50 protein-coding genes, 2 tRNA genes, 1 rRNA gene and 2 pseudogenes (1 of these 55 running past the window's edge) are annotated in these 57,671 nt (G+C 37.2%); 49 read left to right on the plus strand and 6 right to left on the minus strand.

Going from position 1 to position 57,671, the window contains the following annotated elements; translation table 11 throughout:
- Positions 1-102 precede the first annotated feature (102 nt).
- The 5 genes from rrf to F598_RS0109560 all read left to right on the plus strand — a co-directional run bounded on the left by rrf (position 103) and on the right by F598_RS0109560 (position 3,749).
- A 5S ribosomal RNA gene (gene rrf, locus F598_RS0109540) occupies positions 103-211 on the plus strand.
- 143 nt (positions 212-354) lie between these two features.
- Entirely contained in the window at positions 355-2,937 is a 2,583-nt protein-coding gene (mutS, locus tag F598_RS0109545; RefSeq protein WP_157594996.1) for a DNA mismatch repair protein MutS, read from the plus strand.
- A gap of 73 nt (positions 2,938-3,010) precedes the next feature.
- Positions 3,011-3,082, plus strand: a tRNA-Gly gene (locus tag F598_RS0109550).
- Between the two features lie 6 nt (positions 3,083-3,088).
- Positions 3,089-3,176: transfer RNA gene (locus F598_RS0109555), tRNA-Leu, on the plus strand.
- A gap of 39 nt (positions 3,177-3,215) precedes the next feature.
- Entirely contained in the window at positions 3,216-3,749 is a 534-nt protein-coding gene (locus F598_RS0109560; protein ID WP_019038827.1) for an RNA methyltransferase, read from the plus strand.
- 2 nt (positions 3,750-3,751) lie between these two features.
- Here the strand turns inward: F598_RS0109560 and uvrB are convergent, their stop codons facing one another.
- From uvrB to F598_RS0109585, 5 genes are all read right to left on the minus strand, one after another.
- Positions 3,752-5,758, minus strand: a complete 2,007-nt coding sequence (uvrB, locus tag F598_RS0109565; protein ID WP_019038828.1) for an excinuclease ABC subunit UvrB — start codon at positions 5,756-5,758, stop codon at positions 3,752-3,754.
- 130 nt (positions 5,759-5,888) lie between these two features.
- Entirely contained in the window at positions 5,889-6,335 is a 447-nt protein-coding gene (locus F598_RS0109570; RefSeq protein ID WP_026302632.1) for a hypothetical protein, read from the minus strand.
- 126 nt (positions 6,336-6,461) lie between these two features.
- Complete coding sequence (locus F598_RS0109575) at positions 6,462-9,047, minus strand: T9SS type B sorting domain-containing protein (protein ID WP_245539775.1); 2,586 nt, start codon at positions 9,045-9,047, stop codon at positions 6,462-6,464.
- 26 nt (positions 9,048-9,073) lie between these two features.
- Positions 9,074-9,898 carry an ABC transporter permease gene (locus F598_RS0109580; protein ID WP_019038831.1) on the minus strand — a complete coding sequence of 275 codons (825 nt, stop codon included), beginning with the start codon at positions 9,896-9,898 and terminating at the stop codon, positions 9,074-9,076.
- Positions 9,899-9,907: 9 nt separating this feature from the next.
- Entirely contained in the window at positions 9,908-10,807 is a 900-nt protein-coding gene (locus tag F598_RS0109585; protein ID WP_026302633.1) for an ABC transporter ATP-binding protein, read from the minus strand.
- A gap of 88 nt (positions 10,808-10,895) precedes the next feature.
- Between F598_RS0109585 and F598_RS0109590 the strand changes: the two genes are divergently transcribed.
- Entirely contained in the window at positions 10,896-11,942 is a 1,047-nt protein-coding gene (locus tag F598_RS0109590) for a hypothetical protein (protein ID WP_019038833.1), read from the plus strand.
- A 71-nt stretch (positions 11,943-12,013) separates the two neighbouring features.
- The gene (locus F598_RS0109595) at positions 12,014-13,954 is read left to right on the plus strand and encodes a M1 family metallopeptidase (RefSeq protein WP_019038834.1); all 1,941 of its coding nucleotides are present in this window, start codon (positions 12,014-12,016) and stop codon (positions 13,952-13,954) included.
- 319 nt (positions 13,955-14,273) lie between these two features.
- On the opposite strand, the gene fabD is transcribed toward F598_RS0109595, so the two are convergent.
- A complete protein-coding gene (fabD, locus tag F598_RS0109600; RefSeq protein ID WP_019038835.1) occupies positions 14,274-15,161 on the minus strand; it encodes an ACP S-malonyltransferase in 888 nt (295 codons plus the stop codon).
- Positions 15,162-16,112: 951 nt separating this feature from the next.
- Here fabD and F598_RS0109605 point away from each other — a divergent pair.
- The 42 genes and pseudogenes from F598_RS0109605 to F598_RS0109810 all read left to right on the plus strand — a co-directional run.
- Complete coding sequence (locus F598_RS0109605) at positions 16,113-17,498, plus strand: anthranilate synthase component I family protein (RefSeq protein WP_019038836.1); 1,386 nt, start codon at positions 16,113-16,115, stop codon at positions 17,496-17,498.
- Between the two features lie 5 nt (positions 17,499-17,503).
- Positions 17,504-18,070, plus strand: coding sequence for an anthranilate synthase component II (locus tag F598_RS0109610; protein WP_019038837.1), 567 nt, complete (start codon positions 17,504-17,506; stop codon positions 18,068-18,070).
- Between the two features lie 21 nt (positions 18,071-18,091).
- Positions 18,092-19,087 (plus strand): anthranilate phosphoribosyltransferase, encoded by a 996-nt coding sequence (trpD, locus tag F598_RS0109615; protein ID WP_019038838.1) that lies wholly within the window; start codon positions 18,092-18,094, stop codon positions 19,085-19,087.
- Positions 19,084-19,854: an indole-3-glycerol phosphate synthase TrpC gene (gene trpC, locus F598_RS0109620; RefSeq protein WP_019038839.1), complete on the plus strand. Its 771-nt coding sequence runs from the start codon at positions 19,084-19,086 to the stop codon at positions 19,852-19,854. The genes trpD and trpC overlap by 4 nt, the downstream gene beginning before the upstream one ends.
- The gene (locus tag F598_RS0109625; protein WP_019038840.1) at positions 19,851-20,492 is read left to right on the plus strand and encodes a phosphoribosylanthranilate isomerase; all 642 of its coding nucleotides are present in this window, start codon (positions 19,851-19,853) and stop codon (positions 20,490-20,492) included. Before trpC ends, F598_RS0109625 begins: the two co-directional genes overlap by 4 nt.
- Entirely contained in the window at positions 20,479-21,663 is a 1,185-nt protein-coding gene (trpB, locus tag F598_RS0109630; protein ID WP_019038841.1) for a tryptophan synthase subunit beta, read from the plus strand. The genes F598_RS0109625 and trpB overlap by 14 nt, the downstream gene beginning before the upstream one ends.
- A gap of 426 nt (positions 21,664-22,089) precedes the next feature.
- The gene (trpA, locus tag F598_RS0109640) at positions 22,090-22,854 is read left to right on the plus strand and encodes a tryptophan synthase subunit alpha (protein ID WP_019038843.1); all 765 of its coding nucleotides are present in this window, start codon (positions 22,090-22,092) and stop codon (positions 22,852-22,854) included.
- Positions 22,855-23,335: 481 nt separating this feature from the next.
- Positions 23,336-23,563 carry a DUF2281 domain-containing protein gene (locus F598_RS0109645; RefSeq protein WP_019038844.1) on the plus strand — a complete coding sequence of 76 codons (228 nt, stop codon included), beginning with the start codon at positions 23,336-23,338 and terminating at the stop codon, positions 23,561-23,563.
- Positions 23,564-23,709: 146 nt separating this feature from the next.
- Positions 23,710-23,883, plus strand: coding sequence for a hypothetical protein (locus F598_RS15825; RefSeq protein ID WP_425413769.1), 174 nt, complete (start codon positions 23,710-23,712; stop codon positions 23,881-23,883).
- A gap of 677 nt (positions 23,884-24,560) precedes the next feature.
- The gene (locus F598_RS0109655) at positions 24,561-25,436 is read left to right on the plus strand and encodes an ABC transporter permease (RefSeq protein ID WP_019038845.1); all 876 of its coding nucleotides are present in this window, start codon (positions 24,561-24,563) and stop codon (positions 25,434-25,436) included.
- Positions 25,437-25,655: 219 nt separating this feature from the next.
- Positions 25,656-26,009 carry a four helix bundle protein gene (locus F598_RS0109660; protein WP_019038846.1) on the plus strand — a complete coding sequence of 118 codons (354 nt, stop codon included), beginning with the start codon at positions 25,656-25,658 and terminating at the stop codon, positions 26,007-26,009.
- Positions 26,010-26,180: 171 nt separating this feature from the next.
- Positions 26,181-27,446, plus strand: a complete 1,266-nt coding sequence (locus F598_RS0109665; RefSeq protein ID WP_019038847.1) for an ABC transporter ATP-binding protein — start codon at positions 26,181-26,183, stop codon at positions 27,444-27,446.
- Between the two features lie 3 nt (positions 27,447-27,449).
- On the plus strand, positions 27,450-28,517 hold the full coding sequence (locus F598_RS0109670) for a DegT/DnrJ/EryC1/StrS family aminotransferase (RefSeq protein ID WP_019038848.1): 1,068 nt from the start codon (positions 27,450-27,452) through the stop codon (positions 28,515-28,517).
- Positions 28,510-29,385, plus strand: coding sequence for a sulfotransferase family protein (locus tag F598_RS0109675; protein WP_033408599.1), 876 nt, complete (start codon positions 28,510-28,512; stop codon positions 29,383-29,385). Before F598_RS0109670 ends, F598_RS0109675 begins: the two co-directional genes overlap by 8 nt.
- On the plus strand, positions 29,378-30,319 hold the full coding sequence (locus F598_RS14575) for a glycosyltransferase (RefSeq protein WP_019038850.1): 942 nt from the start codon (positions 29,378-29,380) through the stop codon (positions 30,317-30,319). Before F598_RS0109675 ends, F598_RS14575 begins: the two co-directional genes overlap by 8 nt.
- A gap of 35 nt (positions 30,320-30,354) precedes the next feature.
- Positions 30,355-31,215 (plus strand): glycosyltransferase family 2 protein, encoded by an 861-nt coding sequence (locus tag F598_RS14955; protein ID WP_019038851.1) that lies wholly within the window; start codon positions 30,355-30,357, stop codon positions 31,213-31,215.
- Positions 31,216-31,227: 12 nt separating this feature from the next.
- The gene (locus F598_RS0109690) at positions 31,228-31,944 is read left to right on the plus strand and encodes a sulfotransferase family 2 domain-containing protein (RefSeq protein ID WP_019038852.1); all 717 of its coding nucleotides are present in this window, start codon (positions 31,228-31,230) and stop codon (positions 31,942-31,944) included.
- Positions 31,944-32,846 (plus strand): DUF6625 family protein, encoded by a 903-nt coding sequence (locus tag F598_RS0109695; RefSeq protein ID WP_019038853.1) that lies wholly within the window; start codon positions 31,944-31,946, stop codon positions 32,844-32,846. Before F598_RS0109690 ends, F598_RS0109695 begins: the two co-directional genes overlap by 1 nt.
- Before the next feature lies 1 nt (position 32,847).
- A complete protein-coding gene (locus tag F598_RS0109700; protein ID WP_019038854.1) occupies positions 32,848-33,957 on the plus strand; it encodes a polysaccharide pyruvyl transferase family protein in 1,110 nt (369 codons plus the stop codon).
- The gene (locus F598_RS0109705) at positions 33,954-35,096 is read left to right on the plus strand and encodes a glycosyltransferase family 4 protein (protein WP_019038855.1); all 1,143 of its coding nucleotides are present in this window, start codon (positions 33,954-33,956) and stop codon (positions 35,094-35,096) included. Before F598_RS0109700 ends, F598_RS0109705 begins: the two co-directional genes overlap by 4 nt.
- Positions 35,083-36,216, plus strand: a complete 1,134-nt coding sequence (locus tag F598_RS0109710) for a glycosyltransferase (RefSeq protein WP_019038856.1) — start codon at positions 35,083-35,085, stop codon at positions 36,214-36,216. The genes F598_RS0109705 and F598_RS0109710 overlap by 14 nt, the downstream gene beginning before the upstream one ends.
- Entirely contained in the window at positions 36,209-37,240 is a 1,032-nt protein-coding gene (locus F598_RS0109715; RefSeq protein ID WP_019038857.1) for a glycosyltransferase family 4 protein, read from the plus strand. Before F598_RS0109710 ends, F598_RS0109715 begins: the two co-directional genes overlap by 8 nt.
- Complete coding sequence (locus F598_RS0109720) at positions 37,224-38,252, plus strand: NAD-dependent epimerase/dehydratase family protein (protein ID WP_019038858.1); 1,029 nt, start codon at positions 37,224-37,226, stop codon at positions 38,250-38,252. The genes F598_RS0109715 and F598_RS0109720 overlap by 17 nt, the downstream gene beginning before the upstream one ends.
- A 79-nt stretch (positions 38,253-38,331) precedes the next feature.
- A complete protein-coding gene (locus F598_RS0109725; protein ID WP_019038859.1) occupies positions 38,332-39,486 on the plus strand; it encodes a glycosyltransferase family 4 protein in 1,155 nt (384 codons plus the stop codon).
- A gap of 29 nt (positions 39,487-39,515) precedes the next feature.
- Complete coding sequence (locus F598_RS0109730) at positions 39,516-40,196, plus strand: sulfotransferase family 2 domain-containing protein (RefSeq protein ID WP_169334103.1); 681 nt, start codon at positions 39,516-39,518, stop codon at positions 40,194-40,196.
- A complete protein-coding gene (locus tag F598_RS0109735) occupies positions 40,189-41,025 on the plus strand; it encodes a sulfotransferase (RefSeq protein WP_019038861.1) in 837 nt (278 codons plus the stop codon). The genes F598_RS0109730 and F598_RS0109735 overlap by 8 nt, the downstream gene beginning before the upstream one ends.
- The gene (locus F598_RS14960; protein WP_019038862.1) at positions 41,022-41,888 is read left to right on the plus strand and encodes a glycosyltransferase family 2 protein; all 867 of its coding nucleotides are present in this window, start codon (positions 41,022-41,024) and stop codon (positions 41,886-41,888) included. The genes F598_RS0109735 and F598_RS14960 overlap by 4 nt, the downstream gene beginning before the upstream one ends.
- 5 nt (positions 41,889-41,893) lie before the next feature.
- Entirely contained in the window at positions 41,894-42,892 is a 999-nt protein-coding gene (locus F598_RS0109745; protein ID WP_019038863.1) for a glycosyltransferase family 2 protein, read from the plus strand.
- 423 nt (positions 42,893-43,315) lie between these two features.
- A complete protein-coding gene (locus tag F598_RS0109750) occupies positions 43,316-44,704 on the plus strand; it encodes an asparagine synthetase B family protein (protein ID WP_019038864.1) in 1,389 nt (462 codons plus the stop codon).
- Positions 44,705-45,369: 665 nt separating this feature from the next.
- Complete coding sequence (locus F598_RS0109755; protein ID WP_019038865.1) at positions 45,370-45,666, plus strand: nucleotidyltransferase family protein; 297 nt, start codon at positions 45,370-45,372, stop codon at positions 45,664-45,666.
- An 88-nt stretch (positions 45,667-45,754) separates the two neighbouring features.
- A pseudogene (locus tag F598_RS15640) lies at positions 45,755-46,015 on the plus strand (HepT-like ribonuclease domain-containing protein); the annotation flags it as partial.
- A gap of 616 nt (positions 46,016-46,631) precedes the next feature.
- Complete coding sequence (locus tag F598_RS0109760; protein ID WP_019038866.1) at positions 46,632-47,735, plus strand: glycosyltransferase; 1,104 nt, start codon at positions 46,632-46,634, stop codon at positions 47,733-47,735.
- Positions 47,722-48,576 (plus strand): sulfotransferase domain-containing protein, encoded by an 855-nt coding sequence (locus F598_RS0109765; RefSeq protein ID WP_019038867.1) that lies wholly within the window; start codon positions 47,722-47,724, stop codon positions 48,574-48,576. Before F598_RS0109760 ends, F598_RS0109765 begins: the two co-directional genes overlap by 14 nt.
- A 60-nt stretch (positions 48,577-48,636) precedes the next feature.
- Entirely contained in the window at positions 48,637-48,993 is a 357-nt protein-coding gene (locus F598_RS0109770) for a four helix bundle protein (protein WP_019038868.1), read from the plus strand.
- A 42-nt stretch (positions 48,994-49,035) separates the two neighbouring features.
- Positions 49,036-50,202: a glycosyltransferase family 4 protein gene (locus tag F598_RS0109775; protein ID WP_019038869.1), complete on the plus strand. Its 1,167-nt coding sequence runs from the start codon at positions 49,036-49,038 to the stop codon at positions 50,200-50,202.
- A 9-nt stretch (positions 50,203-50,211) separates the two neighbouring features.
- A complete protein-coding gene (locus F598_RS0109780; protein ID WP_019038870.1) occupies positions 50,212-51,135 on the plus strand; it encodes a glycosyltransferase family 2 protein in 924 nt (307 codons plus the stop codon).
- A complete protein-coding gene (locus F598_RS0109785; protein WP_019038871.1) occupies positions 51,132-51,824 on the plus strand; it encodes a GNAT family N-acetyltransferase in 693 nt (230 codons plus the stop codon). Before F598_RS0109780 ends, F598_RS0109785 begins: the two co-directional genes overlap by 4 nt.
- Positions 51,809-52,957, plus strand: a complete 1,149-nt coding sequence (gene rffA / locus F598_RS0109790) for a dTDP-4-amino-4,6-dideoxygalactose transaminase (protein ID WP_019038872.1) — start codon at positions 51,809-51,811, stop codon at positions 52,955-52,957. The genes F598_RS0109785 and rffA overlap by 16 nt, the downstream gene beginning before the upstream one ends.
- Positions 52,941-54,347 carry a hypothetical protein gene (locus F598_RS0109795; protein ID WP_019038873.1) on the plus strand — a complete coding sequence of 469 codons (1,407 nt, stop codon included), beginning with the start codon at positions 52,941-52,943 and terminating at the stop codon, positions 54,345-54,347. Before rffA ends, F598_RS0109795 begins: the two co-directional genes overlap by 17 nt.
- 11 nt (positions 54,348-54,358) lie before the next feature.
- Positions 54,359-55,786 (plus strand): annotated as a pseudogene (locus tag F598_RS14800) (MBOAT family O-acyltransferase).
- 284 nt (positions 55,787-56,070) lie between these two features.
- Positions 56,071-56,949 (plus strand): hypothetical protein, encoded by an 879-nt coding sequence (locus F598_RS0109805; RefSeq protein ID WP_019038875.1) that lies wholly within the window; start codon positions 56,071-56,073, stop codon positions 56,947-56,949.
- Positions 56,946-57,671 carry the 5' portion of a sulfotransferase gene (locus F598_RS0109810; RefSeq protein WP_019038876.1) on the plus strand. The gene runs 72 nt beyond the window's last position, so only the first 726 of its 798 coding nucleotides appear in the window; it begins with the start codon at positions 56,946-56,948; its stop codon lies off the right edge, out of view. Before F598_RS0109805 ends, F598_RS0109810 begins: the two co-directional genes overlap by 4 nt.

Here is a 57,671-nt window from a genome sequence, read left to right on the forward strand (position 1 = left end):
AGACATCAGATATGAGATACAAGAAATAAGATAATTGACCAAAAAGTCTAAACTCTATAATCTTAAATCCAATATCTACAATCTAATATCTACTTTACAATTTAAGGTGGTTATAGCAACGGGGCTCACCTCTTCCCATTCCGAACAGAGCAGTTAAGCCCGTTAGCGCCGATGGTACTACATATCGTGGAAGAGTAGGTCGCCGCCTTCTTATAATGAAAACCCTAATCATGAATTTGATTAGGGTTTTTTTGTTTGGGATCGCTATAGTCTTAGTGGCTTTTCCTCAATCAATTTAGTATTTTAGCAAAAAAAATTGTGGCTAAATCTAAATCATTAAAGATTACTCCCTTAATGAAACAATATAATAGCATCAAGGAAAAATATCCTGATGCCATGCTATTATTTCGGGTTGGTGATTTTTATGAAACTTTTGGAGAGGATGCAGTCGCTGCTTCTCGAATATTAAACATTATCCTTACCAATAGGAATAATGGTGGAGAACGTTCTGAACTCGCTGGTTTTCCTCACCACTCTCTTAATACTTACCTTCCCAAATTAGTTAAAGCTGGATTACGGGTTGCAATTTGCGATCAGTTGGAAGACCCTAAACAGACTAAAAAAATTGTCAAACGGGGAGTTACAGAGTTAATTACTCCAGGTGTTTCATTTAATGATGATGTGTTGTCCAGAGATGATAACAACTTCTTGTGTTCAATATTTATTGGCTCTAAGAGTAATTATGGTATTTCATTTTTAGATGTGTCTACAGGAGAATTCTTAGTTTCTGAAGGTGCTTTAATTGATATTGATAAACTAATTCAAAATTTTTCTCCAAGCGAGATTCTCGTTTCCAAAAAACAAAAAACACTAATCTCAGAGCAACTTGGAAATCAGCATCCCTATTTCTACATAGATGACTGGGTGTTTAAGGCCGATCTATCTCATAATTTAATTAATTCTCATTTTCAAACGACTTCCCTCAAGGGTTTTGGGATTCAGGCTTTTGAGGAAGGTATTATAGCCTCGGGTGCCATATTACATTATTTATCGGAAACGAATCACTCCAAGCTCCAACATATTAATAACCTATCCAGAATTCCTAAGGAGGATTACGTTTGGATGGATAAGTTTACGATTAAGAATCTGGAATTATTTCAATCGACCTCACCAGATGGGGTCTGTTTAGCAGATATCATCGATAAAACGTCTTCTGCTATGGGTAGCAGACTTCTTAAACGCTGGCTAGCCTTTCCTTTAAAATCAAAACAAAAAGTAGAACAACGGCTTGATACAGTAAGTTTTTTAAAATCAGATCAGGAACTTCATATTCAATTGAGAGATTATCTTAAAGAGATCAATGATTTAGAGCGCTTGGTTTCTAAAATTTCAACCCAGAAGATTAATCCTCGTGAATTAGTTCAGTTAAAACATTCATTGGACATCATTGATTCCTGTAAGAATGATTTGAGCAATTCTCAACTTGAGTCTTTGGTTAGAATAGCAGACCACCTTAATCCTTGTGAAGCCTTAAAATTAAAAATAGAAGCCGCTCTTTCTGAAGAGCCTCCAGTGAATATTCTTAAAGGTAAAGCCATTAGAACTGGATATTCTGAAGCGCTTGATGAGTTAAGAACGATTGCTTACTCAGGTCACGATTATCTCAATGAAATGATTGAGAGAGAATCAAAAGCTACAGGGATCTCTAGCTTAAAGATAGGAAGCAACAATGTTTATGGTTTTTATTTCGAAGTAAGGCATGCCCATAAAGATAAGGTTCCAGAAGATTGGACTCGCAAACAAACCCTGGTTAATGCAGAGCGTTACATCACTGAAGAATTAAAAGTTTACGAAGAAAAAATATTTTCTGCTGAAGATCAAATCGCTTCTTTAGAGCAACAGCTATTTCAGGATTTAGTAATCTGGACACAGGATTACATGAAAGTCATACAACAAAATGCTTTTCAAATCGCCCAATTAGATTGTCTATCTGGCTTTGCTCAATTGGCTATTGAAAATAACTATTCAAAACCAAGGGTAAACGATGAATTTGCATTGTCTATTAAAGAAGGAAGGCATCCTGTAATAGAAACTCAACTAAAAGCCGAAGAGGAATATATTAGCAACGACCTTTTTCTTGATCAGGACACTGATCAGATCATTATGATAACTGGCCCGAATATGAGTGGTAAGTCTGCCTTATTAAGACAAACAGCCCTTATAGTTCTATTAGCACAAATGGGAAGCTTTGTTCCGGCCACTTCAGCTGAAATTGGAATGGTTGATAAAATATTTACCCGAGTAGGAGCCAGTGATAATATCTCCATGGGGGAATCTACTTTTATGGTAGAAATGAATGAATCGGCGAGTATTCTCAATAACCTTTCTAGGCGAAGTCTTGTGCTTCTAGATGAAATCGGCCGGGGAACGAGCACCTACGATGGTATTTCTATTGCCTGGGCTATTGCCGAGTTTCTCCATGAACATCCGAGTAAAGCCAAGACACTCTTTGCTACGCACTATCATGAACTCAATGAGATGTGTAAACAATTTGAGCGGATTAAAAATTACAATGTTTCGGTGAAAGAGCTTAAGGACAATGTTCTTTTTCTTAGAAAATTAGTGCCAGGAGGTAGTGAACACAGTTTTGGAATTCATGTGGCCAAAATGGCTGGTATGCCACAGTATGTAATCCATAAAGCAAATAGTATTCTAAAAAAATTAGAGTCTATGAGAGATTCTGATCAGGATGCTGATGGATTTAAAAAAGCGGTGGAGCCAGAACCACAATTGAGTTTTTTCAATATGGATGACCCTCTCTTAGAGCAGATTAGAGAGGAGATTTTGAAACTTGATATTGATACGCTAACCCCAGTGGAAGCGCTTATGAAGCTTAATGAAATTAAACGCCTTATTGCACCAAAGTCCAAGTCGTAATTTTATTCATATTTTCTCGAAAAGGTTTTGACAAATCAATTAATATATTAAATTTGCACTCGCAATTACCAATGCGAAAGTAGCTCAGGGGTAGAGCATCACCTTGCCAAGGTGAGGGTCGCGGGTTCAAATCCCGTCTTTCGCTCTTTTCGCTCGGATGGTGGAATTGGTAGACACGTTGGACTTAAAATCCAATGACCATTGCGGTCGTGCGGGTTCAAGTCCCGCTCCGAGTACCAAACCCTTTGAGAAATCAAAGGGTTTTTTGTTTTAAATCTATGCCAAGAAAACTAAAAAATAGCGAACTTATTCGCAAAACAGACCAAGAGTTTAAAGCTTCTCAAAAAACTCCGCTTATCCTCGTTTTGGATAATATTAGGAGCCTGAATAATATTGGCTCTGTATTTCGTACTGCGGATGCATTTCTTATTCAAAAGATTTATCTCTGCGGTATTACAGCTACACCACCTCATAAGGATATTCAAAAAACAGCTCTGGGAGCTACTCAAACGGTAGACTGGTCTTACAGAGAAGAGACTCTTGACTTAATAAACAGTTTACAAGCAGATGGCGTGCAAGTCCTCTCTATAGAGCAGGCTGAAGAATCAATTTCGCTGGATCAATTTCAGCCTCAAAAAGATAAAACCTATGCTTTCGTTTTTGGCAATGAAGTGAAAGGGGTGCAGCAAAGCGTTGTAGATGCCTCCGATGCTGTACTAGAAATTCCTCAGTTAGGAACTAAGCACTCCCTAAATATTTCTGTAACTGCAGGCGTTTGCGTTTGGGATTTTATGTCTAAAAGTCAATTTTAAGTCTAGGCTTTTTCTTCTTCTAATTTTTCCTGAAGCATTTTCAATTCATCTCTAAATCTGGCAGCTTCCATAAAATCAAGGTCCTTAGCTGCTTTTTCCATCGATTTTCTTACTACAGTCATCCTCTTCTTGAGGTCTTTTTCATTGTAATTTTCTGCCGCTTCCTCTGCAGCCTCCAGTGTAGGCGTTTCGATGACTTCGTATGGTTTCTCCTTTCTGCCACTTAGAGCTGAATCCAAGGATTTTTTAAGTGCGGTAGGCGTAATATTATGTTTGGTATTGTACTCTATTTGTTTAGTTCTTCTGTATTCAGTCTGATCTATGGTTTTTTGCATGCTTTCCGTAATTTGATCGGCATACAAAATAGCTTTTCCTTCAAGGTGTCTAGCAGCTCGACCAATCGTCTGAGTTAAGGTTCTATTACTTCTCAAAAAGCCTTCTTTATCGGCATCTAATATGGCAACCAAGGATACCTCAGGTAAATCAAGGCCTTCCCTTAATAGATTAACCCCCACCAAGACATCAAAGACCCCTTTACGCAAGTCAGACATGATTTCTACCCGTTCCAGGGTATCGATATCACTATGAATGTAGCGAGTCCTTATTTTAACTCTGGTCAAATATTTGGTAAGTTCTTCAGCCATTCTTTTAGTGAGTGTTGTCACCAAAACCCGTTGATCTTTTTCGACTCTGGTGTTGATCTCTTCGATAAGATCATCGATTTGATTTTGACTTGGTCTTACTTCAATGACTGGATCCAGAAGTCCGGTAGGTCTAATGACCTGTTCAATATACACCCCATCGCATTTTTGTAACTCATAATCCGCTGGCGTTGCACTTACATATACGACTTGGTTTTGAAGTGCCTCATACTCTTCTAATCGGAGAGGCCTGTTGTCCATAGCGGCAGGCAGTCTAAAACCATAGTCCACTAAGTTCTCCTTTCTCGAGCGGTCCCCACCATACATAGCTCCTACTTGAGGAATAGTTACGTGACTTTCATCTACAATCATTAAATAATCTTCTGGGAAATAATCTAGCAAACAGAAAGGTCGAGTGCCCGGCTGTCTCCCATCGAGATAACGGGAATAATTTTCTATTCCAGAGCAATATCCGAGTTCTTTAATCATTTCCAGATCAAAGTTGGTTCGCTCCTCAATCCGCTTGGCTTCCAAAGGCTTTCCGATCTCCTTAAAATATTCAATTTGTTTACCCAGATCAATAGCAATTTGATCGATGGCTGAATTCAATACTTCAGGGGAGGTGACAAATATGTTGGCCGGATAAATGTTTAATTTATCATACTTCGCTATGATTTCATTCGTTTCCACATTAAAAGCCTCTATTTCTTCGATCTCATCTCCAAAAAAATGAATGCGATAAGCATGATCTGCATAACCAGGAAAGATATCCAGGGTATCGCCTTTTATTCTGAAATTACCACGGTTGAATTGAACTTCTGTTCTGGAATATAAACTTTGGACGAGTCTCTGCAGTAATTTAGTCCTTGGGATCTGCTGATCCACTTCCACTGCAATCACATTTTTTTGAAATTCAATCGGGTTACCAATACCATACAGACAACTTACCGAGGCAACGACTAGCACATCTCTACGTCCTGAAAGTAGGGATGAAGTTGTGCTTAGTCTCAGTTTTTCAATTTCGTCATTAATCGATAGGTCTTTTTCAATATATGTGCCGCTTGAAGGGATAAAGGCTTCCGGCTGATAATAATCGTAGTAGGATACAAAGTATTCGATGGCATTATCAGGAAAAAAAGTTTTAAACTCCGAGTACAATTGAGCTGCAAGAGTTTTGTTATGAGCCAGAACTAGAGTTGGTTTTTCGACTTTTTCTACAACATTCGCCATGGTAAAAGTTTTACCAGAGCCAGTCACTCCCAGTAGGGTTTGATAGCGGTCGTTGTTGTGAATGCCTTGCACCAACTTTTCAATGGCCTGGGGCTGGTCACCAGTGGGTTCAAAATCAGACTTAAGTTTGAATTTCATCCAATAATTATTTGGTGCTAAGATACTTTGCTTAAAAATCAGTACAAAAGTAAAGTCCTTCCTTTGGCATTAATTTCACATGTATAAACGCAGAGCACACTAATGGTCAATCCTAGATCAGATCATTTTCTCACTCATTAAACTGAATGCTTTTTTCTGTTTTTGGGTATTGTTTAACTTGATATGGAATATACACAGGTAAGGTCACCAGAGATTCCTGAGGTGTATTGTAGAGGACATTGAGAAAAATTATAGTTTCAGTCTCACGATCCACTTGAATATCAACAGAGTAACCTCCTGAGGTTTTAATTTCATCTGAAGAAATCAGCATTACATGGGTATTGAAATTAAAGGGATTCTCTTGGAAGAAAGTTAAGAAATTTTGTTCATTGGAAAAAACAGTTTCCAGTTCAGATTGACTTTCAATGATCCAATTTTGCTTAGCCAGGATCTCATTTTCAGCACTAAATATGCCTTCTTTAATTAGCTCTAAATCTGGTGAATTAGTAATTGTGTCATCATCATTTGTACAGCCGATACTTAATATCAGTATTGTGATAAGGATTAAATTCTTCATGGTCATTTATTAAAAGACGAATAATTCAAAAAAGGTTGCGTTTTTGATGAAAAGAGTTTAATCATTAAAGTAAAGAATACAAATTAAAAAGCGTTTTCGGTGCTTTAAGATTAACGTGGGTGTCGTTTATCTTTTCAGAGTAAAATTACCGGTTTCAAGGGTTCCGTTGCTAAATTGAATTCTATACCAGTAATCATCAGTTGGCATATTTCTGCCATTGTAGGTACCATCCCAGCCCCTGTCTTTATTGGTGAAGCTGGACAATAATTTTCCATAGCGATCAAATACCTGTAAGTTAATTTGTTCTTGGTCATTGTCTAATAATCCACTGATTTGCCAAACATCATTAATACCATCTCCGTTTGGCGTGAAAAAGTCCATAATACCAAGAATACCGACTGTTTTTTCAGCCAAACCACAGCCTAATTTATCTCGAACAAAGACCTGATAAATCCCAGGCGACAAATCTTCAAACACATTGGAATCTTGAAAGTTGACGGGTTCATCTATTGCAAAATCATAATCGCCTAAACTTGAGTTAGCAATAATGATTTCAATGACATTGGTATTTCCAGAACTTTCTACTACGTAGTCAAATTCAGCTATATTAGATTCAATGACAGTAAAGGTTTTCGTCAAAGCACACTCAAAGCCTAGAATGTTAATATCAACAGTATATTCTCCTCCCGAATTGACCTGAAGCTGTGAGCTGGTTTCCCCGGTATTCCAAAGGTATTCAAGCTCAGTCTCATCGTCTTCATTACTCGCATCCAATAACAAGCCTTCTGTATTTTCTAAGCATAATATAAGGGTTTCGTCTTCTAGAAAAAGGTCAGGAAATTCTTCTACAAGGAGCTCGATCTCAACGATTTCTTCACAAGTTTCAAAACTGACAATATTTGCAAAAATTGAAGGTATTCCAGTATCGTTTTGAAAGATTGAAAAGTCTTCAATAGGATTGTTTTCTGCCAGGGCATCAGCTTCAGATTCATAAAACTCCCCTTCAATATCTTCTTCATCAATGCCATTATTCTCACCTAAAATTCTAAAGACCTCAGTCAAATCATACTCAGGCACTTCAGATGTAGAATTTCTACAGGTAGTAAGTTCAATGTCATTAAAATTGGGCGATTGATTAAAGGTGAGGCGGGCAATCCCTATTAATGGACATTCGCCATCATTAAAATTAACTTCGAGTTGGTAAGTCACTTCATAAGGATATTCAGCATTATTTGGAACTACAACGTTCAACTCGGGACCATTTTCATCTGGTAAAATTTCTCTGTCTTTCTTCCAGGTGTAGGTAGCTCCAGGTGAAGAGATATAGGATAAGGTGAATTCAGTTTCATCACAAAGCTTAACTTCAGTAGGGATATTGTCCTGATCATCGTTAATGATATTGATTCGCTCTGAGAACAAGGATTGAATAAAAGGAGGGAGACCAAATATTCCAGAGCGACCAGATAAACTCACCGAACTTAAGTTTGAGCCGGGAATATAATTAACATCAGCTCTCAAAGCATTTGGACTATTTATGACCCCTAATCTGGCAGATTGAAAGGTGACATGATAAATTTTACCATCAGGACCAAGCTGTATTGCGGTTGATTGCTCAAAACTTTCTAAATTGACTCTAAACTGAGAATCAGGAATAGCACTGCTCTCAAGGTCCCATTGGTATAAATGATGTTCTCCGTCAAATAAAGTGGCGTAGGCTCTTGTCCCATTAGGAGAAAATTCCACTCCATAAGGGTTGCAGTTTCCAACTAGTCGAATTGGATTGCTTACCTGGCCTGTTACATTATTGAAATCATAAACATAAACACTACCATCTTGTCCTGCAATATCGTCCTCACGATCAAAACTGGTAGCATGATGAGCTACAAGCAGCCTGTCTCCATTAGGAGAAGCTTTGAGATAACCTAAGGCTCCCCTTCTGTAGGAAGACAACGGAATATTTGGCGTAACTTCCGAGACTACAGGTGTAGGATCTAATCCGAACTCGTTGATAAAAAAGGAATAGTATTTATTTTTGAAATGAGTGATCAACCACACTGAGTTACAATCACTGCCACGTACAGCAGTTATTTTTTCAGAAGCCTTAAACTTGGGATCGTTAGGAGAATTTCCAAAAGTGATAAGTTGAATATTTTTATTAGCAGGATCTACATCACCCAATCCACCCCTCAAGTCCATATTTACAATCGTATAATTTAATCCATTATTAAATCCATCATCATCCTGAGGAACAAAACCACCATCTGAATAAATATCGATATTATTACCACTTGAATCTGCTGGGCCCTGACCCGGAAATGCATTGGCGTTTTCATGATGGGGTTCGTCTACGGTAAACACATAATATAAATTGAGTTCTGTTGGGTGAGGAACTATCAAACCGCTCGATGTACTGGAAGGATCACCGTTGAGTCCATCTAATCCATTAGTTCCAAAATAATCAGCCCCTGGCATGATGTCGTGGTTTTTATCCCATATAGTTCTGCCGTCGGTGTACATCAATAAGTCACCATTAATATCAGAGATGGAAGAGCACCCCTCATTGGTGTCTAATTGTCCGTCGGTTAGTGCTGACGGGGGGTTGGTGTTAAAAGTAATCCCGGCATTATTACCAAAATACCAGTTATTCGCTTCCCCTTGTGCAAAAGTTGTATAGCACAAAGTGAAAAAGAAAAAAATGAGGAATTTTTTCAAAAATGTAGAGTTTCCCCAAATATAATTTAAAGATCCCTCTTTTTTAAAAGTTTCCAGGAGGAATAAATAAATATAAAGCTCCAGGCTAAAACAATGAGAACGGCAGACCATTCCACATCATAGGTTTTGGTAAACTCTGAATTTAATTGAGACGCCGTTGATTTTACAATACCTAGCCTGGTCATAGGTTCTATAATGAGATTACTCATCGACTGAAGCGGTAAAAACTGAATGATGAACTCTAAGGATTCTGCCTGAAAATTTATAAACAATTGAACGATGCCTTCAAAAATCCAAAGCAGGAATAAGAAACCCAGGGCAAAAGCCGAACGTCTAAGCAAAATCCCGAAAAACAAACACATGGAAAAAAAACCGACTAACTTTAAAAAGTAGGCCCCTATGTATTCCAGGTCCGAAAAGATAATGCTGAATTCGTCATAGTCAGAAAAAATCAAACCAAGAACCAGACTCACTATAAAGAGGAGTAGGGTTGAAGCTAAAGCAAATGCTAAAACCCCGTAAAATTTAGACAGAATAAATTCTTTCTTACTTAAGCCGTCAATTAAATTCTGTTTTAAGGTGCGGTTGGTATATTCACTGGAGACCATAGAAACAATCACAACGGCAAGAAATAATTTTAAAAAGGCTACAAAATAAGAATTGAAATGCCAGATGTAAGGGAAGTTAAAAATACCCTGGTCGGCTAGCCTAAAATCTACCGAGCCAAAGGTGAATTTAATTGATGAAAACAAGGCTATGGCACTAAACAGTATAAAGTAAATAAGACTTAAAATTTTAGCCGCTTTGTTGTTTTTTAGTTTATGAAATTCTATCAGGAAAAGTCGTTTCATGGTCAGATCTTATTGATTCTTGGTTAATTTTAAAAATTGTTCCTCAAGGGTTTCTTTTCGTTTGACTAAATGCGTAAGGAAAATGCCCTTTTCAAAACACTCTTTATTGATTTCACTAGCCTCGTAAGGATGAGCTAAAATGGCTTTGATGACTTCGTGGTCTACTTCCTCAAAATGGTCTATGGCCTCATGACTGTTTAAAAAAGTATGCAGCTCCTCGGTCTGTTCGCTTTTTAATTCCAGGAAGCCGTGAGTCGCATTCAGTTCATCCACAGGGCCAGAATATAACATGTTTCCTTTGCGGATGACGACCACATGAGAACAAACCTTTTCAACTTCATCCAGGAGATGGGAGGCGAGTAGAATCGTCATGCCTTCTGAAGCTATACGCTTGATGATTTCACGAATTTGATGAATCCCCTGAGGATCCAGACCGTTGGTGGGTTCATCTAAAATTAAAATTTCAGGATTATTCAACAGAGCAGAAGCGATGGCTAGACGTTGCTTCATACCCAAGGAATAACTTTTAAAGTGATCTTTTTTTCGATCTTTCAAATCGACGATATCTAAAACCATATCTATTCTTGAATAATCCACCTCCTTGATTTGACACACTAATTTTAAATTGTCCTCAGCACTCATGCTTGGATAAAAATTCGGACTTTCAATAATAGCGCCTACTTTTTTTAAGGCTTCATGCGTAGAAAGGTTGCCCTGAAACCATTCAAAATTCCCAGAACTGGGGTTGACGACATTTAGAATCATGCCTAGCGTAGTAGATTTTCCACTTCCATTAGGGCCAAGAATACCATAGACATGTCCTTTCTCGATGTTGAACGTTAGGGCATCAACAGCCGTTAAACTGCCAAATTTCTTTGTGAGTTGGTTGAGTTTTAAGATTGTGTTCACGTGATGAGGTTTATTGTATGACGAGAAGCATAAGTTTATGTTACAATTTAAGCCGGCAAAATTCCTACCTTTGATAAAAATGCAGCCTATGGAAAAGAAACTCATGTCCAAAAAGAAACCTACGTTTCCTATTAATGAGCAGCTCAAGAAATACCTGCAAACTTATAACAGGAATACAAAAATTCCCGTGTCTTACGATGACCTGTTAAGATTTTCGGGTTCTATTGTGGTTTACGACAGGCATGATGAAGATACGTTGTGGGTGCGATGTTACTATTCTGATTATGAGCGTGAGGAAATCGATAATAGTCTAAAAAGGGTTTACTTGATTTTACATTCCGATGGCCGCAGCGAACATCTGGATTTCCTCAATGTGGATGCTATCGACTACTGCACCTTCGGGAATTCAAAACCCTTTAGAATTAAAGTTAGAAACGTCCTAAACGACAACTTTACCTATTTCTATATCAAAAAAGCAGATGCTTCCAGAATCTACGGATTGGATTTTGAACATATTCTTTCTCCACACCGTATCAATTTCCTGGTGTATAAAGATACTCTTATTGAGGAGCATATTGCTGGAATCCCGGGGGATGTTTTCATTAAAGAACATTTGCCAGAATGTGATGAACGAGCGAGAAATGAGATTGCCAAGCAGTTCGTTAAGTTCAATGAGCGCTGCACCTTAAGACTACTGGGTGACATGCGTTCGTATAATTATGTAGTCATTCCTACGCATGATTTCGACCATGTGGATTATAAGATCAGGGCCATTGATTTTGACCAGCAGAACTACGAGGGTAACCTAAAGGTCTACCAGCCCCATTTTTTTAAAGAAAATAGACCAATGGTGGAAATGGTGTCCAAGTTGCTGGAGGAATCTTCTATAGAACAGTATAAAAAAGAAGAGCGTTCTCAGGTCGCCAAACGATTAATTACTTCAGAAAAACGCTTTCGAATGTTGATTCGCTCTATGATCAAAGACCGAGTGTCTTCAGATGAGAATGTGAAGCAACTTAGAAATCAATTAGTTGATTTCACCAAAGATATTCGGTTTAAACGCTGTAAAACCATGGGACATATCCTAAAGACAGCCTTAGATTTTGTAAAACGAAACTATCTAGAGGTAGAATAATTTAAGTTGATAACCAATTGTTATGGCTTGATTTTATATTTTAGAGCCCAAATTCAAAACACATAAACCCTATGAACAGTATGAAGTACTTATTTATAGCCCTTTTTTTAGGGATGTTATCCATGCCTGAAGCTTCGGCTCAGCTAGAAAGCAATCAATCTGATTTTGATGAATTCATGGACAGATCCGGCAATCGCTACCGGTCAGCTTCTGGAAAACCCGGTCCGGATTATTTCCAAAATGAAGCAAATTATGAGATTAAAGTCAATTTAAATCCAGAAACGCATAAGGTTAAGGGTCAAATCACAATGGAATATACCAATAATAGTCCCGAAGACCTGGATTACATCTGGATGTATCTGGAACAGAATCGATTTACTGAAGATTCCAGAGGAACCTTAACCACTCCTGTGGAAGGAAACCGCTATAATGGTGATCCTTTAGATGGAGTGAAAATCACCAATCTCCAGTCCAAAGTGAAGCGCTCGACCTCTACCGAGCATTTGATTACCGATACTAGAATGCAGGTCTTTTTTGGAGAACCTTTAAAAGCCAAAGGCGGTAAAGCAGAAGTTTCTATGAATTTTGAGTTTGAAGTTCCTGTGAATGGAATGGACAGAATGGGTCGACTCAGTACCAAAAATGGAGAAATCTACGCGATGGCGCAATGGTTTCCGCAGGTAGCTGTATTCGACGATATCGAAGGCTGGAATGTTGAGCCTTATTTAGGAGCTGGAGAATTTTACTACGATTATGGAAATTTTGAAGTAGAAATTACGGTGCCTCACAACTTTTTGGTAGTAGCCTCTGGTGAGCTTCAAAATCCTCGCGACGTCTTATCTTCTAAAGTTTACGATCGCTATAAAAAAGCTCTGGAAAGTCAGGAAACGGTGACTTTGATTTCTTCAGAAGAAATAGGCGATAGCAGCATGTTTGCCAATCAGGAAGGAACACAAACCTGGGAGTATAGTATTGAAAACTCCAGAGATTTTGCTTTTGCTACTTCCAAAGCTTTTATCTGGGATGGTGCTCAGTTTAACCTGCCAAGTGGAAAAACTGGTTTAGCACATTCTGTGTATCCTGTCGAGAGTGATGGGCAGGATGCCTGGTCTCGATCTACAGAATATAGTAAAGCTTCAGTAGAGCATTATTCAGAAAAATGGTTTGAATATCCTTATCCGGCAGCCGTAAATGTCGCGGCAGATATTGGTGGTATGGAATACCCAGGACTTAATTTCTGCAGCTGGAAAAGTAAAGGCGGCAGTTTATGGGGAGTGACCGATCATGAATTTGGTCACAACTGGTTCCCAATGATTGTGGGAAGTAATGAAAGACGCTACGCCTGGATGGACGAAGGCTTCAATACCTTCATCAATTATTACTCCACTCAGGCTTTTAACGACGGGGAGTATCCTGCAAGATTGGGTCAGCCTAGAAATTTAACCGGTTGGTTCCTGGGAGATACCCGCGAGGGCATCGATACCTATCCAGATGTTGCCAATCTAAGGAATTTAGGAATGATTGCTTATTATAAGCCAGCACTCGGTCTTGTTATGTTGAGAGAATACATTTTGGGCGAGGAGCGATTTGATTATGCTTTTAGGTCTTACATCGAGACCTGGGCTTATAAACACCCTCAACCTAAAGATTTTTTCAATCATATCGAAAACGCAGCTGGAGAAAACCTTTCCTGGTTCTTCGACGGGTGGTTTTATGGAACTGGGAATATCGACCTGGCAATAGACTCTCTTAGAAAACGAAACGGAGCTTACTTCCTAACTGTCTCCAATAAAGGCGACATTCCAATGCCAGTGCATATGGAAATCACTTTTGAAGATGGATCGACTGAGATGAAAAGTCTACCCGTCGAAATTTGGCAACGAGGCGATACCTGGACGCACAAATTTGAGACTGAAAAAGACATCAAGTCGATAGACATCGATCCTAAAAAAATTATTATGGATGTGAATTATTCTAATGATTCATGGCCATCGAGTGTGTATCAAGACTAATTCAGTTATTAAAATCAATTAAAAAACGACCTCATTTGAGGTCGTTTTTTGTTTCTCTACAATAGGATTTCTTTTTAAAGTTAGTTCTCTTTTTCTTTTGATTTTAATCCTGCAAGTATTTATGTTTTTAGAACATAAGCTTTCAACCGAGAAGGTAACTTTCCAACTGGGATCTGGTGGGGAAGTAAACTTAAAGATTCATGATTAAAATCAGTAAGTATTCACCTGAAGTCGGGAATGAAATAATTACAAAAGCACGCTGTTATATGAGAATTTATAATTTTCTAACATCTAACATCTAACATCTAACATCTAACATCTACGAAACCCCCGAAATACTCTCTGCAGCCACCTGTCGATCGACTTTCCTCAGTAAGCCTTGTAGCACTTTACCTGGTCCTACTTCCGTAAACTCAGTAGCACCATCGGCTAGCATTTGCTTTAGGGTTTGAGTCCATTTCACCGGAGCGGTAAGCTGCTCAATCAAATTGGTTTTAATGGCCTCAGGATCAGATACAGCATTGGCCGTCACATTTTGGTAAACGGGACAGATTGGTGTATGAAAAGTAGTCGATTCAATCGCTTTGGCTAGCTCTTCCCTTGCTGGAAGCATGAGTGGAGAATGAAAGGCCCCGCCTACAGGCAGCATTAGGGCACGCTTGGCGCCTTTTTCTTTGAGCAATTCACAGGCGCGTTCTACGGCTTCAGAAGCACCAGAGATGACCAGCTGACCTGGTGAATTGTAATTGGCAGGAACCACAACCCCATCTACAGATTGGCAAACTTCTTCTACCGCTTCATCTTCCAATCCTAAAATCGCGGCCATAGACGATGGATTTTTCTCACAGGCAGCCTGCATACTTAGGGCGCGTTTATGGACTAGTTTTAAAGCGTCTTCAAACTCCAAAGTTCTATTAGCGACAAGCGCAGAAAATTCGCCTAGCGAATGCCCAGCGACCATATCCGGCTTAAAGGAGTCGCCTAAGACCTTACTCAATATCACAGAGTGAAGAAAAATAGCTGGTTGAGTGACTTTAGTTTGTTTGAGATCGTTGGCAGAGCCTTCAAACATAATTTTCGAAATATCGAAGCCTAAGATGTTATTAGCTTTTTCAAATAAGTCTCGTGCTTCTTTTGATGATTGGTATAGGTCCTGACCCATTCCTGTATATTGTGCGCCTTGACCTGGAAATATATAAGCTTTCATAATGTTATTTTTTTTGTTGAATTTCAAAGATAGTATTTTGATAGTGTATGGAGGAATATGAGTTTTAGTTTTTGCGTTTCAGTGAATAGTGACTAGTGAGTCATAAGCTCCTCGTCTGAGTTTATCTTAAGCAAAGTCGAAAGGTTCTCGACTTCGCTCGAACTTGAAACAGGAGGATTCTCGACTAAGATTATCTTGAGCATAGACGAAAGGCAAAGTTGAAATAGTTTCTTGATAATAAGAATCTGAGGTGAGGTTTTTCTCGACACCCTCCTTGATCCCTGTCTGCAAAAAGGCAGGCTCCCTTACTTCGACAAGCTCAGCACATGCTAGGGAGGATATTTGTGCTTACGATCCTCTTGAGGCGGTGCATTGAGCTAAGTCGAAATGGGATGATAGGGGTGTTTAGTTGATTTAGAGCTATAAAGTAGTTGAAGTAGAAAAAGATATCACTTGAGTTCATCTTGAGCAAGGTCGAAAGGTTTGGAACATAAAAATTTTAGTTATATACTTAGATTTCGTTTTTATACAGAGTTTTTAATAAACCTTAAAATAAGGTGTGTTTGAACATCGAGCGGAGTCGAGATGGAGCTTAAACACTACTCATTTTATCTTGAGCTATGGTCGGTACGAACTAGAAACAGTTCCTCTACACCCACCATGTTACTCCCTCAAGGAGAGAAACAATAGATTATCCACTCGAAGCACTAATATAAGTTTAGATTCAAATTTTAATTCATGAGAACAAACAAAATTTTAACACCTGTCAATTCTTTAACAATTCAATATTATTCCTATGTTTGTAGCATGTTTCAAAAAATAAACAATTCTTGGTGGTGGTCTGTATTACGTCAAACGTCGTGATCTAGATCCTGCTATGTATATATTTCATAAAGGCTTGTCAAATCACGACAGGCCTTTTTTAATTTTAAATACTTTGAGTCCTAAACTATGAGTTATTCTTTAAAAACCACCTACAAAAAGCTGCTTGCCGATACCTTTACGCCGGTTAGCGCTTATCTTAAAATACGGGATAAGTATCCCCATTCTCTGCTTCTGGAAAGCAGCGATTACCACACCAATGATAACAGTTTTAGTTACATCTGCTGTAACCCTATCGCGCATTTCAAAGTAGAACACGAGCAGATTGAGCTGAAATATCCTGATGGGACTTTTAAACAAATAGAGATAGATCAAAGCATCAACGTCGCCGATGAGCTTAAGAAGTATCTGGCCGAATTTGAAGTGGAAGACCATGATTTCAAATTTCTCACGCAAGGGCTGTTTGGATTTACGACTTACGATGCCGTGCGTTATTTTGAAAATTTAAGCATTGATAAAAGCAGAGCAAAGTTAGGTTTACCAGATATGTTGTACAGCGTGTTTCAAAATGTGATTGTGATCAATCATTTCAACGATGAAGCTTATGTCTTCAATCACGCCTACGATGGCACCGATCGTATTCCTGAATTAAAATCTCTCTTAAAAAATCAGAATTATACCGAGTACGATTTTCAATTGGACGGTGAAGAGGAATCACCGATTACCGATGAAGAGTTTATGGAGTATGTGACCAAGGCTAAAGCCCATTGCCAGCGAGGTGATGTTTTCCAGATGGTCATGTCACGCCGCTTTTCTCAAGGATTTAAAGGCGACGAATTCAATGTGTATCGTAAATTGAGAAGCATCAATCCGAGTCCGTATTTATTCTACTTCGACTTTGGAAATTACAAGATTTTTGGAAGCTCACCGGAAGCTCACCTCGTTGTTCAGGAGGGTAAAGCCGAAATCCATCCTATCGCAGGTACGTTTAAGCGAACCGGAAACGATCAGGAAGATGCGGCCATGGCCTTAAAGCTATCTGAAGATGAAAAAGAAAATTCTGAGCACGTGATGTTAGTGGATTTGGCCAGAAATGATCTGAGCCGAAATGGTAAACACGTCAACGTGGAAACTTATAAAGAAGTGCAATACTTTTCTCACGTGATTCACCTGGTGAGTAAAGTGACCGCTGAGGTCAATCCAGAAGATAGTTTAAAATTACTGGGCGACACCTTTCCCGCCGGAACATTAAGTGGTGCGCCAAAACACATGGCCATGTCCCTCATTGAGAAGTATGAAAACATCTGTCGAGAGGCCTACGGTGGAGCTTTGGGTGTGATAGATTTTAATGGTAATATGAATCAGGCCATCATCATTCGTAGTTTTGTGAGTAAAGACATGAAGTTACACTACCAGGCCGGAGCAGGCGTGGTAAGCGACAGTACCGAAGAAAACGAATTACAGGAAGTCATCAATAAACTTGGAGCTTTACGTAAAGCTTTAGATCAATCATAAAAACCATGAAGAACATACTAGTCATAGATAATTACGATTCTTTTGTGTATAACCTTGTACACTATCTGGAAGAATTTGACGCTAAAGTTACGGTGAAGCGTAACGATGAAGTCGATCTCGATGAGGTGGCTCATTACGACAAGATCTTGCTTTCTCCCGGACCAGGTATTCCCGACGAAGCAGGCCAATTAAAGGCGATCATCAAAGCCTATGCTCACGACAAACCCATGCTTGGGGTGTGTTTAGGTCAGCAAGCGATCATGGAAGTCTTTGGTGGCGAATTGCTGAATTTGGACAAGGTTCACCACGGTGTGGCGACTGAAATCAAAATGCTGGTAGAAGACGAGGTGCTTTACCAAGGCTTACCCCAAACCATGATGGTAGGCCGTTACCACTCCTGGGTGGTGAAGCAGAACTTGCCAGATTGTCTGATAGCCACTTCGGTGGACGAGCAGGGTCAGATCATGTCGCTTCGACATAGAGACTACGACATCAGAGCGGTTCAATTCCATCCGGAATCGGTATTGACGCCAGAAGGCAAACAAATGATTAAAAATTGGATTGAAAGCTAAGTGCACCTTAAATTATTGAACATGAAAGATATACTTAACCGACTTATACAACAGGAACAGCTTTCAAAAGAAGAGGCTAAAGGGGTATTGCTCCAAATCTCTAACGGAGAATTTAGCGATCTTCAGATCGCCTCCTTTCTTACCGTGTTTATGATGCGAAGCATCAGCGTGGAAGAACTGGAAGGTTTTAGAGATGCGCTTCTGGAACTTTGCATTCCAGTCGATTTTCAAGGCGAAACCGTGATGGATTTATGTGGCACCGGTGGTGATGGGCAAAATACCTTCAATGTCTCCACAGCAGCCTCCTTTGTGGTCGCCGCCATGGGAGTGAAAGTGGCAAAGCACGGTAATTATGGAGTGTCTTCGGTAAGTGGAAGTTCCAACGTGCTGGAAGCGATGGGGATTAAATTTTCAAATGAACAGGGCTTTTTAGACCGATGTCTTAATGAAGCCAATATTGCCATTCTTCACGCACCCCTCTTTCATCCAGCCATGAAAAACGTAGCACCCATCAGAAAATCACTGGCTTTAAAAACCTTTTTTAATATGCTAGGGCCTATGGTGAATCCGGCAAAACCAGACTTACAATTGGTAGGGGTTTACGATCTGGAGCTTTTGAGGAAGTACCATTATCTGTATCAGAAAACCGATAAGACCTATTGCATTTTACATGATTTGAATCGCTACGATGAAATTTCACTAACGGCTAAAACCAAGTGTGTCACCAAGACTCAGGAAATCTTTCTTTCTGCTGAAGATTTTGGAGTGCTCCCTGTCTCAAAAGAGGAAATTTATGGGGGCGATACGGTTGAAAGTGCAGCTGATATTTTTAATCAAATCCTGAGTGGAAAAGGTACCGAGGCACAAAATAATGTAGTTTGTGCTAATGCTGCCGCGGCTATTTCAACCGCCAAACCTATCTCTATGGATGAAGCTTTTGTGGAAGCCAAATCCATCCTTAAAGGTGGCAAAGCCCTTGAAGTCTTGAATCAATTAAAAACCATCAGTCAGTCATGAAACAGATTTTAGAAGAAATCATAGGCTACCAACAATTGGTAGTTAATCTTAAGAAAAAAACGATGCCGGTAGAGGTCTTGACTTCTTTCCCTGAATTTAAAGCAGCCACGAGAAGCTTAAAGCAAGCAGTGGCCAATTCAGAATTAGGCATTATCGCAGAATTTAAAAGACGCTCGCCGAGTAAAGAAACCATCAACTTGAAAGCAGATGTCATGGAAATCGCTCAAAGCTACGAGCAAATGGGAGCTGCAGGTATGTCAGTACTGACGAATCAGCGGTATTTTGGAGGGAGTCTGGAGGATTTACAATTGGCGAAGTCAGTTTGTAGCCTGCCGATCCTTCGGAAAGACTTTATGGTAGATCCTTACCAAATTTATGAAGCCAAAACCTACGGCGCCGATGCCATTCTGTTGATTGCTAATGCGCTGTCTCCAGAGAAGCTGGAAGAACTAGCGATTTTAGCTCACGAGTTAGGCCTAGAGATTTTGTTTGAAATCCATGAGGCCGAAGAAATCAAGAAACTAGATCCAAAGCATATTGATCTCATTGGGGTGAATAACCGAAACCTCAGAACTTTTGAAGTCGATCTTCAGCAGGGACTAGACATGTTGCCGCATCTGCCTTCAGAATTATTGAAAATTTCAGAGAGTGGTATTCAGGATCAAGAAACTATCGGGAAACTTATTCATCAGGGATTTAACGGTGTGTTGGTAGGTGAATTTTTTATGAAACAAAATTCTTTAGAGTCTAATACCAAAGAGCTATGAAAGTGAAAGTCTGTGGGATGAAGCATCCAGAAAATATAAAGGCCCTGGCAGAATTGGGTATCGATTATATGGGCTTCATATTTTACAAAAAATCACCTCGTTTTGCAGAAAACCCTGTCGAGTTGCCAGAGCGAATTCAAAAAGTAGGGGTGTTTGTGAATGAAAGCATTGAATCTATCCTTGAAAAAGTCGGAAGTTTTGGTTTAGATATAGTTCAGTTGCACGGTCATGAAACGCCAGAATTCTGTGAGGAGCTCAATCAGGCTTTAGCCAAATCAGGACATGCTGAGGTGAAACTATGGAAAGTCTTTTCCATTAAAACCGCTTCAGATTTTGAAGGTATAGAAGCCTATAGCTTTTATGTTCACGGTTACTTACTGGATACCAAAGGCCAATATCGAGGAGGAAACGGTGAAAAATTTGACTGGCAGTTGCTAGAGAAACAGAATTTCTCTAAGCCTGTGATATTGAGTGGAGGAATTGGTTTAGATGATGCTGCGGAAGTCAGTCATCTGTATAAACAAGGATTGATTGCCGGCGTGGATATCAACTCTGGATTTGAAGAGGCCCCTGGATTAAAAAAAGAAACAGAAATACATAAATTTTTACAAAACCTTAGAACCTATGAGCAAGTTTAGTGTCAATGAAAAGGGATTTTACGGTGATTTTGGTGGAGCTTACATCCCCGAATTGTTGTATCCCAATGTGGAAGAATTAAGACAGAACTACAAGCAGATTATTGCGACTGAAGATTTTCAGAAGCAATTCAAGCAGTTGCTGAAAGACTATGTGGGTAGACCTACCCCTTTGTATCTGGCCGAGAACCTAAGTGAAAAATACAAGACCAAGATCTATTTAAAACGTGAGGATTTGTGTCATACCGGAGCTCATAAAATCAATAATACAGTGGGTCAGATTCTTCTGGCTAAAGCTCTGGGTAAAAACCGCATCATCGCTGAAACTGGTGCCGGTCAGCACGGTGTGGCTACGGCCACCGTTTGTGCGCTGATGGGTCTGGAATGTATCGTATATATGGGAGCCGTTGACATTGAGCGACAATCGCCTAACGTAGCGCGAATGAAAATGCTGGGAGCCAAAGTGGTTTCGGCGACCTCTGGAAGTAAAACGCTGAAGGATGCCACCAATGAAGCGATACGCGACTGGATCAACCATCCAAAGGACACGCATTACATCATCGGTTCGGTGGTAGGACCACACCCTTACCCAGATATGGTTACTGAATTGCAGAGTGTCATTTCCAAGGAAGTAAAAGCCCAGATGCTGGAGAAAGAAGGTCGGGAGTTGCCAGATTACGTCATCGCCTGTGTCGGTGGTGGAAGTAATGCAGCCGGACTGTTTGCTGACTTTATGGATCACGAAGATGTCGGTATCATAGGAGTGGAAGCTTCAGGAAAAGGGGTGGAAACCACCGAATCTGCGGCTACCACTATTTTGGGACGCGAAGGCATCATCCACGGCAGTAAAACCCTCTTGATGCAAAACACCGATGGGCAGATTACCGAGCCGTATTCTATTTCTGCAGGTTTGGATTATCCAGGTATCGGACCTCTGCATGCGCATCTGTTTAAAACTGGACGAGGTAAGTTTGTGTCGATCACCGATGCGGAAGCCATGGAAAAAGGACTGGAGCTAAGCCGTATGGAAGGCATCATTCCGGCGATTGAAACCGCTCATGCCTTTGCGATTTTCAAATATCTGAATTTCAAAGAAGATGATGTGCTGGTTTTTAACTGCTCCGGGCGTGGAGATAAGGATCTAGAGACCTACAGGCAGTATTTTGGGTACTAGAACGTAGGCTTTAGGTGGTAGGGTTTTGGAAAAGAGAGCAAAGAGTCAGGAACCAAGAAACAAGACAAAATTGATTAGAACTAAGTGCCCTTCGTGCCTCCGTGTTAGAATTGCACCACAAAGGCACAGAGATCACAGAGAAAAGTTTAAAACTTGGTGTCCTTCGTGACTCCGTGGTAAGAAAAAAACATGAAACAGAGAATACCGAAACTATTGAAACTACACCTCTGTGAACTTAGCGACTTTGCGGTGAGATAAAATTTGAAGGCTAATGTTTCACCACAGAGGAACGAAGAGCACTGAGAAAAATGATATTTTAAAACTTGGTGACCTCTGTGACTTTGTGGTAAAAAATGCATCTGATAAAATAAAAAAGAACGATAATTTATAACGCAATTATCGAACGATAACAAACTTAACTAACACATGAATAGAATAAATAAAGCTTTAGCACAAGACAAAAAATTGATTTCCATTTACTTCACCGCTGGCTATCCAAAGTTGGAAGACACGACCGAAGTCATTAAGCGACTAACAGCTGCAGGTACCGACGTAATTGAAATCGGTTTGCCTTACAGCGACCCTTTAGCCGACGGACCGGTGATTCAAAAAAGCTCGGAGCAGGCCCTTAGAAATGGGATGAGTACCCAGGTTTTATTTGACCAGTTAAAGGGTATTCGCGATACTGTAGATATTCCCCTGATCGTGATGGGTTATTTCAATGCGATGCTGCAATATGGCGTTGAAGATTTTTGCAAGGAATGCGAGGCGATTGGGATCGACGGAATCATTATGCCCGATTTGCCAATTGATATTTTTGAGAGGGATTATAAGGCATTGTTTGATGATCATGGGTTGAAGTTTGTACCCCTGATTACCCCAGAAACTTCAGAGGAGCGTATCCAAACCATCGATGCGCTTGGCGATAGCTTTGTGTATATGGTCAGTTCGTCTAGTACTACAGGAGGTGAAAAGGGATTTGGTGAAGAAGCCATGTCGTATTTTAAACGCATTTCCGATATGCAGCTAAGCAACAAACTGATGGTAGGCTTTGGGATTAAAGATGCTTTGAGCTTCGAGCAGGCCAGTCGACACACCAGTGGCTGTATCATTGGTTCGGAATTTATTCGAAGATTGACTAATGAAGGCATGGAGGGGATTGAGCCGTTTATTAAGTCGCTGAAACAGTGATTAGTGAATAGTGAATAGTGAGTAGTTTTCAATGGTTAGTCAATAGTGAATAGTGAATAGTGAGTAGTGAATAGTGATTAGTCAATAGTGAATAGTGAATAGTGATTAGTGAATAGTGATTAGTAAATAGTGACTAGTGACTAGTGAATAGTTTTTTTTGAGGGTTGATGGGTTTCAGTTTACGCGTCTGTCATTCTGAACAAAATGCAATGAAGTGAAGAATCTGTTCTTATCGCTAAACATTTAGATTCCTTGCCCGCCTCAGGCGGGATAATCAGAATTATAGTTTTTTGTATTGTTTTGCAGCTTTAATTGTTTCTTGTTTCTTAATATTCTAATATACGAATAATTGAATTTACACCTCTTTATTGTCAAATCCATTCATTAAATAAAAGGTTGCTTACTATTTTCATTGTTATTACAATTTATGAAGGCAATAGGATTTTAGAGAGCTTATTTGTATTTTTACGAAAGGCTTAGTATGAAAAAAGAGGAACTCATTGATAAAGCAGTTGAAAAAATTAATCGCCTGCCTAATAACAAGATTCAAGAAGTAAGTGATTTTATTGATTTTCTGTTAGCTAAAATTGATAATCAAGTCATGGTTGACAATGCTCAGCGCTTATCTTCAGAATCATCTTCCTTCGATTTTTTAGAAGAGGAAGAAAACCTTTACAGTATTTCAGATCTTAAAGAGTATTACAAGTGAAAAAAGGTGATATTGTTTTACTGCCTTTTCCTTTCACAGATTTATCTCGTACTAAAAACAAACCCGCCTTAATTCTAATTTCAACAGATGAGGATGTCACTATTTGCTTCATAACAACTCAGCTAAAATGACAATCCGAACTTGATATCCAACTAAAGCCATCTGAAAGCAATGGTTTAAAAAGGGAGTCTCTTATTAGATTAAATAAGTTTGCAACGGTGAATAAAGATTTGATTTTAGGTAGATTAGGCTGCTTGGAGGATGCTGAATTAAAGCGTGTGAATATTTCACTTCTTCGCATTTTAAAACTTGATACTTAGAATTATAATTTTTAAATTTTACTCCCGACCTGCCTTTGCCAAGGAAACGCTGGCAGGCTCACGATTCACGACCTGCCTTTACGTTATCCTATCTATTTGAGTCAGGGGATTCCTCGTCGAAGCAAAAAGCTTCTCTGTCGGAATGACAAGCAACACTGTCATTCTGAAGGAGCTATTTTGCGACTGAAGAATCTATTTATAAAAAACATGAATTTCATGCACTCGCCATTGAATTGCAGGAAGGCAACTAATTAATGAATATCGAATACTGAATATCGAATAGTAAAGTAAAATTATCTAAAACCTACTGCCTAACACCTACAATCCACTACCCACTCTACCACTATACCATTACACTATTACACCATTTCCCGAATATCGAATACTGAATATCGAATAGTAAAGTAAAATTACCTAAAACCAAGTGCCTAACACCTATAACCCACTACCCACTCTACCACTATACCATTACACTATTACACCATTTCCCGTTTACTGACACCTCAATACCTAGAACAGAAAACCCACTCACGATTCACGACTCACGAATCACTATAAATCCAACAAATAATGTAAATTTGGCACAGAATTAAGAACTAAAAACCAATCTCAATTTCGCTGTCTTCGTATATTTTTATAAGCCTGGCGACGTTGAATGATAGATAATTGCACCCTTTATGGATTATTCCAAAACTTCCTCTCAAGACTCCGATTGGTTATACGAGATTAAAGCTGAAAAGCCCCTGTTTGACTTTAATTTCAAAGAGATCTGGAGGTACCGCGATTTGTTAGTTTTATTTGTCAAACGCGACATTGTCACTGTCTATAAGCAAACCGTACTCGGGCCGCTTTGGTTTTTGATTCAGCCGCTATTTACCTCGGTGATCTTTACCCTGGTGTTTAACAATGTTGCCAATATTCAGACGGGGGCTGTCCCCAGTTTTTTGTTTAACTTAGCCGGAATTACCGCCTGGACTTATTTTAAAGAATGCCTCACCGGTACCTCGGGGACTTTCACCAAAAACGCGGGAATCTTCGGAAAGGTGTATTTTCCCAGAGTGATCATGCCCATGTCAGTGACCATTTCCAATCTCTTAAAGCTGGCGATACAGCTGAGTATATTCACCGGATTTTATATCTATTTTGTAGCTTCTGGCAAACCCATTAGTCCTAATGCCAACTTACTCTTATTTCCAGCTTACGTATTTATCATGGGCTGTACAGGCTTGGGCTTAGGAATGATTTTATCGGCCATGACCACTAAGTACCGTGACTTCACCGTTCTGATTACTTTTGGAGTACAACTGCTGATGTATATCTCGGCGGTGCCTTTCCCGATGACAGAAATTTTAGAAAAGAAACCCGAATACTTTTGGGTGTTTAAATACAACCCCTTGGCGCAAATCATCGAAGGCTTCCGCTACATGACTTTGGACACCGGTTTATTTACCTGGTGGGGCTTTTTCTATGCTTTAGGCTTTTCGTTGCTGGTCTTTTTTGTGGGTCTGGCGATTTTTAATCGGACCGAGAAGAGTTTTATAGATACGGTGTAGCGCCGGAGGCGCGGTTAACAGTTGACGGTTTGATAGTGAGTAGTGAATAGTATTTAGTGAGTAGTGGATGGTTAACAGTGAATAGATAACGGTGTCTAGTGATTAGTGAGTAGTGAATAGTAAAATTACATACATCGACTCACGGATGACAATTCACGATTTACGAAAAAACGACTCACGAATCACGGGCAATAAATCACAAAAAACAAATTAATAAGTATGGACCATAAAGAGTTAGATGTTTGGAAGCAAGCCATGAAATTGACCTCTATGGCCTATGATTTAACAGATCAATTACCGAGAGCAGAAAATTTTATACTAAAGTCCCAATTTTTAAGATCAGCGATTTCGATTCCTTCAAATATTTCTGAAGGTGCTGGAAGAGACTCGGATAAAGAACTCTTAAGGTATTTAGCGATTAGTTTAGGATCTTTAGCTGAACTAGAAACTCAATACTTGATCGCTGTTGAACAGGATTACTTTAAAAATTCAATTACATTTGAAGAACAAATAATGAAAACACGAAAATTAATATTTGGATTTAGAAATTATATAAAAAGGAAAAGTAGTTAATAGTGAATAGTAAGCAGTGATTAGTGAACAGTGAGTAGTGATTAGACAAAATGCGACTCACAGAAAACAAATCACGATTCACGAGTCACAGACAACGACTCACGATTCACGAAAAAACGATTCACGGAAAAACGACTCACTACTCACGAAAAACAATTCACGATTAAGAACATGAGTAAAATTATACTAACCGCCCAAAACATCTCCAAACAATACCGCCTCGGGGTGGTAGGTACGGGGACTTTGAGCCATGACCTGAACCGCTGGTGGGCCAGTGTACGAGGTAAGGAAGATCCTTATCTAAAGATAGGGGCGGAGAACGACCGCAGCAAGAAAGCGGAAACCGATTACGTCTGGGCCTTGAGGGGCATTAACTTTGACGTATACGATGGCGACGTGCTGGGGATCATTGGGAAGAACGGTGCCGGGAAATCGACCTTGTTGAAGATCTTGTCCAGAGTCACCTCTCCTACCACGGGAAGCATCAAAACCAAAGGACGTATTGCCTCGTTACTGGAAGTGGGGACAGGCTTTCACCCGGAACTGACCGGTCGGGAAAACATTTACTTAAATGGTGCTATTCTGGGCATGACCAAAGCAGAGATTAAGGTGAAGGAAGAAGAGATCATCGACTTTTCCGGCTGTGCGATGTACATTGATACACCAGTGAAACGTTATTCCTCAGGAATGCGGGTACGTCTAGCCTTTGCGGTGGCGGCTCACCTGGAACCGGACATCCTGGTGGTGGATGAGGTCCTGGCCGTGGGCGATGCCGAATTCCAAAAAAAAGCCATTGGCAAGATGAAAGACATCTCGGGCAACGACGGCCGAACCGTTTTGTTTGTGAGCCATAATATGGCGGCGGTGAAATCTTTATGTACGCGAGGAATTGTGCTGGAGAATGGGATTTCTACTTTTGAAGGTACTGCTGAAGAATGTGTAAGTTATTACCTTAAGGGCGGCAAGAGTGAATTGAATAATAGACAAGTTTTTGAAGATATTGGTGATTCTAAACATTTCAAACTAAATGAAATAGCAATCAAAAACTCAAATCGGAATTATGATGAGCCAATAGTAGAGGACGAAGAAATAGTGTTAGAGACAAATCTGGTTATTAGCTCGGAGTCTGAACGGTATCACGTTACTTATCATTTATATAATGAACTAGGAGAAGCTATGTTTAGTCTGTCTAACAGAAGAGCAGATGTAAACCTAATTAATGGAGTAAATCATCTTAGCTGTAAATTTCCGAAAGGATTTTTACAGCCGGGAAATTTTTCGTTGAAGTTTCTTCTAATAAAAGATAGAAAAAAAGCTATTTATGTAGAAGACTCTATTATTAATTTTACAGTGGTGAATGCTGGTAGAGAACTAGGTGTGTATATGGGTAGAGAACCAGGATTTATTATTCCTGATCTGGAATGGAATCAAAACTAATTTATGATAAACGTTACCAAAACCTTTTTTCCGCCTATTGAAGATTACCAAAACCAGTTACAACGTATTTGGAACAACCAGTGGCTGACCAACAACGGGGAGTTGTATAAAGAGTTGTCTAAAAAACTTCAGGACTATCTTGGCGTCAATCAGATCATTCCTATGACCAATGGCACCTTACCGATTCAAATTGCGCTAAATGCCTATGCTAAAGAAGGCGAAGTCATCACCACGCCCTTTTCTTATGTGGCGACAACGGCCAGTATTGTTTGGGAAAAATGTACTCCTGTCTTTGTGGATATTCATCCTGAATATTTAACGATTGATGAGTCCAAAATTGAAGCGTCCATCACTGAAAAAACCACGGCCATTTTAGCGACTCATGTGTATGGCAATCCTTGTGATGTGGAAGTCATTGAAGCCATTGCCGAAAAACATAACCTAAAAGTGATTTATGATGCCGCCCATTGTTTTGGGCTGATTTATAAAGGTCAGTCGATTTTTAATTATGGGGACGTCAGCACCTGTAGCTTTCACGCCACCAAACTCTTTCATACCGGAGAAGGTGGCGCTTTATTTTGCCAGGATGAAGAAACTCGCCAAGAACTATGGTATCGACATAACTTTGGGCATGACGGACCGGAACATTACCATGGTTTAGGCATGAATGCCAAAATGAGTGAGTTACAAGCCGCGATGGGCTTAAGTGTATTGCCCTATATGGAACATATACTTAAAGAACGTCAACGGGTTTGTGAGTATTATGATGAACATTTAGATTTTACAAAACTTAGTAAACTAAAGTTAAGGGAAGGTACACAATGGAATTATGCCTATTATCCTGTCGCATTCAAAACAGAAAATGAACTTCTGAAAACCAAAGCTAAGCTAGAAGCTAAAAAAATAAATCCTAGACGTTACTTTTATCCAAGTTTAGAGGCTTTGCCCTACATAAACTCATCAGATTGTACAATAGCAATGGATACAGCGAAACGGGTGTTTTGCTTACCAGTTTATGACAGTTTAAATATCGAGGACCTTAATAAAATTGTAAGTACAATCAATGTTTAGTTCTAAAAAGCACCTATTTGTTATTGGTAATCCTAGATCGGGAACCTCCCTTTTTAGGATAATGCTTAATAGTCATAGCAAAATGACCATTCCGCCTGAGTGCGGATTTATACACTGGTGGTATGAAAAATACAAATCTTGGGACAAAGAGTATAGCATCAGTAATTTTGTAACTGATTTAAAAACATCAAAAAAAATAGAGACCTGGGATTTAGATTTTTCTGATTTAGAAAGGTTTTTACAAAAAGAAGTTCCACAGGATTACAAAGAATTAGTTTTTAAGATTACAGAATTCTATGGTCATTCAAAATTGAATAAAGCTGATCAACATGTATTAGGAGATAAAAACAATTACTATATAAAACATCTCAAAGAGATCAAAGAAATCAGTCCAGAGGCATTTTTCATATTTTTAATTAGAGATCCTAAAGCCGTATTTTCGTCGTATAAAGAAATCCAAAAACTAAAAACAGATTCAAGTTATAAACCAGACCTTTCTTTAAATGTAACTGATTTCATTGAGGAGTGGCTCAAAAACCATAAAAATATATTAGATTTCATTAATGGTTTAAAAAAGAATAAGTTTCTAATTGTCAGTTATGAACAACTGGTAGTTAAAACTGAAGATGAGTTAAGGAGAACATCTAAATTTTTAGACTTAAGGTTTGAATCTGAAATGCTAAATTACTACAAAACAAACGATGAACCTAGTGGCCTTTTAGACTGGAAACAAAAAACACTTCAACCTCCTGACCAGACTAGTATAATTATATATAAAGAAAGATTAACGCGAGATGAAATATTCAACATTGAAGCTCAGACAAATTCATTATTTAATTGCCTTTTAAATCAACAGTATCTTGAGTAAAAAAGATGTAAAGTATACAGTTAGTGTAAGGTTGATGACTTACATGCATGCACCATTTATTAAAGAGGCAATGGACGGGATTATGATGCAAAAAACTGATTTTAAATTTGAGGTTGTAGTTGGTGATGATTTTTCGACAGATGGAACGTTAGATATTATAAGAACATATTCAGAAACAAAAAATGTACATATAAAAATCCTTAAAAGAGAGAAAGGAGATGCATATTGGCAGAAGAGGCAAGAACTTGGGAGACTGTATAATTTTATTAATATCCTGGAAAATTGCTCAGGTAAATATGTGGCATTATTAGATGGTGACGACTACTGGACCGATCCTTTAAAACTACAAAAGCAGGTGGATTTTTTGGAGGAGAATGAGGACTATAGCATGTGTTTTCACAAAGCAAAAGTGATTTCAGAAGCCTCAACGATGACAACAAATATCTATGATCATCTTGAAGAAAAGGAATATTCTGGTGAAGAAATATTAAACCAATGGTCAATTCCAACAGCTTCTGTAATGTTCAGGAACAGATACGATTTGGAAATATTATCTAAACCAAATAAAGATATTTTATTTGGAGATATTTTGTTGTTTCTATTTTTAGCAACAAAAGGCAAGCTCTTTTGTTTAAAGGATGAGATGTCAGTCTACAGAAGGAATGGACAAGGAGTTTCTGTAAAAGGGAGATTTACTTCAAAACGTAAATTAATTCACTATAAGACATTGTATCAATTACTACAACCCAACTTTAAAAATGCTTTAGAGAATTTGGTCATCAAGTACCTCATTAAAGTAATTCATTACGAATTAGATAACCGTAATTTTATGCAAGGTTTTGTCTATAGCAAGGAACTGTTGTTTTTGAGGCCTAAGGCGTTAAAGGATAAAGTTTTAAAAAAAAGAATTAAAAATGTTCTGAATTTTAATTGATTTAGGACATCTTTACCGGCTTAAAAGATTCTTTAATGGATACTACTAATGATGTAGTTTTATCAATTTGTATTACAACCTACAATCACGAAAAGTTTATTAAGCAAACTTTAGACGGTGTCTTTATGCAAAAATTAGATGCAACTGTAGAGGTAATTATTTACAATGATGCCTCTACAGATAACTCAGATAAAATTATAAGAGATGCAATAAAAGATCGTGCGAATGTTAGGTATATGGTTCAAGCTAAAAATAAAGGAATTGCTGGTAATTTTACGGACTCCATTAAAGCGGCTAGAGGTAAGTATGTAGCGGTTCTAGACGGCGATGACTATTGGATTGATGAATATAAGCTACAAAAACAAATTGAATTTTTAGAGGCTCACCCAGAATGCAAAGGATGCTTTACAGATACTCTGGTTAAAAACGAGATGGAAGATAGTCTTACTTCTGTTGGGGCTTTAAAATCAAAACATAAGAGGCATATCAATTTAGAAAATTTGGAACATGGAGGGTTTTGGATTCCTACCTCTACTTTTGTTTACAAAAACGAGGCCTTGAAACAACCTTTACCTCAAATCTACCAACAGATTAAAATGGTGGACATCTTTTTATTTTATTTGATTTTGGAGCAGGGGACTTTAGGGTATATAGATGAGGTGACGGCTGTGTATAGAAAACACGATTCTGGGGAGTGGTCTGGGTTGGACAGTTTGAAGAAACTTGATTTTAGAATTGATAATCTAACAAAAATGCAGATTCATTTTAGTGAACATCCAGTTTTGGGAGAAATATTCAACAACAGAGCAAAGAGCCAGAAGAAAAAGAAACGTAATTTTAAAAAACAGAATGTTCTTGGCTCTATAAAAAATATTTTAAAGGGCAACTTTAACTAATTTAATTTTTTGATGTTTCATAAACTCATCCAAAACTATATCAACTATTTTCCAAGACCTATCCAAAGGGTTTACAGCCGGATAAGGTTAAAAAGAAATTATAACCCAGATCAGTATAAAAATCCTGTGTATCAGTCCTCGTTGGGTGCTTTACATTATTATAAATGTATATTTATCCATATTCCTAAAAATGCTGGAATATCTGTCAGTTATACCTTGTTTGGAAATACGGGAGGTAGCCATAGAAAGTTAATTGATTATCAGCGTATTTTTGGAAAAAAAACAGTTAGCAAGTATTATAAATTTTCTTTTGTGAGAAATCCTTGGGATAGGTTGGTTTCTACCTATTTTTTTTTAATTAACGGGGGTTTGACAAATCGGGATAAAAAATGGACAGAAGAGCACATTTCTGATTATAAAGACTTTACAGATTTTGTTTTGAACTGGGTTCAAATAGAGCAAGTAAATACCTCCTTGCACTTTCAGGAGCAGCACCGGTTTTTAACCAATCATAAAGGTGAACTAGATGTTGATTTTTTGGGAAGATTTGAAACTTTAGACCAGGATTTTCAAAAAGTATGTCAACATTTGCAGCTGGACAGATCTCTGAGAAAAACCAATAGCTCTAAACGAAAAAACGATTATAGGAGTTACTATAACGACGAGACTAAAGCTGTTGTAGAGAATGTGTACGCTAAAGATATCCAATTGTTTAACTATTCATTTTAATGAAATCCATCCTCCTTATTATTCCTTATTTTGGACAATGGCCTATTTGGTTTGAGGCCTACTTAGTGTCTGTGAGAGCCAACCCCAGTATTCATTGGTTATGCCCGACCGATTGTGACTTGCCAAAAGACTATCCTACAAACCTCAAATTTTTAAAGACAAGCTTACCTAAGCTTAACCACCAGGTCAACCAAGTCGTAAATGCTGAGGTGCCACTAACTCCACGAAAGTTCTGTGATTTAAAACCAGCCTATGGAGAAATTTTTCAAGACGAAGTTAAAAACTATGACTTTTGGGGCTTTTGTGATATGGATATTATCTGGGGAGATATTAGAAAATTCATGACTCCAGAAATTCTAGAAAATCATGATATAATTTCTAGCCGTAAAGAAAACATCTCAGGACATTTTAACCTGTTTCGAAATACCCCTGAACTCAACCAACTTTATAAAAAAGTGCCCGATTACCAAAACCTATTTGAACAAGAGCGTTTTATGTGGTTTGATGAACAGGTGTTATCCAATTACTTGAGGGTCGCTCAGCACGATTTTACGATAAAATGGGATAAGATTTTATGTAATCAAGAAAAAGGTAGAGATTCACATCAGGAATATGAGTTGAATCGCTGGTTGTGGAATGATGGTCAACTTATAAATACTAAGACCCGAGAAGAAGTGATGTATCTTCATTTTATCAACTGGAAACGAACGATGAAGTTTTGTGAAATTAGCTATATAGATCCTCCTAAACCTTTTTATGTGTCATATATAGGGATGCATTATCACCCCTTTTCAAAGCTTAATTTGGTGTTGAACGATTTTAAAAATTTGTTTTTTGGGTATGAGATGATTTTGAAACGAAAAAGAGTTACTAACAAAATAGTAAAGAAATTTAGAAAATAATATGATTAATATACATTATTATAAATCTGAATTAAAAGCAGAATTTAAATATCTGCAATTAAATCTAAAGTGGTTGTTTACTCAAAAAAGAAAAGCTATTTACATAGGTTGCACTGGCCAAGGAAATTTAGGTGACGAGTCAGTCCTTCAAGCATCAATTATATTATTGAAATCAAAATATTTTATTTATCCAATATCATATATCAAACCTACTTCTGGTAAATATCTACGTAGATTACTATTTAAAAATGTCGATTCTATTATATTGGGTGGTGGTACTGTCATTAAGAAAAAACAAAAGGAAAGCTACTTGAAATTATTTAGTCAATTTCATGAGCAATATCCGAATGCAGAACTAAAGGTTCTAGGTTCGGGAGTCGCAGATCCAGAATTAGCATCTTTAATTGGATTTTCTACAGACAAATTAGCGTGGAAAAATGTCTTAAATAAAGCTTCTTTTATTGGGGTAAGAGGAGTAAGATCAAAATTAGAGTTAAGCAGATGGGGTGTTGAAAGAGAAATAAAGATTGTCCATGACCTTGCAATTTATTTTAAGAAATATAAATCGAAAAGCAAGCAGAAAAAAAAGAGGATGGGAGTCAACTTTTGTAATATAATAGGTAGAATTTATGGTCTTGATCAAAAATCTGTAGAAAATTTTGCTAGAGATATAGTGATAAAATTAATAAATGACGGCTGGGAAGTATGGCTTTATCCAACAGTCTCTTCAGATATTGGATACATGAAAAGTTTATTTGAAAAAACTTTATTAGAGAAACTCAATATTTACGAGAACACAACTAATATTAATGAGTCTCTTGATTTTTTAGAATCTTTAGATTTCTTTTTAGGTCAAAGGTTGCATTCAGTTATATTTTCAGCTATTACTTATACTCCATTTATCGCAATTGAATACGAATCAAAAACTAGTGATTTTCTTGAGACACTTGGTCTGGAAAAATATTCTCATAGAACAGATAATCTTAGTTCATCTCAAGTTTTTTCTGAAATTAATAAATATTATAAAGAAATTGACTCTATTCAAACTAAATTATTTGATTGTATATCAAAAGCACATAAAGAACAAAAGCAATTAATATTCAAGTTTTGAAAACCATCTCTCTTCTCCATCCATTTTCAGCACAGGCCATAGGCTTACAAGAAGAGGATTTACATCATTCACACAGTAAAGCGCAGGAATTGGCTTTGCAAAAGATCCAGGAGAAGCATCCAAACTATCATATAAGTATTGATTACTTTACGGGTAAATGGCTACCTTATCAAAAGCAAGTAGCAAATCTTGAAAAGCAGTTTTGGCCGGTTACCAGTCCTTTATTTAGGAATCGGCATCAATGGAGGAAGCAAGAATCGTTTTGGCATTATAAACACCAGCAAAAACATCCTGCTGAGGTGACCATCATCAATATGTCAGGCCATGGGAGTCCTTATTGTTTTAAGCTGGCTAGGCTCATCAAACAGCAAGGCTTAACTTATATCCCTATGATAGGTGGGGTGCACATGAGCACCCATCCAAAAGCAGTTGTGTATTATCGAAATGCGCACCATATTTTGGTCCATACTCAGGTTCAAAAAGAAGCCTTAGTAGCTCAAAAGGTGTTTCGGGATCTAGATATTCGTGTGTTGCCTTTAGGCGTCAATCAGGATTTGTTTAAGCCTGCTTTAGAAGGAAAAAACAAAAGCGACTTATTTAAATTGATTCAGGTAGGACGAATTTCACGCTTGAAGCAACTGGAGCATTCTATACATTTGGTGAAGGACCTTAAAGACCAGCAGATTAATGTTCAGCTTAAGCTGATAGGTTTTCTAAGCGATGAGGTGTACTACCAGGAACTTTTGAGCTTAATTAATGAACTTAACCTGAATCAAGAGGTTCAATTTATAGGAAATATTGTTCAGGAAAAATTAGTTCAGTTTTATCAAGAGTCAGATCTGCTGCTGATGCCCAGTCAGCATGAGTCTTTTGGTATGGTCATGGTAGAAGCTATGGCGTGTGGCTGTCCCGTGGTGGGATATAAAGGAGCAGGGGGTACTGATGAGATTATACTGCATAATTTAAATGGTTTACTCATAGAGCCTGAGGTTTTATCGGATTCAATACTTCAGCTATGGCAAAATCAAGATGTCTTACAACGACTAAAAGTAGGTGCACTAGCAACAGTTCAAAGAAACTGGAGTATAGACAAGACTACCCAAATTCTTCAAAATTCTATTAGGGATGCAATTGGATAGTATTCATATAAATCAGTTGATACTCTATGTTCCCACGGAATTATCTCACTCAAGCTACTTGATAACTTCTGTCCAGGAATTCGCTATAAAAAATCAAATTGAGTTAATTTATAATTCAAGTCTATTTTCATCTAAAGGCAGAATTGAAGTGTTTGGAGAAGAGTTAGTAAAAACTACTCATTCCTATTTGAAAGTCGTTTTTGTAAGGCTTGACTTTAAAGATAATTCTAGTAAATTATTAGCTTTCGATTTTCATGATTCTAATACCTTTTTTTCTAAAGAAGGTATAGACAAGGCAGATGTATATTTCAAAAGAACCTATACAAAAGCAGAGGTCGATTTGATTTCTAAGCATAACTCTAAACGAATTTATTCAATGGGATTGCCCTTTATGCTTAGACCAGATAAGATTTTTCACAAAAACGAAATCAAGAAAAATCATTTAAAAGAATTGGTAAAACACTATTCTAAATTAGATAGATTGATCTTTAAACATATTTTAAATGGGTTTTCTCAACATAAAAAAATCTGGAAAAATTTTGTATCAACTCGAACTTTATCTGATTTTGAAATATTAATAAAAGCTAAAAACATTAACTCAGTTTTTTACCAAAAGCGATTTTTTCCAAATGAAAACTCAAATGATACAAAAGCTGTTCATCAGCAACGTGTTGATATCGTCAGATTATTAAAGAATGAGTTTCCAAATAATTTCAAAGGAGGAATTAAGGATGATCAAAATTTACCTTTGCGATTTAAGGACTGCGCTTCTGATATCGAGGGCTCTCAAAGTCAATTTTTAAACGCCATGCAGGATTGTGGAATTTGTATCTATACCAGAGGTTTAGGTAATTCAATAGGTTGGACCTTACCAGAATTTATGTCTCAGGGAAAAGCTATTGTCGCAGAAAGGCAATCAATTGTTTTTCCAAACCCAATAGAACATAATGTACATTTGCTTTACTTTGATACTTTAGAAGAGTTGAAAAATCATATACACTATTTATTAGATCAGCCAGATGAGGTTATAAGGCTATCAAAAAATGCAAGGCAGTATTATGAAGAGAATATTTCTCCTAAAATTTATTTTGAAAATGTCTTAAAGCAAATTCATGCATAAACTATTTGTACATCACCGTTCGCCTCACCATTCCACTTATTCTGGCTATGCTCAACTCTTAGCCTATGTGGAAGGTAAAGTCATTGATGGTAAGGATTCTAAACTACCTTATAAATTATCCAAGTATTTTTCCGGAAGAAAATCTAATAAGGCAGGAAACTATGATAGTAATAGTGTGCAAAAAGAACTGGAGCTCTTTACATCCCTTAAGAAAACCTCCAGAGATAAATGCCTGGTACATTACCTCAATGCAGAGCGGGACATTCGTTATAATTTAAAGTTCAAGAAAAATTATCCAAACACCAGGTTTTTAGCGACCTTCCATAAACCACCATCGGTCTTAAAAGAACGTATCACAGAAACCAAGTACTTAAGAAAATTAGATGCAGCCATCTGTGTAGGCCAAAATCAGGTGGAATTCATCAAAGACTGGTTGGGTATAGATCAGGTTGCTTATATTCCACATGGCGTGGATACGGGTTTTTTTAAGCCAGACCCAAAAGTTGAAAAAGAACACTGTATTTTATTTGTAGGTCAGCATTTACGTGATTTTGAACTATTGAACTGGGTGCTCCCAAAATTTTTGGCCTACGATAAAAGTTTAAAAATTAAAGTGGTTGGGATACCTTTTGCTTTGAAGAAAATAAAAGAGGTTGAAAATGTGGTTAAGCTGAGTAAAGTTGGAGACGAAGAGCTAAAGCATTTATACCTAACCTCTAAGGGTTTGTTTTTGCCTCTGGTAGATGGAACCGCCTGCAATTCAATTTTAGAAGCTATGGCTTGTGGACTGCCTATTGTCACCAATGCTGTTGGAGGGAACAACGCTTATTTGGAAGGAACCCACTCCTGTTTTGAAAATGATAAGAAGGTTTTGTTTCAGGAAGTGATTAACTTGCTGGAAAATAAAACACAAAGAGAGATAAAGTCAATATTACTAAGACAAAGAGCTTTAGATTTCGATTGGAAAAAAATTGCCATAAAAATTGAAAAGTTCCATAATAAATTAAATGGAAGTGAAACGTGAAAATATATTAATAACCGGGATTGCAGGGTTTATAGGATTTCATTTAGCAAGACAGCTTTTGGAAAGAGGTTACCAGATCATAGGAATTGATAATTTAAACACCTATTACGATGTGGATTTGAAATATGCGCGTTTAAATGAACTCGGAATAGCTAAACATTGCTCAGAATTTTATAATCGAGAGGTGAAATCGGCAAATTTTAAAGGCTTGAGTTTTTTTCAGCTCAAATTGGAAGACCGAGCTAATTTACCCAACCTATTTAGGAAGCATAACATAGATGTGGTTTGCAACCTTGCAGCTCAGGCTGGGGTGCGCTATAGCATCGAAAACCCAGAAGTCTACATTGATACCAACATTACTGGTTTTCTCAACTTGTTGCAGTGTATGCGAGAAAACCAGGTATCGAAACTGGTTTACGCTAGCAGCTCCAGCGTTTACGGAAACACCGATGAGGTACCGTTTAAAGTCGAGCAATCGGTTGATCAGCCCATTAGTGTGTATGCGGCAACTAAAAAATCTAACGAACTTCTGGCTCATACTTATGCTCACTTATTCAGAATTCAAACGATAGGTCTGCGCTTTTTCACGGTTTATGGGCCATGGGGTAGACCTGATATGGCACTATTTCTATTTGCGGATGCTATTGCAAAAGACAAACCCGTTAAAGTGTTTAATCAAGGCCACTTATCCAGAGACTTTACTTACATCGGCGATATTGTAGAAGGTATTATAGCAACTCTGGAAAAAGATCTACCCAACAATTCAAAATACGGCATTTATAATATTGGAAATTCAAAACCGGTCAAGTTATTGGACTTTATTGAAGCTTTGGAACATAGTTTTGGTAAAACTGCCCAAAAGGAAATGCAGCCTATGCAACCTGGAGATGTACACCAAACCTGGGCCGATGTGTCTGATTTAGAACGGGATTTTGGCTATGCACCAACCACTGACATTCAAACAGGAATCGATAATTTTGTAGAGTGGTATAAAGATTACTATAGAGTGTAGTCGTATAATCGTATACTTGTAAAGTGGTCTATAACTTCATACAACTAAACGAATACACCATTACTCGAATACACGAAAAATGAAACTAGTAATTTTCGACGGCAGCTTCAAAACCACTGCCTTTATCAATCGCCTGATTGAGGGTCTGGTCAAGCATGGAGTTGAGGTTTATGTGTTGGGATTTAATGACCAACTAAAACATCCTTTAAAAGATGTAAACTATGTGAGCTTGGGTAGTAGCCAAAGCCGAATCAAATTTGCATGGAAGAGTTTAAAGTGGGGGTTAAGCTCTAAAGATTTGTTGAGAACGATCCGTATGTTGCTTAAGGGCAATATATCTGAACTTAAGAAAAACAATTTGACCTCAGCTTTGCAGGCTATTCAGCCAGACCTAGTTCACCTACAGTGGGTCTCGAATATTTCATTGTTTGAAGAACAGTTAAATAAAAAGTGTTTTAAGTTCATACTTTCACAAAGAGGTTACCAAACCAACGTCCGGCCTTTTGTGAACTCAGATAATTTCAATTATTTACAACACTGGCTCCCGAAGTTTGATGGCTTTCATTCGGTTTCTGAGGCGATTTCAAAAATCGGCGATCAAATTTATAAACATCCTAACAAAATAGATCAGGTGGTGTACACGGGATTGAATTTAGATAAATTTGAGTTTCAATCTGAGGTTGTCAACAATAAATTTTTACAATTGATTTCTGTTGGTCGTCCGCATTGGAAGAAAGGTTATAAATATGCTCTAAAAGCCTGTGCTGTATTACTTCAACAAGGGATTGATTTTCATTATACCATCATCGGTGCTTCAGGCAATGAAGAATTGTTATTTTTGATCGATGATATGGACTTAAGTGATAAGGTGGTGTTAACACCTAAATTATCTCAAACCAAAGTGTTTGAGTTGATGAAAACCTCAAACCTATTTCTATTACCTAGTCTAGAAGAAGGTATTGCCAATGTTGCCGTAGAAGTTATGGCTTTAGGCACTCCCGTCATTTCAACAGATTGTGGCGGGATGCAGGAATTGATTACCCATGGAAAAGAAGGATGGATTGTACCCGTTAGAGATCCTGAAGCTATGGCAGAACAAATCCTAAATTATAGTAATTTAGAAGTGGATGAGGTTAGAAATATTAAGATGGCTGCCAGACATAAAGTGGAAGTGCAGCATAATGAAGATAGCATGATTAAAGGCATGATAGAATTGTATAATAGTCTTAAATAGAAATAATGAAATACTTAATTTCAGTTCACATGCCAAAAGCTGGTGGCACCAGTTTTAAGTTTTTTCTCAAAGAAAATTTTAGAGATCAACTTTATCTTGATTATACAGACTATCCAGATCATTTAAATGAAAAACAGATTAATGATAAGCTTAAAAAATACAATAATTGCTTTTATAACTTAAAACCTTATTATTTTAATTTAAAAAACAAATCAATATTTCATGGGCATTTCTTGGCGGCGAAATATAAATGCTACTTAGCTAAAGAAAATGCCTGTTTTATAACTTGGCTTAGAGATCCTATTGAGAGGTTGGTTTCACATTATTATTACTGGTTAAAAACATACAATAAAGAAAGATCATTAGCTCTTCATAAAAGAGTAGTAGAAGAAAAATGGTCACTTGAGAAATTTTGTTTTTCCAAAGAAATGAAAAATCTTTATTCTAAGTTTTTAATAGATTTTGATATTAAAAATTTTGATTTTATTGGCATCGTAGAAAAGTATGATGAGGATTTTATTTATTTTAATAATTTCATTTCAAAAATTAAAAACCCAACTCTTCCAGACCTTAATAAAACAGTAAAACCAGAAAAAAATCACTTCGATAACGATATTAAAGGACAACTGAAACAGTTTCATAAAAAAGATTATGAGATTTATGATTATGCTTTAAGAATGAGGAAAAAAAGGATTAATAGTTATGAGTAGAAGGCTCAGAAAAATAATTTTTCTTTTTTTTCCATTTCTTAAGAAATACGGATCTTATGTAAGTGTGGTTATAATAAATAAAATCACAAGGGTTTTCTATAGAAATAAAAAACATCAATTCTTATTCATTCTTTCTCCTCCATTTTGTGGTTCAACATTATTAAATGAGATAATATCTTCTTCAAAAATAGTTTCTGTTAATAATAAATTTGGTACCAGAGAAGGACAAAAGCTACCTACGGTTAGAAATATTATGTTTGATGGTATTAATAGGTGGGACGAATCCTTAACTTTTGATTGGGATTATATCAAAAAAGAATGGATCAAGTATTGGGACTTGTCAAAACCTATTCTATTAGAAAAGAGTCCACCTAATATTAAATACGCTAAAATTTTAGAAGAAAAGTTTGAAAATTCTCACTTCATCATTTTTTATAGAAATCCTTATGCTCATTGTGAAAGTTTAATGAGACGTAGTAAAATGGGTGTCAAAGATGCAGCTGAGTTTTCTATAAAATGTTTAAAATATCAAAAGCGGAATATAATAGGGTTAAAACAAAAAACGATTATTTCTTATGAAGAGTTAACCAATGAAACGAATAAAATCAAGAATAGAATTGATAACATTTATCCAAAAACGAATCTTGATGTTGAAATTCACAATGAATTTAATGCCCATAATTTTTTTAAAAAAAGCCTAGCTATTCAAGATTTAAATAATTTGAAAATTAATAAATTGACTGTTGAAGAGATTGTTGAAATAAACGCTGTTTTTCAGAAAGAAGCTGGTTTAATTTCATTTTTTGGTTATAACATAATAAAAACATGAACCCTTTAGTAAGTATTATACTCCCTTCTTACAATCATAAAGAATATCTAAAGGAAAGATTAGATTCTATACTTAATCAAACTTTTCAAAATTTTGAACTCATTATGTTAGATGATGCGTCTACCGACGGTAGTCAAGAATTTTTAAAAGCATATAAAGACCATCCTAAAGTAGCTCATAGTGTTTTTAACGAGATCAATACAGGTTCACCCTTCAAACAATGGCAAAGAGGCTTAGAGCTAGCAAAAGGAGAATATGTGTGGATCGCCGAAAGTGATGATGCCTGTGAGCTCAATTTTTTAGCATCCTCAATGGAAGTGTTTGGGCTTTATTCAGAGGCTTCTATCGTTGTTGCTCAAACATTTAAATTTACTAGTCAAAAAATTGGAGGAGAGGTTTATCATCATATTTTTAAGGAGTCAAATCCAACTTTAATCAGTCAGAAAAACATCAATTTTTGCCCAATCTTAAATGTAAGTGCTTGCATATTCAAAAACCCTAAGCTTGGAAATGGATCTAATGAGTTTGTGAACTACAGACTTATTGGAGATCGCGTATTTTATCATGAATTTTTTTATGGTGGTCTGGTGGTAAAAAATTCAAATACAAGGAGTTACTTCAGAAAAGAAGGAGAAAGTGTCTCTGCCTTAAAATTTAAAGATAGTTCTTATTTGAAGCAGTACTTTAAAGAACACTTAAGATTTATCGACTACGTTTATCAAAATACCAAGTTACCTGAAACCTTCTATAATGCATATCTATCTAAATTCTTTAAAAGAGTAAGAGATAGGATGAATAAAAAGGATAAACTAAGCTTAACTTATCTTTTATTAGTTATTAAATACAAAACGAAATTGAAATAATCTATATGCCTAGAGTCGCTATTGTAATTACTGCCAAGAATGAGGAGCGCTTATTAAAACAAAATCTTCGATATCATTTTGCATTAGGCATACATAAAGCCTTTGTTTATTTCGACGGTGTTACAGATAATGGCCCCGAAACGATTAAAAATTTGCCTAGAGTAGTTGCTCAAAATTCAGTTGAGCCTGAAAAATATAAACACTTAGAGAATTTAAGTAAATTTACATCCAATGCGAATGAACACCATACTGCCAGGCAATGTTTAAATACATATGATGCCATGCTTAAATGCAAAAGGGATGGAATAGATTGGCTAATTTCTATAGATGCAGACGAGTTGTTTTATCCTGGATCAGATATCAAGGATTTAAGTGTATTTTTTGATGCTCTTGAAGCGTATGACGTTATTAAATTACCCCCCCTAGAGATAATCAATAGGAAAATGACTTACACCAACGTTATGTTAGAAGAGTCTTTATTTAAGACAAAGAAAAATTTTAAGTCTAGGTTAGATCAGATTTATTTTGACATTAAAAATCCCTATGGCAATAAATCTTTTACAATTTCATATTGGTTAGGACATACGATGGGGAAATGTATCTTAAATGTAAAAAGCGATATTATACCCAAAAATGTGCACCGATATGAAACAAAGGATAATACTAAAATAAAATCAATCACAAAAGGTAACATTCTTCATTACCATATGTACGATTTTGAAGATTTTATTAAGAAATTTAAAAATTTTGAACACCATCCTCCTGTTTTTTTAAGTGGGAATGAGATAGGTTCTTTAAAAAGTTTATGGATACAATTAGTCAATGACCCAAAGATGACAAAGGAGCAGCTAAAAGAATACTACAAAAAAAATCTGCTTTTTAATGAAAAGAAATTAAAGCGTTTAAACAAAACACGCTTATTTAATTTAGTTAGAAGAAAAGAAAAAGCAATTGTTGAAATTAAATTGCCAAGGCAAATTTTATCAAATATTAAACATGATTAATTCTGTAAGGTGTCCCATGTTGTGGTGGCGGGGAATCCGGCGAAAGTGATAAAGCGATTAGTCGAGTAGTCGAATAATGGAGTAGTCGTGTAATCGAGTAATCGTATAATGGAGTATTTGATTAGTAGATTACCCAAATAATAAAAATTTAGTAGCCATTTAAACATGATACACACCCACCTAACCCTGCCTTTGCCAAGGAAACGCAGGCAGGCTCCCTCAAGGAAGGAAACCAAAAGCAACTATCCCCTTGAGGGCCTGCCTTACTGGTCAGTTAGAGATTATTACTAATAAGACAAAAATGTAGTCTTTTAATGATTAATAAATACACATAGACTAAACTTAGTTAATACACTTTTAACCGAATAATCGAATAATCGAATAGACGAATAGACGAATAGACGAATACACGAATAGACGAATATGCGAAGTATTAAAACCCCCATCATCCTCACCACCCAAACCTTTGTCAAGATCAAAGGGGAATCCCACGAACTAGACTATGAGGCCATTTGCCTGTTTGCAGCAACGGGATTTTTTTGGGACGATTCGACCTATTGGAAAGATACTAAAGTTTTGCGACCAGGGACGATCAATGAGATCGAAGAAGAGGGCTTTTTGGTAAAGTCCAAGCCCTGGTTTCAGTGGACTTATGAGCCAAAAAATCAATCTTTTGATAGCTCTTTACAAGAGTATCAAGACATGTTTGAGCAGATCATCGATGAGCAGATTGGCAATCAACAGGCTATTTTGCCTCTATCCGGTGGGCTGGATAGTCGGAGTCAGGCGGTAGCTTTACATAAATTAGGGAAGCAAGTGACCTCGTATTCCTATTCGTTTCAAGGCGGGTATAAAGAACATCAGATCAGTCAGCAAATCGCTAAGGTCTGTAACTTTGAATTTAAGGCCTTTGAGATTCCTCCACACTATCTTTGGGAAAAAATCGGGGAGTTAGCCGAAATCAATCAGTGTTATTCAGAATTTACTCATCCCCGGCAAATGGGTGTTTTAGAGGAGCTGAAACAAATGCAGGGTGTCTTTTCGCTCGGCCATTGGGGTGATGTTTTGTTTGATAAAGGAGGTGATGAAGGCATACAGGATAAAGACTTGGTTTCTTATATCCATAAAAAAGTAATCAAGAAAGGCGGGCTGGAATTGGCGAGGGAACTTTGGGCTAGCTGGAATTTGGAAGGGGATTTTGACACCTATTTAAAAGACACCACCCAAACCTTGTTGAATCGTATCGATATTAAAAATACCTCGGCCAAAGTCAGAGCCTTTAAGTCGATGTACTGGGCGCCACGCTGGACCAGTATCAATTTAAGTGTGTTTGAAGCGGCGCATCCCATCACTTTGCCTTATTACGATGATCGAATGTGTCAGTTAGTTTGCAAGATTCCTGAGTCACATCTTGCCGATCGCCAGCTTCAAATCGAGTACATTAAGCGCAACCATCCTGAAGTCGCCAGAATCACCTGGCAGGATCAGAAGCCGTTTAATTTGATGAATTTCCATAAGAACATAGCACCTTACAATTTGCCTTATCGCATCACTGATAAACTGAAACGTGTGCTCCAGGAGAAATTGGGGAAGAAATTCATCCAGCGGAACTGGGAGTTGCAGTTTCTAGGTGAAGACAATGAAAAGCAGCTAGAGTCGTATTTGTATGATAAGGACTTCAATAATCTTGTAGACTCACAAGTGGTTAACAATCTATACCGTAAATTTCAAACTCAAGATCCTGTGTTTTATTCACATCCGGTGAGTATGCTGTTGACATTGGCAGTTTGGAATAGGAGAAATTTAGAGTAGTCGTGTATTCGAATAATCGAATATTAGGTATGTCACTTCGAGCCTGACCGACGAAGTCATTTGTTTTTAAAAACATCAATGCTTTAAGCCAAATTAATGGTTTTTTTCTTTTTTAGTTCACCCCCTTTGTTATTAATTAAGTGTTCATGAATCTCGTACCTCGATTTGTATTGCCAAAAAAAGAAACAATCCCCAAAGCTTTGGGGACTAGGCTTATTTTTATGTCTTTAAAAACTACAAAAGAAGTTCCACCACGTAAAGCAAACCGTTTCACTTATGCTTTACTCCTTCACCCACTCTTCACCTCTTTTTGTTTTTTGACATCCATAAAAAGTAGGCCGGATTAAGTCGTTCAAGCGGGTCTTTTCAGTTATTAGCATTAATTATTCTAGATTCATATGAGCTAATAGTTAAGTCGAGTTCTCGATACATCCCTTTTGGATTTCTGGTAAATCCAAAAAGGTCACTCGAACTGACAAAATCAACTTTATGGATGTCACTTGTGACTGCCTAACGTGGTCATTCAGGCGAGTGATCCCAACATTTTCGTTTGGGATGTATCGAGAGGTCATTTGAAGTTATCTCATGTTAGATATTACTGAATAGTTGCCAATGCTAAATAACTCATACAATATTTTAAACTAAAATTTGAGTATTTTTGAATTATGAACATATCTGAAAAAAATATCGATCGAATTAAGAAGCTTTGTGAGAAATATAAGGTTAGGACGTTTTCGGCCTTTGGTTCTGTGGTCCGTGATGATTATAGTGAAGATTCCGACATTGATTTTGTAGTAGATTTTGAAGAAACCGATCCTTTTAAATACACAGATTTATATTTCCAACTTAAAGAGAATTTAGAAAACTTACTTCAAAGACAAATTGACCTAGTTGAAGAACGTGGAATTAAAAATCAATTTTTCAGAAAAGAGCTTGACAGTACTAAAATTTTGATTTATTGACAATAGGATTAGTGTTTGGTTCGAAGACATCGTAAAATCCATCGACCAAATATTTGAATTTCTTCCCTAAAAACGAGATTTCTTTGACTATCAAAAAGACCTAAAAACCAAGAAAGCAGTCGAAAGAAATATTGAAATCATCGGGGAAGCCATTAACCGAATAGTTAAACACAAAGATTCTGATTTTCAAATAAACAACGCACAAAAGATAGTTGGTACTCGAAACAGAATTGCTCATGAATATGACAGTATTTCTGATGAGGTGATTTGGACGATTATAATACGTGAACTACCTGAATTGAGAAAAGAAATTCAAAGCTTAGTAGAAAAGCACAGGCCACGACCGTAGCACATATATTAGTTTTATGTGCTAATGCAAAAGTTTTACCTTGAGGCGATCTGCTGAGCTAGGTCGAGTTCTCGACCTGCTTGCCAGAGGCACCTGCCTGCTAAGGCACGACAGGTAGGCGACAGGCAGGTGCACTGATTTTGGTCTGTCGGCACAAAAACAGCACTCGAACTGACAGGTGCTAAAGGTACTTTGGTTTAGAATTTTACTTATTTACAAACACCCACCTAACCCTGCCTTTGCCAAGGAAACGCAGGCAGGCTCCCTCACTTCGACAAGCTCAGCACAGGCCAGGGAGGAATGTTAAACATTTTCCCTCGAGGCAATGTGCTGAGCTAGGTCGAAGTAGAAATGCCGCTAGGCAAAGGGTGTTGGAGATCTTCAAAACACACCCAACCCTAACCCTTCCCTCAATGGAAGGGAACTAAGAAACTTTCCCTTGAGGCGATGTGCAGCCCTCACTCCTTCAGGATAAACTTTGACGAAGTAAAGTCAAGATGCACTTAATCATAATTATGCAAAAGTTCTCGACTCCGCTCGAACATAAACAAAAGGAAAAAACTATTTTTGATCTAGTAAACCGATTATACCATTACACTTCTACTCGACTACACTAATGAAAAAGAAACTTAAAATCCTCTACACCATCCCTAACTTTGACACCGCTGGTAGTGGCAAGGTGGTGTACGATTTGGTGAAGGGTCTGGATAAAGAGCTATTTACCCCAGAGATCTTAGTGAAGCATAGCCGAGGGGCATTTTTTAAGGAGGTGGAACAGCTTGGGGTGCCGATTCATGTGTTCAATTATGAGACGGACTATAAGCCATTTTGGTCTTTCCCCTTTCGATTGCTGAAAGTAATCCGGTTTTTTAAATCATACGATTGGGATATCGTGCATTCCTGGCACTGGAGCTCCGATTTTTCAGAGCCTTTAGCGGTGAAATTAGCAGGTAAGAAATTTGTTTACACTAAAAAAGCTATGGGCTGGGGCAACAAAGCCTGGCGATGGCGATCGCAGTTGAGTAATCACGTCATTGCGATTAACAAAGATATGATGACCGAGTTTTTTAACCCAACGCCTTCTGTTAAGGCAACCTATTTGCCTTTAGGGCTGGATACAGAAGTTTATGCGCCGTTAGCTTATCATCAAGATACGGCCAATCTGTATGGAATTAAGAAAAAGGATTTCGTGGTGATCTCTGTGGTTAATATGGTAGAGGTAAAGGGCATAGAAATTCTGATCGAGGCAGTCATTCAGTCCAAAATTCCTCATATCAAATTACTTTTGGTTGGAAATGACCAAAGTGACTATGTTGAAAAGCTGAAAGAGAAATACCTTAAAGACCATTCTAATATAATATTTACCGGGAAACAATTGGAAGTTCGGAACCATTTATCCATTGCTAATGTGTTTGTGATCCCTACCAAAAATGAAGGCAAGCGGGAAGGCATGCCGATGGCGCCAGTGGAAGCTATGAGTATGGCTGTGCCAGTGATCGGTTCTAAAGTGTCTGGGATTACCGATATTTTAGAGGACTTCGACGAGTGGATGTTTGAGGCTAGTCAGGTGGAAGAACTTACACAATTGCTTCAAAAAGCCCAGAAAATGCCTTTTGAAGAGTTAAAAGTAATAGGTCTAGAAATGCGGGAAAAAGTGAAGAATAAGTATACATTTGAAGCTTTTATTTCATCAAGAGAAAATCTCTATGAGTCACTTTAATAAACATACGATTGTGGTGGGGTCTGCCCGAAGTGGAACCAGCTGGCTCAGTGAAAACATGGCGAAGGTGTTTCGCTATCGGATGTTGTTTGAACCCGAGCATACCGAACGAACCCAAAAAGGCCATTTGATCGCCGATCAATGGATCACACATGCTAATCAGCGAGATTACAACAAAGGCTTAAGCTATTTGGAACAGGTGTTTAAAAACCGGGTTGATTCCGACTGGATCGCTCAAAATTCCAATCGCAAGTATAAAATGCATCTGTGGCCGTTTATACCCAAACATTTTATCATCAAATTTGTACGAGGGAATCTAATGGCAGCATTTCTTAATCAATATTATAACATTCCAGTCGTCCATGTGCTACGTCATCCTTTGGAAGTGATCAAATCGCAACAGCGGGTCAAATTTCCCTGGCTGTATGACTTGTCCTATTTTGAAAAACAGGAGGGTCTCAAACAGCTTTTAGCAGACAAGTATAACATTCAGATTGAAGCTTTTAAAGCCAAAAGTGAAGTTGAGATTTTAGCCTTGCGCTGGTGTATTGAGAATGTGGTAGTTTTAGATGATTTGAAAGCTGGTCAGTCCGAGACTTATCATATACTCAAACATGAAGATCTAAGAGCAGATGTTCAGGTCTACAAAGACCTTTGTGCTATTCTAGGCATTGATGTAGTGCAACAGATTGATAATGAGTATAAAAAACCCTCTACAAAAGCCCATCCGAAATCCACGGTGAGAGGTCAAAAGGATGACAGGGAGTTTTTGAATGATGAGGAGAAAGGATTAATTTTGAACATACTACAGCAGTTTAATCAGAATATTTATGAATTGTAAGTGCGAATAATCGAATAGTCGAGTAGTCGTATATTCGAATTCACAAAAAAACTAACTATTATGAATCATAAAGATTTGGATGTTTGGAAAGTCAGTATTGAACTTGTGACATTAATCTATAAGTACACTGATAATTTTCCAAAAAACGAGCAATTTGGTTTGACAAATCAAATTAGACGCTCTGCTGTTTCGGTACCATCAAATATAGCTGAAGGTAGCGGAAGAAATAGCTGGAAGGAACTCTACAATTTTGTAAGCTATTCAATTGGTTCAGCAGCTGAGTTAGACACACAATTAATAATTGCAAAAAACCTCATTTATCTTAATGCTGAAGCTGAAGAAACCTTATTTGCAATGATAGAAAAAACGAGAAAGCTATTATCTGGGTATAAGAAGTATGTAAAAAGTAAAATTTGAGTTGGAATAAACGAATAGACGAATACACCAATACACGACAAAATGACCATTACCCTCATCCTTCCCCAACCCCCAGGCTATTCTGAAACCTTCTTCAGGTCTAAGATTCAAGGCCTTCAGGAGAGTGGGCATGAAGTGATTTTGGTCACGGCAGCCACCGATCAGAACTTTGAGGCGTGCCAACATCTGCATCATCCTAAAGTCAGCAAGAATAATCTAGTTCAGGTCTTTAAAATGCTAGGTGTTTATTTAGGTTTACTGCCTTATTTGAAGTCCGTTTCTAAATACATCAAGCTAGAAAAAAGCGAGGGAACCTCTGTAAAGCGAATGTTTGAGAAGTTGTACATCAATGCCACCTTAATTAAGCTAAGAACGGATTGGCTACATTTTGGCTTTGCCACCATGGCTTTGGAGCGAGAGTTAGTCGCCAAAGCGATTGGAGCGCAACTGGCAGTGAGTTTAAGAGGTTATGATATTGGAGTCTACCCACTAAAGCATCCAAATTGTTATACTAAGCTTTGGGATTATGTGGATAAAGTGCATAGCATCTCTAAGTATTTATTAGAAAAAGCATATGGTTTAGGTTTATCAACACAAGTGCCAATCAATATCATTACACCCGCTGTTGATTTAAAAATGATCGGACATTCAAAACCTACTCACAATGATAAATTGACCATTCTAAGCATCGCCAGATTACACTGGATCAAAGGCATAGATGATCTCATTGAAACCGCTTACGCTTTAAAACAGAAAGGAATTGACTTTGAGTGGAAGATTATTGGAAGTGGGGACCAGAAGCATGAAGAGCGTTACAAGTTTCATGTGTATCAAAAACAGCTGAGAGATCAGATTATTTTTTTAGACAAGCAAACTCACCAAGAGACTATAGACCACCTCCATAAAACTGATATATACGTTCAAACCAGTTTGAGTGAAGGCTTTTGTAATGCCGTTTTGGAAGCCCAGGCTTTAGGTAAGCTATGTTTAGTTTACGATGCTGGCGCTTTATCTGAAAATATTGTGCATGAAGAAACAAGTTGGCTGGTACAAAAAGCTAAGCCAGAATTATTAGCTAATAAAATTTTGGAAGTGCTTAACCATGATGAAAAGATTAAAAAAAGTATTCAAGGAAATGCTAAGGAGAGAGTACAAAACAAATTTGGTTTAGAAGTTCAAAAAGAAGCATTTACAGAATTTTATCTATAATTTTTAACTATGCCACACATTTCAATTATTAGCCCGGTTTATAACGCTGAAAATATTTTGTCAGAATTAGTTACAAGGATTGAAACTTCAGTAAAATCTATTACTACTGATTATGAAATTATATTGGTAGAAGATTGTGGGCCAGATAAGTCATGGGAGAAGATTTTAGAACTTTCACAGGGCAGATCTTATTTGAAAGGGATCAAATTAAGCAGAAATTTTGGACAGCACTACGCCATTAGCTGTGGATTAGATCATGCTAAAGGAGACTGGATTGTAGTTATGGATTGTGATCTTCAGGATCAACCAGAAGAGATAGTTAATTTATATGCAAAAGCTAAACAAGGCTTTGATATTGTTTTAGCAAGTAGAGCGAAACGAAAAGACTCTTTTTTTAAAAAGCTGTTTTCGAAAACTTTCTATCGAACTTTAGGATATCTTACAGGAACCGAGCAAGATGAAACAGTTGCAAATTTTGGAATTTACAACCTTAAAGTTATAGAGACCTTGATAAGAATGAAAGACTCTATACGCTATTTTCCTGCTATGGTGAAGTGGGTTGGATTTAAATCAATAAAACTTGATGTTGAACATGCTAAGAGAGAAGAGGGAAAATCTAATTATAATTTTAAGAAACTAATGAATCTTGCGCTTGATATTATCCTTGCATTTTCTGACAAACCTCTTCGTTTAGTAGTGAAAGCAGGTTTATTTATCTCTTTTATTTCAATAATTATTACAGTGTTTTATTTCTTCAAATGGTTGAAAGGGGATGTTGTTGTATTAGGGTTTACCAGCTTAATTATCTCAATTTGGCTCTTATCGGGTGTGATTATTTCTACCCTTGGTATAATTGGACTCTATGTAGGAAAGATTTTTGAAGGGGTTAAAGGAAGGCCTGTTTATATTATTTCAAACACTACGGATTCATGATACGAGAACTGAAATGGGACTCTAATTTTTTCAATAAGAGAATTGCAAAACTTGAGATTAAAAAAGACGAAGATAAAAACGTATTTGAAGAAATAAGTCAAGAATACGACTTGACATATGTGTTTTCAAATTTCGAAATCAAAGCTTTAGAAAATTTTCATATTGATACTAAAATCATTCTTTCAAAATCTATTTTTAAACCTTTCAAAAAGGCATTAAATACAAGGATAATGATAGAAAAACCTGAATGTGTAAAAGAATTTGAAAATGAAGATTTATATGAATTAGCCTACGTTAGTGGACACAAATCAAGATTCAAGCTAGATTCAAAGTTTAGTGATGAAGAGTTCAAACTACTTTACAGAAAATGGATAGATAATAGTCTTCAAGATTTAAAAACTATAGTCTATATAGCTCTAATAAATAATTCAATTATAGGTTTTATTGCTTGTAAATTAGAGCAAAGGAGCGCAAATATTACATTAGTTGCAGTCGATCCTGAATTTCATGGGAAAGGTGTGGGTAAATTACTTATCCATAATTTGGAAAATTACCTCAAAGAAAAAGATATTAAAGAACTTTACGTAGCTACTCAATCTTCAAATTTACAAGCTATAAAATTTTACAATCAGATTGGTTTTTTTGTATTTAGCAAAACCGAAATCTACCATGTATGGAAAACAAAATGATCCCTTTTAATAAACCTTATTTAACAGGCAAAGAAACTTTTTATATTGAAGATGCCGTAGCTACAGGACATATTTCGGGTAATGGTAAGTACACTAAAAAATGTCAAAATTTTTTTGAGTCTGTTTATGATTTTAAAAAGTGCTTATTGACCACATCCTGTACTGATGCATTAGAGATGGCTGCCTTATTGATTAATATACAGGCCGGAGATGAGGTAATCCTGCCGTCCTATACCTTTGTGAGTACGGCAAATGCTTTTGTGTTACGAGGTGCTAAACTAGTATTTGCAGATTCTAGAAAAGATCATCCCGGTCTCGATGAAAGTCAACTAGAAGGATTAATCACTCCAAAAACCAAAGCGATAGTTCCTGTTCATTATGCAGGTGTAGCTTGTGATATGGATAAAATTATGCAGGTGGCCGAAAAACATAACTTGTTTGTGATTGAAGATGCAGCTCAGGCTATAGATAGTTTTTACACGGGTCAAGATGGCGTAAAGAAACCACTAGGGAGTATTGGTCATTTAGGCGCATTTTCATTCCACGAAACCAAAAACATCATATCTGGGGAAGGGGGTATGCTGGCCATAAACGATTCACAATTCATTGAACGGGCTGAGATCATTTGGGAAAAAGGAACCAACCGTTCAGCATTTTTTCGTGGAGAAGTCGACAAATACGGATGGGTAGATGTAGGAAGCTCTTTTCTACCTTCAGAAATTATTGCAGCATTTTTATGGGCGCAGATTGAAAATATTGAGAAGATACAATCAAGAAGAAAATTGATTTGGGATTCTTACCGAGATAAGATTTCAATTTGGGCTAGAAAAAATAAAATACAATTGCCAGTTTTACCTGCATATGCTACCAATAATGCGCATATGTTTTATTTGGTTTTTGAAACTGAAGAGCATAGAAGAAAGTTTATTGCTTATATGAAGGGTCATGATATTCTAACCGTCTTCCACTACATAAGTTTACACCGCAGTGAGTTCTATAAAACTAAACACGAAGGCAAAGCTCTTCCTTTTTCAGACAAATACACTAACTGTTTATTGAGATTGCCATTGTTTTTTGAGCTTGATGTGCACTCTGTAATTGACAAAATTTTGATGTATGAATCGGATAAATAAAATCCTTAAGTTTATTTTATATGCAATTCCTGTTGGCTTAATAGTTTGGAAATTGGCTTTGTTTCTGATTTATCCCCACGTGAGTACGGATGGGCCATGGACATTGAGTCATCTTTTTTCATTCATGAGAGGTGATTTTAATGAAAGTAGTTTTGCTCATAATTTTGATGGAGATATCTATAAAACTTATGGATTGGAGATGATTTTGTCACCTTTCTACAAGCTTGCAGGCGAGATAAACACCTATAAATTCATTTTGATCTCATTTTTATTTATTTCTGTAAGTGCTTTTCTAATCAAAAAAATAACTTTAGATCAGTTGAAGTCAAAGTTTTTATTCATTATTACTATAGCTGGATTTCTAACTTCTACCTACACATTTGGCTTAAGATCTGAGACCTATATTATTCCATTTATGTTGCTCATAATCTATCAGGTTTTTGAAATATATCATCAAAAAACTAAAGTGTTTAGGCTATTAATCATAGGTTTTATTGGGGCTTTAATTTTCTTGATCCATCCTGCCTCTGCAATCTTCACCGTGTTGATTGTTCTCTATATCTGGGCTAATAAATGGATAGGTCACAAACATTTTATCAGGATTATAAGCATAGGGGTAGTCTCGGCATTGGTTATATCTGGTTTTAGGCTGTTGGATTATATAAATCTTTTTACAGGTTCAAATGAATTAGAGGATCATTCTTTTTCATTATCACATGTTTTGAAATACATTTCATTTTCGCCAATTGTAATAGTCTTGATTTACTTAGGAGTGTTTAAAAATAAAAATATACTAAAAATACTTTTCCTGATTAGCTACATAATTTTTACCTGTGTCTTTGGACGGAGTTACTATTTTAGTTATTTAATTCCATTCTTATTGCTCTTTTTTGTAGATATGAGCGAATTAAAAGATCTAAAATTTAATGCAGTTATTAAATTAATATCTTTCTGCTTCATTAGCTATAGTTTATTGGTTACACATTTATTTCCAACTTTCCAAAATTTTGAAAACCCAGTTTTAGGTTCTACTTATAGAACTATTTTAAAAAGAACTAATGAAATTGGTGAATCTATACCAAATGACAATCGGATTTGGGTGACATCTCAATTAGGTATGGAAGTCATCGACCAACCTAATTCAAGATTACATCACCATTTTTATAAGACAATGTCAGGAGAGAAAATAGAACTTGAAGAAGGTGACGTAATGCTTTTTATATCAAAACAAAAAATGTTGGATAGATTAAACTCAAAAGTAAATCATTCTAAAGAGGATCTTATTATCACAAGTGAAATAGATCCAGTAAAGGGCCATTATAAGATTTCTAGACCTTTTCAGGAGCGTGGAAGTGAAATAGGACTATATAAAGTCACACTCAGAGAATAAAATAAATAACTATGCTCTTCAATTCCCTCACCTTTTTTATTTTTCTCCCTACCGTATTTATTCTGTATTGGTTTGTATTAAAAGGTAGACTATAAGCTCAAAATGTACTGATTCTCATTGCCAGCTATGTGTTTTATGCCTGGTGGGACTGGCGGTTTTTAAGTTTAATTGTATTTAGCACCTTACTCGATTATAGTCTTGGTTTAGCTATAGACAAATCGACTTCCAGGCAAAAATCCAAACTCTTGTTGTGGACCAGTTTACTGGTCAATCTCGGGTTTTTAGGCGTCTTTAAATACTATAATTTCTTCGTGGAGTCCTGGATTGATGCCTTTGCAGGCTTAGGCATCACTATGGAAGTCAGTACGCTTTCTATCATACTTCCTGTAGGCATTTCCTTTTATACCTTTCAAACCCTTAGTTACACTATCGATGTGTATCGAAAGCAACTAAAGCCAACCTCATCTTTATTAAATTTCGCCGCGTACGTGGCCTTCTTTCCTCAGCTGGTGGCAGGACCGATTGAGCGGGCTACCCGCTTATTACCTCAGTTTAGTGAAGAGCGAGTATTCAACTCAAGTTTTGCAACCTCGGGCGTATATCTGATCATTTGGGGCCTGTTTAAGAAAGTAGTCATCGCCGATAATTGTGCCTTTTTTGTCAATCAAATTTTCGAGCAATCAGGTAATTATTCCAGTGCAGAATTAGGCTTGGGTGCCGTTCTATTCGCGTTTCAAATCTACGGTGACTTTTCCGGGTATTCGGATATTGCGATTGGTACTGCCCGCTTATTTGGATTCTCTTTGATGACCAATTTTGCTTTTCCTTATTTTTCTAGAGACATTGCCGAGTTCTGGCGTCGCTGGCACATCTCCTTATCGACTTGGTTTAGAGATTACCTTTATATTCCCTTGGGGGGAAGCCGAGTGCGAAAAACCTTACAAGTCAGAAATGTAATGATCATCTTTTTAGTCAGTGGCTTTTGGCACGGCGCCAACTGGACGTTTTTGGTTTGGGGCGCTTTACATGCCCTGTTCTTTTTACCTTTGTTGCTTCTCAATGTGAATCGAAAATATGTAAGTGAAGATGCCTTGCGCCTTCCCCATCTGCTTAAAATCGGTTTAACCTTTGGCATTGTTTGTCTGGCCTGGGTGTTTTTTAGAGCGGATAGTATTAGTGAAGCTATTCAATTTTTAGGGCATATATTTGAAATGAACTCACTGAGTTTAGACGTTTTTACCAAATCTTCTAAGTACCTCTTGTTTTCAGCAATTATAGGAATGAGTATCTTACTGATGCTGTATTTTGAATTTAGAGCCTTTAGAAAGCAGCGAGTAGAAGTGCACTTACGACCCTTTTCGGCGGCATTTGTAATAGCGTGTATTGTAGTGATGGGAGCCTTTAAAAATCAGGCAGATTTTATTTATTTTCAGTTTTAAATAATTGATCGAATGGAGCTTAAAACTATTTTCCTCAATAATACGACTGGCAGAATAAAAAACACTTGCTTTTGTTTCAAGTTCGAGCGGAGTCGAGAACCATTTACATCTCGACTGAGTTTATCTCGAAGAATTGAGAGGCTCGATGCTAAACAATTCTCCTTTCTTGAATTGTGAGTATTTCTACTCATTAGCAATGGCTTCATCCAGAGCTGTTTATATCTCAACTCTAATAGAATTATTTAAATATGTCAAATAAAGATTTCGAATTTTAAAATCACCCAATGACTAAATTCCTCAAAAAATTACTTCTCTACGGCGGTTTGCTTTTCGTTCTCCTCAATCTTCTCGTTTTAGGAAGTTTCTGGAGTCTAAGACAATCCGAATTTTACAAGCCTTCCTTTGCCGTGAATCAAATTAAGCTGGATTTAGATTACGTGGTCTTAGGGTCTAGTACCGGCTTAACCACCTTAAACACCAAACTTATCGATAGCTTAACGGGCTGGCAGGGCCTCAACCTGAGCATGGATGACACTGCCTTACCAACGCATTACTTAATGCTTAAGCATTTCTTGGAAAACGGTGGGCAAACTCAGCGTTGCGTTTTGGCGATTACTCACTGGGACGTGGCGAATGCTTCACCGAGTATAGGAAACAACGATCATCGGTTTTTACCTTTTATAGCAGAGGATTATGTAGAGGATCACTTTACTATTTTAGAAGATGAGGCTTGGTCTCCTTTGACTACAAGTCAATGGGTACCGATTTATGGATTAGGCTATTACAACACCGAGTTATTTTACCCTTCGCTAATATCCTTAGCTAAACCAACCTATCGAAACCGCTACGATGACAAAGGCAATTATGTGTATCCTAAATTAGGAAAGCCCTTAAAGGTCAAAAGACCTGAAGTTTCAGATTATCAGTTTAACAACCTGTATCTTGAAAAAATTCAATTACTTTGTCAGCAGAATAATATCGAACTGATCTTATACCAATCGCCCATGTTGAATCAGCACCAAAACACCCCTGATAATTTCCAGTTCATAAACCATTCAGGGCTATTATATCAAAAAACGAACTTGTTTTATGATGAGATTCACGTCAATAAAAAAGGTAGGAAAAAGGCAACAGAGGAGTTCGTGAAAGCAATTACTCAATGAATATTATTATTCACGGGCCTGGAAGGTCAGGAACCACGCTATTTAATAAGATGTTTTCTTATCATCCAGATTTTGTGTGGTTATCCTCCTGGCAAAATAGATTTCCAAAACAAGCCTGGTTAGGAGTTTTCAACACCATTTACCAGAAACAAATGCTGGGTGTAGACTGGTCATCAGTTAAGAATATCCCTAAACCTGCAGAAGCTTATGGGTTTTGGAATCATTACTTTAAGCCCTTTTCATCAGAGGCTAGATTAGATGTTGAAAAGACTGAAGATTGCATTAATTTTATAACTTCTCTAAAACAAATATCTGGTAAGAAGAATTTTGTAACCAAGCTAACGGGGGAAGCAAGAAAAGAAATTTTGGATCAAGTTTTTAATAAAAATTACTTGGTATTGTGGATAGAGAGAGACCCTAGAGTTGTGGTTAGCTCCTACATCAAACAAAAATGGTTTTATAAAAACAAACCTGAGGAGTTTGCGAAACTTAGCATGACTGATAAAATTGAATTTTATGCGAATTTTTATAAGCAGAATTTTGAAGGTGCTAAACCTTTAAACAGGAAACTTCTAAGATACGAGGATTTATGTGATGATCCTGTGATGTTTTTTGAAAGCTTACTGAAGGATTTAAATCTACCGTTTCATAAGAAACATAGAAAAATTATTGAACAATGGGAACTTAAAGTAGTGGATTGGAAGTCTTACTCTAAAAAGTAT

Source organism: Psychroflexus tropicus DSM 15496 (genome assembly GCF_000378765.1).
GTDB lineage: Bacteria > Bacteroidota > Bacteroidia > Flavobacteriales > Flavobacteriaceae > Psychroflexus > Psychroflexus tropicus.

Bases quoted from the DNA above. Each gene is read 5' to 3' on its own strand.
- mutS (WP_157594996.1), top strand. From the start codon at position 355: ATGAAACAATATAATAGCATCAAGGAAAAATATCCTGATGCCATGCTA.
- F598_RS0109560 (WP_019038827.1), top strand. From the start codon at position 3,216: ATGCCAAGAAAACTAAAAAATAGCGAACTTATTCGCAAAACAGACCAA.
- uvrB (WP_019038828.1), bottom strand. From the start codon at position 5,758: ATGAAATTCAAACTTAAGTCTGATTTTGAACCCACTGGTGACCAGCCC.
- F598_RS0109570 (WP_026302632.1), bottom strand. From the start codon at position 6,335: ATGAAGAATTTAATCCTTATCACAATACTGATATTAAGTATCGGCTGT.
- F598_RS0109580 (WP_019038831.1), bottom strand. From the start codon at position 9,898: ATGAAACGACTTTTCCTGATAGAATTTCATAAACTAAAAAACAACAAA.
- F598_RS0109590 (WP_019038833.1), top strand. From the start codon at position 10,896: ATGGAAAAGAAACTCATGTCCAAAAAGAAACCTACGTTTCCTATTAAT.
- F598_RS0109595 (WP_019038834.1), top strand. From the start codon at position 12,014: ATGAACAGTATGAAGTACTTATTTATAGCCCTTTTTTTAGGGATGTTA.
- fabD (WP_019038835.1), bottom strand. From the start codon at position 15,161: ATGAAAGCTTATATATTTCCAGGTCAAGGCGCACAATATACAGGAATG.
- F598_RS0109605 (WP_019038836.1), top strand. From the start codon at position 16,113: ATGAGTTATTCTTTAAAAACCACCTACAAAAAGCTGCTTGCCGATACC.
- F598_RS0109610 (WP_019038837.1), top strand. From the start codon at position 17,504: ATGAAGAACATACTAGTCATAGATAATTACGATTCTTTTGTGTATAAC.
- trpD (WP_019038838.1), top strand. From the start codon at position 18,092: ATGAAAGATATACTTAACCGACTTATACAACAGGAACAGCTTTCAAAA.
- trpC (WP_019038839.1), top strand. From the start codon at position 19,084: ATGAAACAGATTTTAGAAGAAATCATAGGCTACCAACAATTGGTAGTT.
- F598_RS0109625 (WP_019038840.1), top strand. From the start codon at position 19,851: ATGAAAGTGAAAGTCTGTGGGATGAAGCATCCAGAAAATATAAAGGCC.
- trpB (WP_019038841.1), top strand. From the start codon at position 20,479: ATGAGCAAGTTTAGTGTCAATGAAAAGGGATTTTACGGTGATTTTGGT.
- trpA (WP_019038843.1), top strand. From the start codon at position 22,090: ATGAATAGAATAAATAAAGCTTTAGCACAAGACAAAAAATTGATTTCC.
- F598_RS0109645 (WP_019038844.1), top strand. From the start codon at position 23,336: ATGAAAAAAGAGGAACTCATTGATAAAGCAGTTGAAAAAATTAATCGC.
- F598_RS0109655 (WP_019038845.1), top strand. From the start codon at position 24,561: ATGGATTATTCCAAAACTTCCTCTCAAGACTCCGATTGGTTATACGAG.
- F598_RS0109660 (WP_019038846.1), top strand. From the start codon at position 25,656: ATGGACCATAAAGAGTTAGATGTTTGGAAGCAAGCCATGAAATTGACC.
- F598_RS0109665 (WP_019038847.1), top strand. From the start codon at position 26,181: ATGAGTAAAATTATACTAACCGCCCAAAACATCTCCAAACAATACCGC.
- F598_RS0109670 (WP_019038848.1), top strand. From the start codon at position 27,450: ATGATAAACGTTACCAAAACCTTTTTTCCGCCTATTGAAGATTACCAA.
- F598_RS0109675 (WP_033408599.1), top strand. From the start codon at position 28,510: ATGTTTAGTTCTAAAAAGCACCTATTTGTTATTGGTAATCCTAGATCG.
- F598_RS14955 (WP_019038851.1), top strand. From the start codon at position 30,355: ATGGATACTACTAATGATGTAGTTTTATCAATTTGTATTACAACCTAC.
- F598_RS0109690 (WP_019038852.1), top strand. From the start codon at position 31,228: ATGTTTCATAAACTCATCCAAAACTATATCAACTATTTTCCAAGACCT.
- F598_RS0109695 (WP_019038853.1), top strand. From the start codon at position 31,944: ATGAAATCCATCCTCCTTATTATTCCTTATTTTGGACAATGGCCTATT.
- F598_RS0109700 (WP_019038854.1), top strand. From the start codon at position 32,848: ATGATTAATATACATTATTATAAATCTGAATTAAAAGCAGAATTTAAA.
- F598_RS0109710 (WP_019038856.1), top strand. From the start codon at position 35,083: ATGCAATTGGATAGTATTCATATAAATCAGTTGATACTCTATGTTCCC.
- F598_RS0109715 (WP_019038857.1), top strand. From the start codon at position 36,209: ATGCATAAACTATTTGTACATCACCGTTCGCCTCACCATTCCACTTAT.
- F598_RS0109720 (WP_019038858.1), top strand. From the start codon at position 37,224: ATGGAAGTGAAACGTGAAAATATATTAATAACCGGGATTGCAGGGTTT.
- F598_RS0109725 (WP_019038859.1), top strand. From the start codon at position 38,332: ATGAAACTAGTAATTTTCGACGGCAGCTTCAAAACCACTGCCTTTATC.
- F598_RS0109730 (WP_169334103.1), top strand. From the start codon at position 39,516: ATGCCAAAAGCTGGTGGCACCAGTTTTAAGTTTTTTCTCAAAGAAAAT.
- F598_RS0109735 (WP_019038861.1), top strand. From the start codon at position 40,189: ATGAGTAGAAGGCTCAGAAAAATAATTTTTCTTTTTTTTCCATTTCTT.
- F598_RS14960 (WP_019038862.1), top strand. From the start codon at position 41,022: ATGAACCCTTTAGTAAGTATTATACTCCCTTCTTACAATCATAAAGAA.
- F598_RS0109745 (WP_019038863.1), top strand. From the start codon at position 41,894: ATGCCTAGAGTCGCTATTGTAATTACTGCCAAGAATGAGGAGCGCTTA.
- F598_RS0109750 (WP_019038864.1), top strand. From the start codon at position 43,316: ATGCGAAGTATTAAAACCCCCATCATCCTCACCACCCAAACCTTTGTC.
- F598_RS0109755 (WP_019038865.1), top strand. From the start codon at position 45,370: ATGAACATATCTGAAAAAAATATCGATCGAATTAAGAAGCTTTGTGAG.
- F598_RS0109760 (WP_019038866.1), top strand. From the start codon at position 46,632: ATGAAAAAGAAACTTAAAATCCTCTACACCATCCCTAACTTTGACACC.
- F598_RS0109765 (WP_019038867.1), top strand. From the start codon at position 47,722: ATGAGTCACTTTAATAAACATACGATTGTGGTGGGGTCTGCCCGAAGT.
- F598_RS0109770 (WP_019038868.1), top strand. From the start codon at position 48,637: ATGAATCATAAAGATTTGGATGTTTGGAAAGTCAGTATTGAACTTGTG.
- F598_RS0109775 (WP_019038869.1), top strand. From the start codon at position 49,036: ATGACCATTACCCTCATCCTTCCCCAACCCCCAGGCTATTCTGAAACC.
- F598_RS0109780 (WP_019038870.1), top strand. From the start codon at position 50,212: ATGCCACACATTTCAATTATTAGCCCGGTTTATAACGCTGAAAATATT.
- F598_RS0109785 (WP_019038871.1), top strand. From the start codon at position 51,132: ATGATACGAGAACTGAAATGGGACTCTAATTTTTTCAATAAGAGAATT.
- rffA (WP_019038872.1), top strand. From the start codon at position 51,809: ATGGAAAACAAAATGATCCCTTTTAATAAACCTTATTTAACAGGCAAA.
- F598_RS0109795 (WP_019038873.1), top strand. From the start codon at position 52,941: ATGAATCGGATAAATAAAATCCTTAAGTTTATTTTATATGCAATTCCT.
- F598_RS0109805 (WP_019038875.1), top strand. From the start codon at position 56,071: ATGACTAAATTCCTCAAAAAATTACTTCTCTACGGCGGTTTGCTTTTC.